Annotated in this window: 54 protein-coding genes (1 of these 54 running past the window's edge); 28 read left to right on the forward strand and 26 right to left on the reverse strand. The window is 65.5% G+C overall.

Annotation, left to right across the window (positions count from 1 at the left end; translation table 11 throughout):
* The coding region (locus AC1Q7F_RS13700; protein ID WP_492507681.1) for an ABC transporter substrate-binding protein at window positions 1-819 on the reverse strand (819 nt) is incomplete at its 3' end.
* Between the two features lie 177 nt (window positions 820-996).
* Between AC1Q7F_RS13700 and araD1 the strand changes: the two genes are divergently transcribed.
* Window positions 997-1,992 carry an AraD1 family protein gene (gene araD1 / locus AC1Q7F_RS13705; RefSeq protein WP_492507683.1) on the forward strand — a complete coding sequence of 332 codons (996 nt, stop codon included), beginning with the start codon at window positions 997-999 and terminating at the stop codon, window positions 1,990-1,992.
* Between the two features lie 71 nt (window positions 1,993-2,063).
* On the opposite strand, the gene AC1Q7F_RS13710 is transcribed toward araD1, so the two are convergent.
* The 5 genes from AC1Q7F_RS13710 to xdhA all read right to left on the reverse strand — a co-directional run bounded on the left by AC1Q7F_RS13710 (window position 2,064) and on the right by xdhA (window position 9,122).
* A complete protein-coding gene (locus AC1Q7F_RS13710) occupies window positions 2,064-3,641 on the reverse strand; it encodes an alpha-N-arabinofuranosidase (RefSeq protein WP_492507685.1) in 1,578 nt (525 codons plus the stop codon).
* Window positions 3,642-3,896: 255 nt separating this feature from the next.
* Window positions 3,897-4,283 (reverse strand): hypothetical protein, encoded by a 387-nt coding sequence (locus tag AC1Q7F_RS13715; protein WP_492507687.1) that lies wholly within the window; start codon window positions 4,281-4,283, stop codon window positions 3,897-3,899.
* A 194-nt stretch (window positions 4,284-4,477) separates the two neighbouring features.
* The gene (xdhC, locus tag AC1Q7F_RS13720) at window positions 4,478-5,308 is read right to left on the reverse strand and encodes a xanthine dehydrogenase accessory protein XdhC (RefSeq protein WP_492507689.1); all 831 of its coding nucleotides are present in this window, start codon (window positions 5,306-5,308) and stop codon (window positions 4,478-4,480) included.
* On the reverse strand, window positions 5,305-7,632 hold the full coding sequence (gene xdhB / locus AC1Q7F_RS13725; protein WP_492507691.1) for a xanthine dehydrogenase molybdopterin binding subunit: 2,328 nt from the start codon (window positions 7,630-7,632) through the stop codon (window positions 5,305-5,307). The genes xdhC and xdhB overlap by 4 nt, the downstream gene beginning before the upstream one ends.
* Window positions 7,629-9,122 carry a xanthine dehydrogenase small subunit gene (gene xdhA / locus AC1Q7F_RS13730; RefSeq protein WP_492507693.1) on the reverse strand — a complete coding sequence of 498 codons (1,494 nt, stop codon included), beginning with the start codon at window positions 9,120-9,122 and terminating at the stop codon, window positions 7,629-7,631. Before xdhA ends, xdhB begins: the two co-directional genes overlap by 4 nt.
* A gap of 151 nt (window positions 9,123-9,273) precedes the next feature.
* On the opposite strand from xdhA, the gene AC1Q7F_RS13735 reads away from it, so the two are divergent.
* Together AC1Q7F_RS13735 and AC1Q7F_RS13740 are read left to right on the forward strand one after the other, a co-directional pair.
* Complete coding sequence (locus AC1Q7F_RS13735; RefSeq protein ID WP_492507695.1) at window positions 9,274-10,536, forward strand: Zn-dependent hydrolase; 1,263 nt, start codon at window positions 9,274-9,276, stop codon at window positions 10,534-10,536.
* Between the two features lie 175 nt (window positions 10,537-10,711).
* Window positions 10,712-11,854 carry a M20 family metallopeptidase gene (locus tag AC1Q7F_RS13740; protein WP_492507697.1) on the forward strand — a complete coding sequence of 381 codons (1,143 nt, stop codon included), beginning with the start codon at window positions 10,712-10,714 and terminating at the stop codon, window positions 11,852-11,854.
* Between the two features lie 6 nt (window positions 11,855-11,860).
* On the opposite strand, the gene AC1Q7F_RS13745 is transcribed toward AC1Q7F_RS13740, so the two are convergent.
* Window positions 11,861-12,649 carry a hypothetical protein gene (locus tag AC1Q7F_RS13745; protein WP_492507699.1) on the reverse strand — a complete coding sequence of 263 codons (789 nt, stop codon included), beginning with the start codon at window positions 12,647-12,649 and terminating at the stop codon, window positions 11,861-11,863.
* Between the two features lie 194 nt (window positions 12,650-12,843).
* Between AC1Q7F_RS13745 and AC1Q7F_RS13750 the strand changes: the two genes are divergently transcribed.
* From AC1Q7F_RS13750 to AC1Q7F_RS13780, 7 genes are all read left to right on the forward strand, one after another.
* Window positions 12,844-13,458 carry a PepSY-associated TM helix domain-containing protein gene (locus AC1Q7F_RS13750; protein WP_492507701.1) on the forward strand — a complete coding sequence of 205 codons (615 nt, stop codon included), beginning with the start codon at window positions 12,844-12,846 and terminating at the stop codon, window positions 13,456-13,458.
* Between the two features lie 20 nt (window positions 13,459-13,478).
* Window positions 13,479-13,988 (forward strand): DUF2271 domain-containing protein, encoded by a 510-nt coding sequence (locus AC1Q7F_RS13755; protein WP_492507703.1) that lies wholly within the window; start codon window positions 13,479-13,481, stop codon window positions 13,986-13,988.
* A 51-nt stretch (window positions 13,989-14,039) separates the two neighbouring features.
* The gene (locus tag AC1Q7F_RS13760; protein ID WP_492507705.1) at window positions 14,040-14,855 is read left to right on the forward strand and encodes a DUF4198 domain-containing protein; all 816 of its coding nucleotides are present in this window, start codon (window positions 14,040-14,042) and stop codon (window positions 14,853-14,855) included.
* Window positions 14,856-14,899: 44 nt separating this feature from the next.
* Entirely contained in the window at window positions 14,900-15,934 is a 1,035-nt protein-coding gene (locus AC1Q7F_RS13765) for an FAD:protein FMN transferase (protein WP_492507707.1), read from the forward strand.
* Complete coding sequence (locus AC1Q7F_RS13770; RefSeq protein WP_492507709.1) at window positions 15,934-17,382, forward strand: sulfite reductase subunit alpha; 1,449 nt, start codon at window positions 15,934-15,936, stop codon at window positions 17,380-17,382. The genes AC1Q7F_RS13765 and AC1Q7F_RS13770 overlap by 1 nt, the downstream gene beginning before the upstream one ends.
* Before the next feature lie 278 nt (window positions 17,383-17,660).
* Complete coding sequence (locus AC1Q7F_RS13775; RefSeq protein WP_492507711.1) at window positions 17,661-18,443, forward strand: DUF4198 domain-containing protein; 783 nt, start codon at window positions 17,661-17,663, stop codon at window positions 18,441-18,443.
* Between the two features lie 89 nt (window positions 18,444-18,532).
* Window positions 18,533-19,651, forward strand: coding sequence for a hypothetical protein (locus AC1Q7F_RS13780; RefSeq protein ID WP_492507713.1), 1,119 nt, complete (start codon window positions 18,533-18,535; stop codon window positions 19,649-19,651).
* 51 nt (window positions 19,652-19,702) lie between these two features.
* On the opposite strand, the gene cysC is transcribed toward AC1Q7F_RS13780, so the two are convergent.
* Genes cysC through cysG form a run of 7 tightly spaced genes read right to left on the reverse strand, consistent with a single transcriptional unit; the run spans window position 19,703 to window position 27,186 of the window.
* Window positions 19,703-21,634, reverse strand: coding sequence for an adenylyl-sulfate kinase (gene cysC / locus AC1Q7F_RS13785; RefSeq protein WP_492507715.1), 1,932 nt, complete (start codon window positions 21,632-21,634; stop codon window positions 19,703-19,705).
* An 18-nt stretch (window positions 21,635-21,652) separates the two neighbouring features.
* Window positions 21,653-22,468 (reverse strand): sulfate adenylyltransferase subunit CysD, encoded by an 816-nt coding sequence (gene cysD, locus AC1Q7F_RS13790; protein WP_492507717.1) that lies wholly within the window; start codon window positions 22,466-22,468, stop codon window positions 21,653-21,655.
* Window positions 22,468-23,193 (reverse strand): phosphoadenylyl-sulfate reductase, encoded by a 726-nt coding sequence (locus AC1Q7F_RS13795; RefSeq protein ID WP_492507719.1) that lies wholly within the window; start codon window positions 23,191-23,193, stop codon window positions 22,468-22,470. Before AC1Q7F_RS13795 ends, cysD begins: the two co-directional genes overlap by 1 nt.
* Window positions 23,190-23,699 (reverse strand): DUF934 domain-containing protein, encoded by a 510-nt coding sequence (locus tag AC1Q7F_RS13800; protein WP_492507721.1) that lies wholly within the window; start codon window positions 23,697-23,699, stop codon window positions 23,190-23,192. The genes AC1Q7F_RS13795 and AC1Q7F_RS13800 overlap by 4 nt, the downstream gene beginning before the upstream one ends.
* The gene (locus AC1Q7F_RS13805) at window positions 23,686-25,404 is read right to left on the reverse strand and encodes a nitrite/sulfite reductase (protein ID WP_492507723.1); all 1,719 of its coding nucleotides are present in this window, start codon (window positions 25,402-25,404) and stop codon (window positions 23,686-23,688) included. Before AC1Q7F_RS13805 ends, AC1Q7F_RS13800 begins: the two co-directional genes overlap by 14 nt.
* Window positions 25,405-25,441: 37 nt before the next feature.
* Window positions 25,442-25,762, reverse strand: a complete 321-nt coding sequence (locus AC1Q7F_RS13810) for a DUF2849 domain-containing protein (protein WP_492507725.1) — start codon at window positions 25,760-25,762, stop codon at window positions 25,442-25,444.
* A gap of 17 nt (window positions 25,763-25,779) precedes the next feature.
* The gene (gene cysG, locus AC1Q7F_RS13815) at window positions 25,780-27,186 is read right to left on the reverse strand and encodes a siroheme synthase CysG (RefSeq protein WP_492507727.1); all 1,407 of its coding nucleotides are present in this window, start codon (window positions 27,184-27,186) and stop codon (window positions 25,780-25,782) included.
* A 336-nt stretch (window positions 27,187-27,522) separates the two neighbouring features.
* Between cysG and AC1Q7F_RS13820 the strand changes: the two genes are divergently transcribed.
* The 3 genes from AC1Q7F_RS13820 (at window position 27,523) to AC1Q7F_RS13830 (ending at window position 29,045) form a co-directional block, all read left to right on the forward strand.
* Window positions 27,523-28,296, forward strand: coding sequence for a ferredoxin--NADP reductase (locus tag AC1Q7F_RS13820; protein ID WP_492507729.1), 774 nt, complete (start codon window positions 27,523-27,525; stop codon window positions 28,294-28,296).
* Window positions 28,297-28,393: 97 nt separating this feature from the next.
* Window positions 28,394-28,705, forward strand: a complete 312-nt coding sequence (locus AC1Q7F_RS13825) for a nucleotidyltransferase family protein (RefSeq protein WP_492507731.1) — start codon at window positions 28,394-28,396, stop codon at window positions 28,703-28,705.
* A complete protein-coding gene (locus tag AC1Q7F_RS13830) occupies window positions 28,695-29,045 on the forward strand; it encodes a HepT-like ribonuclease domain-containing protein (protein ID WP_492507733.1) in 351 nt (116 codons plus the stop codon). The genes AC1Q7F_RS13825 and AC1Q7F_RS13830 overlap by 11 nt, the downstream gene beginning before the upstream one ends.
* 23 nt (window positions 29,046-29,068) lie before the next feature.
* Here AC1Q7F_RS13830 and cysE read toward each other — a convergent pair whose 3' ends face one another.
* A complete protein-coding gene (gene cysE / locus AC1Q7F_RS13835; RefSeq protein ID WP_492507735.1) occupies window positions 29,069-29,908 on the reverse strand; it encodes a serine O-acetyltransferase in 840 nt (279 codons plus the stop codon).
* Window positions 29,909-30,103: 195 nt separating this feature from the next.
* Between cysE and AC1Q7F_RS13840 the strand changes: the two genes are divergently transcribed.
* Genes AC1Q7F_RS13840 through AC1Q7F_RS13850 form a run of 3 tightly spaced genes read left to right on the forward strand, consistent with a single transcriptional unit; the run spans window position 30,104 to window position 32,050 of the window.
* Window positions 30,104-30,508, forward strand: coding sequence for an acyl-CoA thioesterase (locus tag AC1Q7F_RS13840; RefSeq protein ID WP_492507805.1), 405 nt, complete (start codon window positions 30,104-30,106; stop codon window positions 30,506-30,508).
* Window positions 30,505-31,398, forward strand: coding sequence for a pirin family protein (locus tag AC1Q7F_RS13845; protein ID WP_492507737.1), 894 nt, complete (start codon window positions 30,505-30,507; stop codon window positions 31,396-31,398). The genes AC1Q7F_RS13840 and AC1Q7F_RS13845 overlap by 4 nt, the downstream gene beginning before the upstream one ends.
* Before the next feature lie 19 nt (window positions 31,399-31,417).
* On the forward strand, window positions 31,418-32,050 hold the full coding sequence (locus AC1Q7F_RS13850; protein WP_492507739.1) for a glutathione S-transferase N-terminal domain-containing protein: 633 nt from the start codon (window positions 31,418-31,420) through the stop codon (window positions 32,048-32,050).
* Window positions 32,051-32,054: 4 nt separating this feature from the next.
* Here the strand turns inward: AC1Q7F_RS13850 and AC1Q7F_RS13855 are convergent, their stop codons facing one another.
* The 3 genes from AC1Q7F_RS13855 to AC1Q7F_RS13865 form a co-directional block, all read right to left on the reverse strand.
* A complete protein-coding gene (locus AC1Q7F_RS13855; RefSeq protein ID WP_492507741.1) occupies window positions 32,055-33,332 on the reverse strand; it encodes a spinster family MFS transporter in 1,278 nt (425 codons plus the stop codon).
* Window positions 33,333-33,467: 135 nt separating this feature from the next.
* Window positions 33,468-35,681 carry a TonB-dependent receptor gene (locus AC1Q7F_RS13860; protein ID WP_492507743.1) on the reverse strand — a complete coding sequence of 738 codons (2,214 nt, stop codon included), beginning with the start codon at window positions 35,679-35,681 and terminating at the stop codon, window positions 33,468-33,470.
* Window positions 35,682-35,698: 17 nt separating this feature from the next.
* The gene (locus AC1Q7F_RS13865; protein WP_492507745.1) at window positions 35,699-36,583 is read right to left on the reverse strand and encodes an alpha/beta fold hydrolase; all 885 of its coding nucleotides are present in this window, start codon (window positions 36,581-36,583) and stop codon (window positions 35,699-35,701) included.
* 195 nt (window positions 36,584-36,778) lie between these two features.
* On the opposite strand from AC1Q7F_RS13865, the gene AC1Q7F_RS13870 reads away from it, so the two are divergent.
* From AC1Q7F_RS13870 to AC1Q7F_RS13925, 12 genes are all read left to right on the forward strand, one after another.
* Window positions 36,779-37,432 (forward strand): TetR/AcrR family transcriptional regulator, encoded by a 654-nt coding sequence (locus AC1Q7F_RS13870; RefSeq protein WP_492507747.1) that lies wholly within the window; start codon window positions 36,779-36,781, stop codon window positions 37,430-37,432.
* Window positions 37,429-38,928: a class I adenylate-forming enzyme family protein gene (locus AC1Q7F_RS13875; RefSeq protein ID WP_492507749.1), complete on the forward strand. Its 1,500-nt coding sequence runs from the start codon at window positions 37,429-37,431 to the stop codon at window positions 38,926-38,928. Before AC1Q7F_RS13870 ends, AC1Q7F_RS13875 begins: the two co-directional genes overlap by 4 nt.
* Window positions 38,921-39,283 carry a MaoC family dehydratase gene (locus AC1Q7F_RS13880; protein WP_492507751.1) on the forward strand — a complete coding sequence of 121 codons (363 nt, stop codon included), beginning with the start codon at window positions 38,921-38,923 and terminating at the stop codon, window positions 39,281-39,283. Before AC1Q7F_RS13875 ends, AC1Q7F_RS13880 begins: the two co-directional genes overlap by 8 nt.
* Window positions 39,280-39,651 carry a hotdog family protein gene (locus AC1Q7F_RS13885; protein WP_492507753.1) on the forward strand — a complete coding sequence of 124 codons (372 nt, stop codon included), beginning with the start codon at window positions 39,280-39,282 and terminating at the stop codon, window positions 39,649-39,651. The genes AC1Q7F_RS13880 and AC1Q7F_RS13885 overlap by 4 nt, the downstream gene beginning before the upstream one ends.
* A gap of 431 nt (window positions 39,652-40,082) precedes the next feature.
* Entirely contained in the window at window positions 40,083-41,354 is a 1,272-nt protein-coding gene (locus AC1Q7F_RS13890) for a porin (protein ID WP_492507755.1), read from the forward strand.
* Window positions 41,355-41,436: 82 nt separating this feature from the next.
* On the forward strand, window positions 41,437-42,480 hold the full coding sequence (locus tag AC1Q7F_RS13895) for an alpha/beta hydrolase (protein WP_492507757.1): 1,044 nt from the start codon (window positions 41,437-41,439) through the stop codon (window positions 42,478-42,480).
* Between the two features lie 129 nt (window positions 42,481-42,609).
* Window positions 42,610-43,845 (forward strand): kynureninase, encoded by a 1,236-nt coding sequence (kynU, locus tag AC1Q7F_RS13900; protein ID WP_492507759.1) that lies wholly within the window; start codon window positions 42,610-42,612, stop codon window positions 43,843-43,845.
* Between the two features lie 95 nt (window positions 43,846-43,940).
* Complete coding sequence (locus tag AC1Q7F_RS13905) at window positions 43,941-44,765, forward strand: hypothetical protein (protein ID WP_492507761.1); 825 nt, start codon at window positions 43,941-43,943, stop codon at window positions 44,763-44,765.
* A gap of 173 nt (window positions 44,766-44,938) precedes the next feature.
* Window positions 44,939-46,216, forward strand: a complete 1,278-nt coding sequence (locus AC1Q7F_RS13910) for a class I SAM-dependent methyltransferase (protein ID WP_492507763.1) — start codon at window positions 44,939-44,941, stop codon at window positions 46,214-46,216.
* A gap of 103 nt (window positions 46,217-46,319) precedes the next feature.
* On the forward strand, window positions 46,320-46,559 hold the full coding sequence (locus tag AC1Q7F_RS13915) for a DUF1272 domain-containing protein (RefSeq protein WP_492507807.1): 240 nt from the start codon (window positions 46,320-46,322) through the stop codon (window positions 46,557-46,559).
* Window positions 46,560-46,577: 18 nt separating this feature from the next.
* Window positions 46,578-47,546, forward strand: coding sequence for a 2-hydroxyacid dehydrogenase (locus AC1Q7F_RS13920; protein WP_492507766.1), 969 nt, complete (start codon window positions 46,578-46,580; stop codon window positions 47,544-47,546).
* A gap of 9 nt (window positions 47,547-47,555) precedes the next feature.
* Window positions 47,556-48,407 (forward strand): FkbM family methyltransferase, encoded by an 852-nt coding sequence (locus AC1Q7F_RS13925; RefSeq protein ID WP_492507768.1) that lies wholly within the window; start codon window positions 47,556-47,558, stop codon window positions 48,405-48,407.
* Here the strand turns inward: AC1Q7F_RS13925 and AC1Q7F_RS13930 are convergent.
* From AC1Q7F_RS13930 to AC1Q7F_RS13965, 8 genes are all read right to left on the reverse strand, one after another.
* Window positions 48,394-49,098: an energy transducer TonB family protein gene (locus tag AC1Q7F_RS13930; RefSeq protein WP_492507770.1), complete on the reverse strand. Its 705-nt coding sequence runs from the start codon at window positions 49,096-49,098 to the stop codon at window positions 48,394-48,396. The two genes, AC1Q7F_RS13925 and AC1Q7F_RS13930, sit on opposite strands and share 14 nt — an antisense overlap.
* Window positions 49,095-49,535: a TonB system transport protein ExbD gene (exbD, locus tag AC1Q7F_RS13935; RefSeq protein WP_492507772.1), complete on the reverse strand. Its 441-nt coding sequence runs from the start codon at window positions 49,533-49,535 to the stop codon at window positions 49,095-49,097. The genes AC1Q7F_RS13930 and exbD overlap by 4 nt, the downstream gene beginning before the upstream one ends.
* A gap of 5 nt (window positions 49,536-49,540) precedes the next feature.
* Window positions 49,541-50,317, reverse strand: coding sequence for a tonB-system energizer ExbB (exbB, locus tag AC1Q7F_RS13940; RefSeq protein ID WP_492507774.1), 777 nt, complete (start codon window positions 50,315-50,317; stop codon window positions 49,541-49,543).
* 139 nt (window positions 50,318-50,456) lie between these two features.
* Window positions 50,457-51,272, reverse strand: coding sequence for an enoyl-CoA hydratase/isomerase family protein (locus AC1Q7F_RS13945; RefSeq protein ID WP_492507776.1), 816 nt, complete (start codon window positions 51,270-51,272; stop codon window positions 50,457-50,459).
* A 107-nt stretch (window positions 51,273-51,379) separates the two neighbouring features.
* On the reverse strand, window positions 51,380-52,159 hold the full coding sequence (locus AC1Q7F_RS13950) for an amino acid ABC transporter permease (RefSeq protein ID WP_492507778.1): 780 nt from the start codon (window positions 52,157-52,159) through the stop codon (window positions 51,380-51,382).
* On the reverse strand, window positions 52,156-52,962 hold the full coding sequence (locus tag AC1Q7F_RS13955) for a transporter substrate-binding domain-containing protein (protein WP_492507780.1): 807 nt from the start codon (window positions 52,960-52,962) through the stop codon (window positions 52,156-52,158). Before AC1Q7F_RS13955 ends, AC1Q7F_RS13950 begins: the two co-directional genes overlap by 4 nt.
* Before the next feature lie 77 nt (window positions 52,963-53,039).
* Entirely contained in the window at window positions 53,040-54,470 is a 1,431-nt protein-coding gene (locus AC1Q7F_RS13960; protein ID WP_492507782.1) for a mannose-1-phosphate guanylyltransferase/mannose-6-phosphate isomerase, read from the reverse strand.
* A 96-nt stretch (window positions 54,471-54,566) separates the two neighbouring features.
* Window positions 54,567-55,664, reverse strand: the 3' portion of a protein-coding gene (locus AC1Q7F_RS13965; protein WP_492507784.1) for a tetratricopeptide repeat protein. The gene runs 420 nt beyond the window's last position; only the last 1,098 of its 1,518 coding nucleotides appear in the window; its start codon lies beyond the right edge, outside the window — the gene reads right to left on this strand; the stop codon is at window positions 54,567-54,569.

The raw sequence follows: 55,664 nt of genomic DNA on the forward strand, positions 1-55,664 counted from the left end.
ATCGGCCATGGCCTTGAATATGTCGGGCACGGCGTCGATGGACACGGCCAGGATGTCGGTGCCGGGCTTCAAACCGGCTTCCTTCATGGCCTGGATGGCGCCGATCATCATGTCGTCATTGTGGGCATAGACGGCGCAGATGCTGCCGGGTGCTTCGGCCTTGATGAAGCCCTCCATCACCTCCTTGCCCTTGGCGCGGGTGAATTCACCGGACTGGGTGCGGACCAGCTGGACATTGGCAGCGGTGGCAATGCCTTCCTCGAAGCCTTTCTTGCGGTTGGCGACCAGGGAGGCGCCGATGGTGCCCTGCAGCTCCACCACGCGGCAATCGCGGCCCGCCAGCGTCGAAACCAGCCAGCGCCCGGCGACGCGCCCTTCCTCCACCGTGTCGGACGTCACGGCGGACAAATACAGGTCGGCATCGGCGGTATCGATCTGGCGGTCCAGCAGCACCACGGGGATCTTGGCGGCCCTGGCCTCGCCCAGCACCTCATCCCAGCCCGACGAGATGACGGGTGCCAGCAGGATGGCGTCCACGCCCTGGGCGATGAAGGACCGGATGGCCTTGATCTGGTTGGCCTGCTGCTGCTGCGCGTCGGAAATCTTCAGGTTGATGCCGCGGGCTTCCGCGCCGCTGCGCGCCAGCTTGGTTTCCGCCGCGCGCCAGCCGGATTCCGACCCGATCTGGGAGAAACCGATGGTCAGGGCGCCGGCCTTGGCCGCGCCATCCGCCGCCTTGTCGGCATTGCCCTTGTCGCCGCAGCCGGTCATGGCGGCCAGCATCAGGGCCATGGCCCCGTATTTTGCGAAACCCTTCATCACGCCCTCTTCCTGGTCCATCCCTGGTGGCCCGGACTGACCTTGATGCAAGGCCGCCCCGCCAATTCTCCTTGGAAAAGATGATTAGTATTATAATATCATTTAGTCCAGCGCCAAAATGCCGGCGCGTTCCGGACCCGGAAGAACGATACAACGAAATCCCAAGGAGTGAGCCCGATGGTGTGGCGTCTGACCCAATATGTCGACAAGCAGGGCAAGCGGGCCGTGGCCCTGCGCCAGGACGAGGCGCCGGCGCGCCGCCTGCTGGGGGCGTCCACCACCTATGAACTGGCGCTTAAGGCCATCGTCGAGGGCGTGGAATTGCTGGCCCTGGCCCGTGCCAATGCTACGGGGGAGGAGGTCGACCTGGTCGAGGCGCTGGCTGAAGGACGGGTGCTGGCGCCGCTGGACCATCCCGACGATGCCCATCTGCTGGTGGCCGGCACCGGCCTGACGCATCTGGGTTCGGCCGAGGGCCGCGACAAGATGCACAAGGATCTGTCCGATCCGGCCAAGCAGACCGATTCGATGCGGATGTTCCGCATGGGCCTGGAGGGTGGCAAGCCGGCAGCGGGCGAGGTCGGCGTGCAGCCGGAATGGTTCTACAAGGGCGACGGGTCCATCCTGGCCCGGCCTGATGGCGATCTGGTTTCCCCGTTCTTCGCGCTGGATGGCGGGGAGGAGCCGGAGATCGCGGGCCTGTATATCGTGGGGCCGGACGGCACCGTGTTCCGCGTCGGCTATGCCCTGGGCAATGAATTCTCCGACCATGTGACGGAGCGGCAGAATTATCTCTATCTGGCCCATTCCAAGCTACGCGTCTGCGCCATCGGCCCGGAACTGCTGCTGGGCGAGCTACCGGCCGATATCCGCGGCGCCACCCGCATCCGACGCGACGGCAAGGTCGTGTGGGAAAAGCCCTTCCTGTCGGGAGAGGCGAACATGTCCCATACGCTGGCCAACCTGGAATATCACCACTTCAAGTATGATGGCTTCCGCCGGCCGGGCGACGTGCATGTGCATTATTTCGGCACGGCCACCCTGTCCTTCAGCGACGGATTCCAGACCCAGCCGGACGACGTGTTCGAGGTGGAGGCCGCTCCGTTCGGTCTGCCCTTGCGCAACCGCCTGGCGCAGGCGGAGGTGAAGCCGGTGGTGGTGAAGGGGCTGTAGAAGCGCTCCCCTTTCACGCAGATAAAGGGCCGCCCCGTCGCCGGAGCGGCCCTTTTCTCATCCCCCGTACCTCACTTTACCGTCAGCACAACCACCGACTTGGCAGGCAGGGTCACCGACAGGGTGGAGCCGTTCAGCGCCGCACCGGTGAACGAAGCCGGCTTCACCGCGTCCGGCTGGGCGAAGCTGTTATGGGCGTTCATCGTCGATGCGGTCAGCACGCGGCCCGTCACGCCGGCCGGCGTCACCCCATCCAGGCGGATGTCGGTGGTCACCGGCTTGTTGGGGTCGATATTGGTCAGCGCCACCAGGATGGTGCCGTCCTTGGCGCGGGCGGCGGATGCGCTGACCGACGGCAGGCTGCGTTCGGCCCATTCATAGCGGGCCCCGGTCACCGTGACCGGGAACTGCGTGGCGCCCTGGAAATCCTTGTACATGTCGAAGACATGATAGGTGGGGGTCAGCAGCATCTTCGGCCCGTCGGTCAGGATCAGGGCCTGGAGCACATTGACCATCTGCGCGATGTTGGTCATCCGCACGCGTTCGCCATGCTTGTGGAAGATGTTCAGGTTAATGGCGGTGGTCACCGCATCGCGCAGGGTATTCTGCTGTTCCAGGAAACCCGGATTGGTGCCCGGCGTCGGGTCGAACCAGTTGCCCCATTCATCGACGATCAGCGCCACCTTCTTCTGCGGATCGTACCTGTCCATGACCGCGCTGTGCTTGGTGATCAGGTCGTCCATCTGCCAGGCCGTCACCATCAACGCGAACCAGTCACTTTCGGTGAAGTCGGTGGCCGAGCCTTTGTCCTTCCAGGTGCCCCTTGTGGCGCGCCCGAACGACGGCAGGGCATAATGATGAAGGCTCAACGCATGCACATGCTTTGCCGCCCCGGCCATCACCGTTTCCGTCCATTTCAGATCGTCGGAATTGGCGCCGCTGGCGATGATCTTGGTGGGCTGGCCGGGGCCCGGCTTGATGAAGGTGCGGGTATGGCGCAGCAGGTCGGTGTAATATTCCGGCCGCATGCCGCCACCGCAGCCCCAGGTCTCGTTGCCGATGGCGAACCAGTCCAGGGTCCAGGGCTTGTCGCGGCCGTTCTTGCGGCGCTCCTCCGCCAGGGTGGATTTGGACGGGCTGGTCATATACTCGACCCATTCCGCCATCTCCCGTGCCGAACCGGTGCCGATATTGCCGTTCACATAGGTCTTGGCACCGACCAGTTCGGAGAAATCCATGAATTCATGGGTACCGAATTCATTGTGATCCTCCACCCCACCCCAGTTGGTATTAACCGACACGGGGCGCTTGTTGCGCGGGCCGATGCCTTCGCGCCACTTATATTCATCGGCGAAGCAGCCGCCGGGCCAGCGGATCAGCGGCACGCGGATGGCCTTCAGCGCTTCCACCACATCTTTGCGGAAGCCCTTGGTGTTGGGGATGGATGATTTCTCGCCGACCCAGATGCCCTCATAGATCAGACGGCCCAGATGTTCGGCGAACTGGCCCTGGATTTCCGGGGCCAGCACCGGGCCCGGCTGCGCGGCATTGACGGTGATGGTGGCGTCCTGGCCCCAGGCGGGTCCCCAGGCGGGTGTAGTGGCCATCAGGCCCAGGCACAGCGCCAGGCTACGATGCAAACCCTTCATGCTTATTTCCTCCCCAGCATGTTGGTCGTGATGCGACGGTGCGCATCCTAACCATAATCGGAGCGGAGATCAGCATATTAGTAAGATAATATGATAAAATGACTGCCGGGTGGCGAAGGGATTTCCGCCACCCTAGCGAGCGGCTTCCGGCTTATCGGAAGCCGCTTCGGCGGCGACTGCCGCCGCGCCGCACGTGCGGCGTAAGCCAAGCCGCCGGATGGCGGCGCCCGGCATCTGAGGGAACAGGAAAGCCCCTCAGGGCACGGCCGCCACCTGCGCCTGACGCGAACGGAACTCCCGCAATTCAGTATTGAAGCGGCTGATGGATTGTTCCAGTTGGTCCACCACCTGCTGGCGATGGGCGATGACGGTGCGGCGATACTGGGCCGAGGACATGTCGGCGGCGGATGCAGGATGGTCGTCCAGGCAGTTCAGATAAGTCATCAGGTTGCCCGTATACTGGCGCATGCCGGTGCCATAGGTCCGCATCGCCGTCTCATCGGCACTATCGCCCTTCACCACCGACGGGGTGGCGGGCAGACCGCCGCAGACGGCACTCAATGCCGCCATATCGGCCAAGGCGGGGCCAACACACAGCAGAGACAGGGTGGAAAGGATCAAAGCAGAAATGACATTCTTCATCGCGATCCTCACAAAGCCGGACGGCATATTCGACCGTCATGGTTGCCTTGTTCGCTCGCTTCCCCCAACAATGCCGCCGGTCCCGATGGGCCGGTGGTCTGTTTCTGGATAAAGCTTATGTCGGTAATTTCACTACGTACAGGCCTTTAGCCATGCGTCGAATAACGAAATCAATTTTATGAATTCACAATTTATCATGGCCGGCCGGGATCGCAGGGCGTGGTGCAGCCGGTACAGTTGTTGGCGGTAGCGCTTTCGGATGGGGTGGCCGGTGGTGGAGCGGTGAAGGACAGCAGCTGCGCCGCCACCGCCACCGCGATTTCGCCGGGATGCTTGCCGGACAGGCCGGGCAGACCGATGGGACAGGTGACGCGGGCGGGGTCCAGCCCGTCGGCGCGCAGGCGCGACGCGAAACGGGCGCGCTTGGTATCCGACCCGATGACGCCCACAAAGGGGATCGCAGGCAGGCCAAGGGCCTTTTTGACAATCCGGTAGTCCAGGGCATGGTCATGGGTCATGACCAGGACATGGCTATGGCCAGGGCTCAGCTTCGTTTCCGGCTCCTCCACCACCATCGCCGTCACATTGGCGGGCAGGGATGCCGGGAACTGGTCGGCCCGGTTGTCCACCCAGGTGACGCGGGCGGGCAGGGCGCCCAGGATGGCGACCAGCGCCTTGGCGACATGGCCGGCCCCGAACAAAAGGACACGCAGGGCGGGCGGGCGCACCGGTTCGAACAGCAGCGATACGCGCCCGCCGCAGCACTGGCCCAATGAAGGTCCCAAGGCATATGACTGTATGTGTAATTCCGTTACTTCGCCATCCAGCAGAGCGCGGGCCGTCTCGATGGCGGTGAACTCCAGCGCCCCGCCGCCGATCGTGCCGTGCAATGTGTCGGCGGTGACCACCATCTTGGTCCCCGCCGTGCGGGGGGCGGAGCCGGCAACCTCTGTCACCGTCACCAAGATGGCGGGCCGGCCATCGCGCACGCAATCGGCCAGGGCCTGGATCCATTCATGGCTCATGGCACCCGCCCCTGTCGGGCGCGCACGGCCATCAGCACCCGTTCCGGCGTGGCCGGCGCGTCCAGTCTCACCGCGCCCTTGCCACCGGCCGCCGCCACCGCATCCTTGATGGCGTGATAGGCGGAGATGGCCAGCATCAAGGGCGGCTCCCCCACCGCCTTGGACCGGTGGATGGTCTCCTCGCTGTTCGGCTGGTTGATCAGGTCGACCTTGAAATGCTCCGGCATGTCGCCGCAGCCGGGGATCTTGTAGGTGCTGGGGGCATGGGTGCGCAGCCGGCCGTCCGCATCGAACACCAGTTCCTCCATGGTCAGCCAGCCCATGCCCTGGATATAGCCACCTTCCACCTGTCCCTGGTCCAGCACCGGGTTCAGGGACGTGCCGCAATCATGCAGAATGTCCACGCCCAGCAGCTTGGTCTCCCCCGTTGCCGTGTCGATCACCACTTCGGAAACGGCAGCACCATAGGCGAAATAATAGAAGGGCCGACCGATCAGGGTCTCCTTGTCCACATCAATCTTCGGCGTGGCGTAGAAGCCGGTGGCGGACAGCGACACACGCGCCAGATAGGCCTGACGCGCCAGCTCTTCGAACCCGATGGCCCGCTCCCCGGCCGTGACGAAGCCGTTGGCGAAGGACAGATCCCCCGGTTCCACGCTCCAGCGCGCCGCCTGGAACGCCGCCAGCCGGTCGCGGATGGTGCGGGCGGCGTTGAACGCGGCCATGCCGTTCAGGTCGGCCCCGGCGGACGCAGCGGTGGCCGACGTGTTGGGCACCTTGTCGGTGCGCGTGGCGCTGATCCGCACCCGATCCAGCCCGATGCCGAAGACATCGGCCACCACCTGGGCGACTTTCGTGTAAAGCCCCTGGCCCATTTCCGTGCCGCCATGGTTCAGCAGCACCGACCCGTCGGTATAGAGATGCACGAGGGCGCCGGCCTGGTTCAGGAAGCTGGTGGTGAAGGAAATACCGAATTTCACCGGGGTCAGCGCGATGCCACGTTTCAGTACCGGGCTGGCGGCGTTGAACGCGGCGATGGCGGTCCGGCGCGCCTGATAGTGCGACGATGTTTCCAGCCGGTCGATCAGGCTGTCGGCGATGAAATCCGCCACCTTCATGCCATAGGGCGTCACGTCACGTCCCGGTCCGCCATAGAAATTCACGCGCCGGACGGCAAGCGGGTCCAGGCCCAGATGGCGGGCGATATCGTCCACCACCCCCTCGATGGCCAGCATGCCCTGGGGTCCGCCGAAACCGCGAAAGGCGGTGTTGGACACGGTATGCGTCTTATAGCGGTAGGAGGTGATGCGGACATTGGGCAGGTGATAGCAATTGTCGGCATGGAAGATGGCGCGGTCATTGATGGCGCCCGACAGGTCGGTGGACATGCCGCAACGGCTTTCCAGCACGATATCCAGCGCCAGGATGCGGCCTTCATCATCGAAGCCGGCTTTATACGCCACCTCGAAATCATGGCGCTTGCCGGTCATCACCATGTCGTCGTCACGGTCCAGGCGCAGCTTGGCCGGGCGGCCGGTGCGGTCGGCGAACAGGGCCGCGCAGGCGGCGAACAGGCTGGCCTGGGTTTCCTTGCCGCCGAAGCCGCCACCCATGCGCCGCACCTCCACCACCACATTATGGTCGGGGCGGCCCAGCGCACGCGCCACCAGATGCTGCACCTCCGACGGGTGCTGGGTGGAACAGAGGATGTGCATGTCGCCATCCTCCCCCGGCGTGGCCAGCGAAATCTGGCCCTCCAGGTAGAAATGATCCTGCCCGCCCATGGCGAGATGGCCGGACAGCGTGTGCGGGGCCGTCGCCAAGGTGCCGTCCGGATCACCGCGTTCCACCCGCTTGGGCGGCAGGATATGGCTGTCGGCGGCGCGGGCATCGGCGATACTGATGATCGCCGGCAATTCCGCATAGTCCACCCTGGCCAGCCGGGCGGCGGCGCGCGCCGCCAGCCTTGTCTCGGCGGCCACGGCGAACAGGCACTGGCCGACATATTCGACCAGGCTTTCCGCGAAGATCGGATCGTCGGCCACCACGGGGCCGACATCGTTCATGCCGGGAATGTCGGCGGCCGTCAGCACCGCGACGACACCGGGATAGGCCCGCACCGCCGACAGGTCCATGGACAGGATGCGGGCATGGGCCTTCGCACTCTGCCCCAGCGCCACATGCAGCAGGCCGGCCGCGTCCGGCACATCATCGACATAGCGGGCCGTGCCCGTCACATGCAGCGGCGCGCTGTCATGACGGATGTCGCGATGCACGGCGGGGAAGGGGATGGGTTTGGCGGCGCGGGGGGGACGCGGGCTCATGCCGGACCCCCAATCGTCTTGGCCACAACCTGCGTGAAGGTGGGGACGCGGGTGGCGGTCAGCGGCAGGCCCTGCTCCATCTGCCATTTCAGGATCAGGTTGCCGGCCACGGTCAGGCGGTAATCGGCACTGGCCCGCATGTCGCTCAAGGGCTGGAAATCCTGCGACAGGGCGGTTGCCGCCGCCTGGGCGGACGCGGCGTCGAAGGGGCGGCCGATCAGGGCGGCCTCGGCGGCGCCCGCCCGCTTGGGCGTACCGGCCATGCCGCCATAGGCCAGCCGCGCTTCCGTGACGATCCCGTCGCGGATGGTCAGGCCGAAGCCGGCCACGACGGCGGAGATATCCTGGTCGAAGCGCTTGGAAATCTTGTAGCAGGCGAAGATATGGTCCTCAGCCGGTTCCGGCACGCGGATGGCGGCCACGAACTCGGCCTGCTGCAGGGCGGTCTTGCGATAGGCCAGGAAGAAATCTTCCAGCGCCATCTCCCTGATGATGTTGCCTTGCCGCAGCACCAGCCGCGCGCCCAGCGCGATCAGGGCCGGCATGCTGTCGCCGATGGGGGAGCCATTGGCGATGTTGCCGCCCAGCGTCGCCGAATTGCGCACCTGTTCGGACCCGTAGCGACGGAACAACTCACCCAGATCAGGATACAGGGGCGCCAGGGCCGCCGCCGCGTCGGTCACAGTGGCCGCCGCCCCGATGGTCACGAACCCCTTGGTCTGGCTGATGCGGGCCAGATCGCGGACGCCGCCGATATGGATGATCGTGCCCAGGTCGCGCAAATGCTTGGTCACCCACAGGCCGACATCGGTACCACCGGCGACCAGGGTCGCGTTCGGGTGGGTCAGCAGCAGATCGGCCAATTGATCCGCCGTGGTGGGTGCAAAGGCCTTTCCGTCCGGATGGGCCAGCATCGTGCCGCGCTCCATGCTGCGCAGTAAAACCAGTGTTTCCGTCATCCTGACGGTGAAGGCGTCGGGCTCCCGGCCCATCTCGCGCGCCGCCTGCACGATGGGGCGATAGCCGGTGCAGCGGCACAGGTTGCCGGCCAAGGCGGCGTCGATGCGGGTGCGGTCGGGCGCCGCCTCCCCATGATAAAGCGCGAACAGCGACATGACGAAGCCGGGCGTGCAGAAGCCGCACTGGCTGCCATGATGGTCGACCATGGCCTGCTGGATGGGGTGCAGCGTGCCGTCGGGCCCGGCCAGATCCTCCACCGTCACCAGTTCCTTGCCGTCCAGCGCCGTGACGAACAGGATGCAGGCATTGACGGCGCGGTACTGGATGCTTTCCGCCTCCGGCATGCCCAGCACGCCGACCCGCGTGCCCAGCACGATGGTGCAGGCGCCGCAATCGCCCTCGTTGCAGCCTTCCTTGGTGCCGCGCGCCGCCCTGTCCTCGCGCAGGTAATCCAGCACGGTGCGGGTGGGCGGAACATCGGACAGGGTTACCACCTGACCCCGGTGCACGAAACGGACGCTGTCGCTCATCCCTGTTCCATTCGCTTCAAAAGAAAGCATGGCAGAACAGGAAACGCCCCCTGTCAAGTCGCTTTACAGAATATTGATGCGGTGCAACATTTTGTTCGGGGGGCGAAAAGAGCCCCGGCAACAACCAATCACCAACAGGGATTCCCCGCTTATGACCCATCCCAGCAACCGGCCCTTCGGTTCCATCGCAGCCTATGTCAGCCAGGAACGGCTGGCGCAACGGCTGGCCGATATGGCGAAGATCGGTGCGACGGAGAAGGGGGGCGTGAACCGTCAGGCGCTATCCCGCGAGGATGGCCAGGCCCGCGCGCTGCTGACATCCTGGGCCACGGCGCGCGGGTTTTCGGTTTCCACCGACCCGATCGGCAATCTCTATGTCCGGCGCGAAGGCGCCGACCCGACCCTGGCGCCCATCATGACCGGCAGCCATCTGGACAGCCAGCCCACGGGCGGGCGCTATGACGGCGTCTATGGCGTGCTGGCCGGGTTCGAGGTGCTGGAGGCGCTGGAGGATGCGGGGGCTGTGACAAAGCATCCGGTGGAGGTCGTGGCTTGGACCAATGAGGAAGGCTCGCGCTTCCAGCCCTATTGCATGGGATCGGCCCTGTTCGCCGGAAAGATGGACCTGGAGATGGTGCTGGCCTGCACCGACGCGAAGGGTATTGCTGTGCGCGACGCGCTGGCCGAAACCCTGTCGCTGGCGCCCGACATGCCGGTACGCGATTTCGGCTCTCCCGCCGCCGCCTATGTCGAGGCGCATATCGAGCAAGGCCCGCGGCTCGAAGCCGAGGACAAGATCATCGGCGTGGTGGAGGGCATCCAGGGCAGCCGTTGGTTCCAGGTGGAGGTGACGGGCCAGGAAGCGCATGCCGGCACTACGCCGCACGGGAGCCGCAAGGATGCGTTCCAGACGGCCCTGAAGATGGTCAATGCCCTGAACGAGTTGATGCATGACCCGGACGATGTGATCCGCTGCACCTTCGGCCGGTTCGAGGTGCTGCCCGGATCGCCCAACACCGTGCCGGGCAAGGTGATCTTCACCATCGATTTCCGCCATCCCGACGCAGACCTGGTGAAGGAGCGCGGGGACCAGGTGGCGCCGCTGCTGTACGGGCTGGCCGGGCCGTGTGCGGTGCTGGTCAAGGAGACATCCACCACGGCACCGGTGGATTTCGACCCGACGGTGATCAATGCCGTGCGTGACGCGGCGGTGGGCCTGGGCTATGCCAACCGCGACATGCCGTCCGGCGCCAACCACGACGCCAAGTTCATGGCGCCCCGCTGCCCCACCGGCATGATCTTCATCCCCTGCAAGGACGGGATCAGCCACAATGAAGTGGAATATGCCTCGCCGGAGCATTGCCATGCCGGTGCCGCCGTGCTGGCGGAAACGCTGGCGCGACTGGCGGGGTGAGGGACACAGTCCTCTTTCTTATTTCCACGCCTTCCCGGCGAAAGCCGGGACCCAGGGGGCATAGGATCAAACCTCTCCGCAGCTTTCAAAGCTGCCGAACGGTCGGGCATTTGGCCCCTGGGTCCCGGCGTCCGCCGGGAAGGCGATAATAGACAAGTTCGCAAGCAGGCCACCAATGACCCACCCCGTGCTTTCCATCCTGTCCGACCTGATCGCCATCCCCAGCACCTTTCCGCCGGGCGACACGGCCGCCATCTGCGCCTATGCCGCCGACCGGCTAGAGGAGGCGGGATACAGGGTGCAGATCCTGCACCGTGACCGGCCGCAGATCGCCAATGTCGTGGCGGAGTGGGACGGGGCCGCCCCCGGCCCCAGCCTGATGTTCAACGCCCATGCCGACACGGTGGGGATCGGAGAACGGGCGGCGTGGGAGACGGACCCGCTGGTGGCGACAGTCATTGACGGCCGCGTCCACGGGTTGGGGGCTGGCAATTGCAAAGGGTCCATGGCGGTCCAGCTCTGGTTGGCCGAACAGGTGGCGCGGCGCGGCGGGCCGGCGCGCGGGCGCATCATCTTCACCTTCTGCGGGGATGAGGAGAATCTGGGGCCGGACGGCGCCTATTACCTGCGCGAGATCGGGGCGGTGAAGCCCGACATGCTGGTCGTCGGCACCCAGACGGAGAACCAGTTGATCACGGCGGAACGCGGCGTGATGTGGGTGGAACTGACGGCGCGCGGTCTGTCGGCCCATGCCGGCAACCCGGCCGCCGGCGACAATGCCATCCTGCGGCTGATGCGGCTGGTCACCCATGTCGACGCGGTCATGACCGACCGGCTGCGCGACCGCAAGGTCGGGGAACAGCATTCGACCCTCAATGTCGGCATCTTCCGCGGTGGAGAGAACACCAATGTCGTGCCCAATCTGGCCCGCGTGGAGATCGACCGCCGCCTGCTGCCGGAAGAGAAGGTGGTGGATGCGTTCGCGGAGATCGAAGCCTTGGTGACGGCCCATCCCGAGGCCGAGCATCTGTCGTGCCGCCTGCTGACCGGCACCAACGGCTTCCGTGCCCCGCATGACGGGCCGCTGGTCACATCGTTGTGCGCCGCCATCGAAGCCGTGACGGGCTTGCCGGCCAAGTTCCTGAAGGACACCGGCGCCAGCGACGGCCGCTACTTCGCCGATGACGGCATCGAGATCGTGAATTTCGGGCCCGGCGCCGGTTGGCAGGGGCACAAGGCGAACGAATATGTGCCGCTGGACGAGTTGGTGGCGGCGACGGCGATTCTGGAGGGCGTGGTGGAAAGGGTGTTGGGATGAAGGATTTTACTTTATCGGGTAGACATAAGAGAGATATAGATAGAAAAATGCGATCGTAATGAAGAAAATTGTGAGACCAATAGCAGATGAATTTAACTCTAATCCAGACATAGATAATTTTGCTTTGTGTTCATTTTTATTGTTTTCTATTTTTTCTCCATCCGTATCTTTGGTTATTGGATTTTTATGACCATCGACAGGATATTCAAGTTTCCGAGAAATATTTTTTCTGACATCAATAAAAAAATGAACAGAAGAAAATAAAACTCCCACAATGCATAGAGAAATAACAAAGAAAAATATCAAGTCAGATTTTTCTCTGTGGCTTTTAAATACGGATTTGCTATGTTCAAAAACCCAGGCTTTGTATAAATTTTCTGCTGAATTAACATCTAAATTTTCACTTAATGACTTTTTGTTGATAATTAGCAATTCATCATAGGTAATTAATAGTTCTGATCTTTTTTTATCATAATGTAGTTCATTAATAATCGCGTTATCTAAAAGACCAAATAATTTCTGGCATGTAGTTTTTTTCTTTTCATTTTCACTTGCTACGTAGTCACATTCATCATCTAATATTGAGAATGCAGAAACTATATTATGTAAATTATTTATTCTGGATGAATTTAATTCATTTATAGAGATAATAATTTCATTTACTCCACCTCCTTTATTTTCCTTCCTGTCTCCTAAAAGAGCGTCTGTGCTGGATGGTAAGGTTTCCTGCCCAATTGCCGGGATCGTGAAAGCCAGGAAAGCTATAAGTAATGAGTAGATTCGATTATTGAGCATAGTCCTCTCCGATATCTATAAGATGTATATCTTGTTATCTGAGCGTAGACAATATTTAAGTGGAATGCCCTACGCCCCATCCCCCCAAACCCTTCACCCCATTTGCGAATACCCCGCCCGCCGTTTCGCTATTGCGAATAACTCGCAATCATGCTTCCTTGCGAGCCGCTATCAATTGCGGGTGAAGCGGGGACATGGCATCGGGCGTGGATCAGGGGAAGCGGGCCTTCTGGCTGAAGCATCTGCACCAATGGCATTGGGTCAGTTCGGCCCTGTGCCTGGTGGGCATGCTGCTGTTCGCCGTCACCGGCATCACGCTGAACAATGCCCGCATCGTGGAGGCCAAGCCCAAGACCGTGTCGGTGAAGGCGGTGCTGCCCGACGCTTTGCGCCCGGCGCTGGAAGTGGGCGAGGGACCGGTGCCGGCGGCGGTCGACGGCTGGTTCCGGGACGAATTGTCCATCGACGTGTCGGCCGGCGTGCCGGAATGGTCCGATGACGAGCTGTATATCGCCCTGCCGCGCCCGGGTGGCGATGGCTGGGCCACCATCGGCCGCCAGGATGGGGCCGTCCTGCATGAGGTGACGGATCGGGGCTGGGTCTCCTACCTGAACGACCTGCACAAGGGTCGGGGTACGGGCACGGTCTGGTCCTGGTTCCTGGATATCTTTGCGGTCGCCTGCCTGGTCTTCTGCATCACCGGTCTTTTTCTGCTGCATCTGCATGCCGGCAACCGGCCCACCACCTGGCCGCTGGTCGGGCTGGGGCTGGTGGCGCCTGTGCTGCTGCTGATCCTTCTCATCCACTGAAACTTTTCAGGACGAAACCCATGCGCACGCTTCTGTCGCTTTCCCTGACCGGCCTGGCCGTCACCCCGGCCCTGGCCGGCGAACTGGCCTTGACGGTGGAGATCCCCAAGCTGGAGGTGGCGGAATATCATCGCCCCTATGTCGCCGCCTGGATCGAGACGCCGGACCAGCAGTTCGTCGCCAACCTGACCGTCCGCTATGACGTGAAGATGCGCGACAATGAGGGGACCAAATGGCTGAAGGACATGCGCCAATGGTGGCGCCGGTCAGGCCGCGACCTGGCCATGCCGGTGGATGGCGTGTCGGCCCCGACCCTGCCGGTGGGCGAGAACCGCCTGTCCTGGGACAGCGCCAAGGCGCCGCTGAACAATCTGAAGCCCGGTACCTATGCGCTGGTGGTCGAGGCTGCGCGTGAGGTGGGCGGGCGCGAGTTGATCCGCGTGCCGTTCGACTGGAACGGTAAGCCCGCCACCACCGAAGCCAAGGGCGAGAGCGAGCTGGGCCGCATCGCCGTGGAAGTGAAGGGCTGAGCCCCGCCCAATCCCCTTATCAGATAACGACAGATAAAGCAGGAGCCCCCGATGAAGTCGCTTCTCACCCGCGCCACCCTGGCGCTGACCTTGGCAGCCGCGATCGCCACCCCCGCTGCCGCCCATCGGCAGTGGATGCTGCCGTCGGCCACGGTCCTGTCGGGCCAGGACCCGTGGATCACGGTGGACGCCGCCGTGTCCAACGACCTGTTCTATTTCGAGCATAATGCCATGCGCCTGGATGGCCTGACGGTGATCCAGCCCGACGGCAGCGCGGGTGCAGCCGAAAACCAGGCCCAGGGCAAGTACCGTTCCACCTTCGATGTGCATCTGACCCAGCCCGGCACCTATAAGGTGGCCGTGGCCAGTGGCGGCGTCATGGCCAGCTGGGAGGAGAATGGCCAGCGCAAGCGCTGGCGCGGCACGGCCGAGACCTTCGCCAAGGAAGTGCCGGCCAATGCCGAAAAGCTGCAGGTCACCGAAGGCGCCCGCCGTCTGGAATTCTTCGTCACCTCGGGCAAGCCGTCCGACACCGTACTGAAGCCCACGGGCAAGGGGTTGGAACTGTCCCCCGTCACCCACCCGAACGACCTGTTCGCGGGCGAGAAGGCCAGCTTCAAGCTGGTGCTGGATGGCAAGCCGGCCCCGGATGTGGAGGTTACCATCATCCCCGGCGGCATCCGCTACCGCAACGATCTGGGCGAGATCAAGGTGAAGACCGACAAGGACGGCGCCTTCACCGTCACCTGGCCGACGCCGGGCATGTACTGGATGACCGCCCAGACCGAGGATAAGAAGACCAGCGTGCCCCAGGCGAGCAAGCGTTCCGCCAGCTACACCGCGACGTTCGAGGTGCTGGCACAGTAAGGACGAGGGCTTGGGGGGGCTGTCGCCCCCAAGCGGCGTCGATAATGCAGCAGACCGCCCCCCGAACCGATCCCATCCGCCTGATCCTGCCGGCCGACGCGCCGGAGGCGGCACTGCCACCGGCCACGGCCCCCGTGGTCCGGCTGTCGGGCACGACCATGGGCACCTACTGGTCCGTTTCCGTGATCGCGCCGAAGGGGCCGGAACCGCTGGCCCTGCGCCGGGGGATTATCGCCATTCTGGAGCGGGTCACCGCCTCCATGAGCCATTGGGACGCCGCCTCAACCCTTTCCCGTTACAACGCTGCAGAACCGGGCTGGGTGGCGGGCGATGCCGATCTGATCACGGTGCTGTCCACCGCCCTGTCGGCGGCGGCGGACAGTGACGGCGCCTATGACCCGGCTATCGGCGGGCTGGTCGATGCCTGGGGCTTCGGCCCGCCGGGGCCGGTCGATACACCCCCGGATGCGGCGTGCATCGCCGGCCTGCTGTCGGGCCCGCGCTGGCGAGACATCAGGATCGAGGATGGGCGCATCTGGCAGCCCGGCGGCCTGCGCCTGGATCTCTCCGCCATCGCCAAGGGCTATACCGTCGACCTTGTCTCCCGCTATCTGGCGGAGCGTGGCGTGGTCAGCCATCTGGTCGATATCGGCGGGGAATTGCGGGGCTGGGGCATCCGGCAGGATGCCACCCCCTGGTGGGTGTCCCTGGAACAGGCCTTGGGCCGTGATGGCCGGGCGGGCGGGTTGCCCACCCGCATCGCCCTGCATGATTGGGCCGTGGCCACCAGCGGCGACAGCCGGCGCTTCACCCTTGGGAGCGACGGGCGGCGCCTGTCGCACTCCCTGGACCCGCGCACGGGCCGGCCCGTGCCCGACGATCTGGCCACCGTCACGGTGCTGCATGCCGATTGCATGATGGCCGACGTGCTGGCCACGGCCTTGACTGTGCTGGGCCCCGACCGGGGATGGGACTGGGCGGCGGCGCGCCAGATCATGGCGTTGCTCGTCCGGCGCGACGGCACCGGCATCAAAGAGACCCTGACCCCGGCCCTGGCAGTCGTGGCGGAGGAGGCGTGATGGACCCCGTGGGTCAGCGTTACCTGTGGGCATTGGCCGTGCTGGCCGCCTATGGCCTGTTCTGCCTTCTGATCTTCCGCCGCCATGCCGCCCGGCACCGGCCGGCGGGGGTGGGTGAGGGCATCTTGGTCGCCTATGCCACCCAGACCGGCTTTGCCGAAACCCTGGCCCGCCATACGGTGGCCGGCTTGGTGGCCGCCGGTCAGAAGGCTTGGGCCGAAGCCATCGACCGCATCGACGCCGCCCGTCTGTCGGGCTTGAAACAGGCCTTGTTCATCGTCTCCACCACGGGGGAGGGCGATGCGCCCGACCATGCCGCCGGCTTCGTGCGCAAGGTGATGGGTGGGGGCGCCGGCCTGTCGGGCCTGCGCTATGGTCTGCTGGCGCTGGGCGACCGGGAATATGCCAGATACTGCGCCTTCGGCCATGATCTGGACGGCTGGCTGCGCCGGCAGGGGGCGGAACCCTTGTTCGATCTGGTGGAGGTCGATAATGGCGATGCCGGCGCCCTGCGCCATTGGCAGCACCATCTGGGCCAGATGGCCGGCCATGTGCATCTGCCCGACTGGCAGGCGCCGGATTACCAGGATTGGGTGCTGACCGACCGCCGGCACCTGAATCCGGGCAGCCCCGGCGCCCCCATCTTCCATCTGCGCCTGACCCCGCCGGCGGCGGCTGACTGGCAGGCCGGCGACATTGCGGAGATTGGCCCCTGCAACCCGCCCGAGTTCGTGGCCCAGGCACTGGAAGCCGCGGGCGGGGAGCGGCCGGAGACGCGGGGCGGCGTGACCCGGCCCCTGTCACACTGGCTGGCGGAGACGGCGCTGCCGGGGGGGATGGAGCCACTGCCGCACCGGGAATATTCCATCGCCTCGCTACCCGCCGACGGGACCCTGGATCTGGTCGTGCGGCAGATGGCCGGGCCGGACGGACGGCTGGGCCTGGGGTCGGGCTGGCTGACGCAACATGCGTCGCTGGGTGGCACCATCCGCCTGCGCCTGCGCCGCAATGTCGGCTTCCACCCGCCCATGGATGACCGGCCCCTGATCCTGATCGGCAATGGTACCGGCATCGCCGGCCTGCGCGCCCATCTGAAGGCCCGTGCCGCCAGGGGCCACGGGCGCAACTGGCTGCTGTTCGGCGAGCGCACCGCCATCCATGACAGCCTGTTCGGTGACGAGCTGGCGGCCTGGCAGGCGTCGGGCATCCTGACCCGCCTGGACCGCGCCTTCTCCCGCGATGGCGAGGTGCCGCTCTATGTCCAGCACCTGCTGGCCGCGGCCGGGGATGATGTGGCGGAGTGGGTGGGTGAAGGGGCCGCGATCTATGTCTGCGGCAGCCTGGAGGGCATGGCGGCCGGCGTGCATACGGTGCTGACCGACCTGCTGGGGGCCGAGGGGCTGGAGGCGCTGGCGGCGGATCGACGATACTGCCGGGATGTGTATTGAGGGCGTTCAGCCCCGGTCTCGCCCTGGGTTCCAGATGCGGATGATATCGACGTCGCCATCGGCAGCGGAGAAGAAGACGCGGCGGACCATTTCCGGGCAGGATCAGCCGTTTCCCGGTGAGGGGAAGAGGTCTGCAGGTGCGGATGGAGTAGCGTAACCATCGTGCAAATTTATCGCGGAACGGCAAAGAGGACCATCTTCATCGACGCCTTCTTCTTATAGATTGCGATTAATAGTGATTCTTATTAAAAGTGAATGACTATGATCTGGAGACCCAAATGCGCCCCCACCTGACCGCCGCCACGCTTGCCCTTCTCGCCCTCACCGGCTCGGCCACCGCCCACACCGGCTACCTGCAGCCCAACCTGTTCAACACGCCGCAGCGCGACCATGTCACGGTGCAGGCCTCCTTCACCGAGGAATTCTTCACCCCTGACATCGTGATGAAGGCCGATAACTATCATGTCGTCACCCCGTCGGGTGCCAAGGTGAAGCTGCCCAGCGTCACCTATCTGCGCGACCTGGCCCTGTTCGAGGTGGACCTGCCGGAGAATGGTACCTACCGCATCTCCACCGGCGTGCGCGAGGGGGCCAAGCGCAAGATGGCCCTGGTGAATGGCAAATGGGAGCCGGTGCGCGAGAGTGAAGGGGCGCCCGCCGGGGCCCGCGTCGCCGATGCGCAGAGCATCACCCGCTCCGACGTCTATGTCAGCAAGGGTCCCACCAGCGACAAGGCGCTGGCACCGGCCGGTGCGGGGCTGGAGATCGTGCCGCTGTCCCATCCCAACCGCGTCGACCCGGGGGCGGCCCTGCCCGTGCGCCTGCTGCTGGATGGCAAGCCGGTGGCCGGCGTCACCATCAGCCTGCACGGCCCTCAGCTGCCGGATGAGGAGGATGCCAAGGCCGTGACGGTGACCACCGACAAGGACGGCAAGGCCAGCCTCGCCCTGCCCAACGCCGGCACTTTCCTGCTGCTGGCCCGGCACAGGGTGGAGGTCGCCGACGGCCCGGTGGCTGTGAAGAGCCACAGCGCCACTCTCACCTTCGCGGTGGGGTCGTAACAACCGCCCGGCATACAATCACCCTATACCTGTCCCCGCATCCCATCTGTTAAGGTCAAAGCCTTGGAGAATGAACCGGAGCGGATGGGATGCTGACGGGGACGGCCGGATTGCTGCGGTTGCTGGGCGAGGGGAACAGCCGGGGCACGGCCGTGGTCGTGGATCTGCGCGAGGTGCCCTATGCCGAGAACCCGCTGTTTCGCCAATCCATCGTGCATCTGCTGGACAGTTTCGCGGCGCAGTTCCAGCCCGAAGTCGTGGATGTCGGCCGCTATGCTCAGGTCTTCCTGTTCGAGGATACCAACGCTCATCCCTTCATCAACAAGCTGAAGGCGGTGGCGGCCGATTTCGTGGAACAGCATCTGGGTGCCCCGCGCTTCACCATCCATCATCTGCCCCAGGATGCCGGGCGCCTGTCGGCCCTGCTGAAGCGCACGGCCCCGATCGGTGGAACGCCAGCGGCGGAACCGCCACCCAGCCTGACACCGGCCGAACAGCAGCAACTGGCGGCGGTGCAGAAACTGGCCGTCTATGAACAGGTGCTGGGCGGGGCCGATGTCTCTTCCCTGGTCCGGGAATCGCCCGTCTGGCGGCGGGTGGGCCCGCTCTGGGTGCTGGAATTCGCCGAGGTCACGGTGGCCATCGACCATCTGGAACGCGCCGTCGGCACGCCGCTGCGCCGCGATCCCTGGCTTCTGCAGCAGATCACCCCCGTGCTGGATCGCCGTATCATCCGGCATTTCCAGCACGAGCCGTCGCGCCTGGCCACGCCGCACAGCCTGAACCTGCAATGGCGTTCCGTGCTGGGACCAGTGTTCCTGGATTTCGTGCGCGACCTTTCCTATGAGCAGCGGCGCAACCTGATCGTGGAAATCGCCGCCACCGATGCCGGCATGGATGAGGAGGGGCTGGCCGACGCGGTCGATACGCTGCGCCAATGGGAATGCCGAATCGCCATCGACCATCTGAGTCTGCGCAACCTGGAGCCGGGATATCTGCCGCTGGGGGCCCTGGACTATCTGAAGCTGGATATCGGTGGCTTGGCCCTGGATGCCGATGCAGCCCTGCCACCGCTGCCGGCCTGGATGGCGGATTTCGGGGCCGACCGCATCGTCGCCATCCATCCGCGCGACGGCCGTGCGCTTCGCGCCTGCCTGTCGCTGGGATTGGCATTGGTGGAACAACGGGAGAAGCCGGTCACGCCATGAAGACCCGGCGCCGGTCCCCCGGTGCCAGGCCTTTCACATGGTCGATCCAGATCAGATACCGACCGCGTGGCCGTCCGCCTGCGACAGGGCGAAGTGGCGGCGGATGTGGGAGACCAGGACCTCGTTGCTGGTCGGGATGTCCATCTCCGAGGTGTCCAGCACCAGTTCCGGCTTCACCGGCAGTTCGAACGGGGCCGAGACACCGGTGAATTGCTGGATCTTGCCGGCCTGGGCCGCCGCATAGAGCCCCTTGGGGTCGCGGGCGGCACAGGTATCGACGTCCGCCCTCACCCAGACCTCATGGAAGCCGTCGCCGATGATGGAGCGGGCCAGATCGCGCAGTTCCACGGTGGGGGAGATCAGGCTGACCAGCACCACCGTGCCCGTCTCCGCCATCAGCTTCGCCACCTCGGCCACGCGGCGGACATTTTCCAGCCGTTCGGACGGGCCGAACCCCAGATCCTTGTTCAGGCCTTTGCGCATATTGTCGCCGTCCAGCACGGCCACGCGCCAACCGTCGATGAACAGGCGGCGCTGCGTGCCCATGGACAGAGTAGACTTGCCGGCACCCGACAGGCCGGTCAGCCAGATCACACCGCCGCGATGGCCGTTGCGCGCCTCGAAAGCCGCGCGGTCGACGGAGCTGTCGACGGCGGTGACCGGGCCGGACACGGTGACATTGGCCGCCGCCCCCAGCACCACGCAGCCGCCGACGATACGCCCGCCACGCGCCAGACCGGCCCGCGCCGTGATCGGCAACTCGCCGGTCAGATCGAAGGCGATGGGGGAGGAGGCGCGCAGCACGATTTCCGCGATGCCGCCCTGGCCCAGTTCGGAACCCTCGCTGTCGGTCAGGTGCTCCACATCCACCAGCCGCTCGAACTTCTCCACCACCACTGGATGCTCGGCGGTGGCCAGACGCAGGGAGATGCGGCTGCCGGCCGTCAGGCTCTCCGGGTCCAGCCAGAAGGCGCGGACGCGGATACTGGTGGCGATGTGCGGCATGTGCCCGGCCGGCGCGATCAGCTGACCACGCGACAGGGCCGCATCCTCGATGAAGGACACGGCGACCGACTGGCCGGCGCGCGCTTCATTCACCGGGCCCTTGCCGGCATCGATGGTGGCCACGGTCGCGGGCTGGCCCGTGGGGGCAATCTCCACCTTGTCGCCGACCTTCAGGCGCCCCGTCTCGATCCGGCCCACGGCCAGACGGGTGTCGCCCTTGCGATAGACATCCTGGATGGGCAGCCGCAAGGCGGCTTCGGTGCGCGGGGCGGCGGGGACCAGCAGGTCCAGCGCCTCCAGCAGCGTCGGGCCACGATACCAGCCCATCTTTTCCGACCGGCCGGCGATATTGTCGCCATGGCGGGCTGACAGCGGGATCACGTAAAGCGGCTCGATCCCCAGCTTTTCCAGATAGTCGCTGACATCCCCGGCCACACCCTTCCAGGCATCCTCGGCATGGTCGACCAGATCCATCTTGTTGACGGCCACGATCACCTTGCGCACGCCCAGCAGCGACAGGAGATAGGCGTGGCGGCGCGTCTGTTCGGAGATGCCGCGTTCGGCATCGGTGACCAGCACGGCGGCGTCGGCGGCGGCGGCCCCCGTCACCATGTTGCGCAGGAATTCACGGTGGCCCGGCGCATCGATGATGACGTAGGGGCGCTTGGGCGTCTTGAACCAGATGCGCGTGGTGTCCAGCGTGATGCCCTGGTCGCGCTCCACCTGCAACGCGTCCAGCAGGAAGGACCATTCCATGTGCAGCCCACGCTGCTCCGACACCTTCTTCAGCTCCGCCAGGCGGCCTTCGGGCAGGCTGTCCGTATCGTGCAGCAGGCGGCCGATCAGCGTGGACTTGCCATGATCGACATGGCCGACGATGACGATGGGATAGGGGGCCAGGGGGGCCTTCTTCACGATGTGACCTTGAGATGTCGTTGGGGCCGTCACGATTTCGGCCCGCAGGGCGGCGTTCGCCATGATCATTACATCCACTTCTTACAGGTAACCAGTAGCGCGCAACCGTTCAAACGCGTCTTCCGCCTCATGGTCCATGGACCGGCCAGAACGCTCGGGCGTGCGGGTGGTTTCAAGCTCATCGATGATCTCGTCGATGGTGGCGGCGTGGCTGTCCACCGGGAAGGTGATGCCGATCTCCCCCAGCGAGCGGAACCGCTTGCCGTCCCTGGCGAAATAGAGCGGGACCAGCGGAATTTCCTCCCGCTTGATGTAGCGCCAGACATCGATCTCGGTCCAGGCCAGCAGCGGATGCACGCGGGTATGGGTGCCGGGCGTGCGCTCGATCGTGTACTGGTCCCAGAATTCCGGCGGCTGATGGGCTGCCTGCCAGGCGCCGTCCAGGCCGCGCGGGCTGAAGATGCGCTCCTTGGCGCGGGTGGCCTGTTCGTCGCGGCGGATGCCGGTGATCAGCCCGTCGAACTGATACTTCTCCAGGGCGGCAGCCAGACCCAGCGACTTGCGGGCCGCGATGCGGGTACCGGGCGGCAGGGTCGGGTCCGTCATCTCGATCGGCGGACATTCATCCTTGATCAGGTTCAGGCCCCATTCCTGGGCATAGCGGTTCCGGAATTCATAGCTTTCCGGGAATTCCAGGCCGGTATCCAGGTGCGCCACGGGGAAAGGCAACTCGCCCATGAACGCCTTGCGGCATAGCCAGATCAGGACATTGCTGTCCTTGCCCAAGGACCAGAGCAGGCCCAGACGCTTCAGGCGCACACGCGCCTCGCGCAGGATATAGATGCTCTGGGCTTCCAGCTGGTCGAGATGGTCGAGATGTTGATCGGTGCTGCTCATCAGGAGGCTCCCACCAGATTTGTTGCGGGCGGAAGCGGCAGGTGGATTCCGCATTCCGTCTTTTCCTGACCGCGCCAGCGGCCGGCTCTGATATCTTCACCCGCGGTAACGCGGTCGGTGCATGGCATGCAGCCGATGGAGAGGTAGCCGTCCTCCTCCAGTGGATGACGCGGCAGATCATACCGGTCCAGATAGGATTCCACATCGGCACGGGTATAGCCCGCCAGCGGATTGATCTTGATGCGACCCTCGGCGGCTTCGAACAAGGGCAGCTCGATACGCGTCGTGGCCTGATAACGCTTGCGGCCGGTGATCCAGGCGGGAAACGGCGCCAGCCCGGCATCCAGCACCCGTACCTTGCGGAAATCGCAGCACGCCATGTTATCGGCGCGCCAGAGGATGCCGTCCTTGTCGTGGGCCTCCTCCGCTTCCCTGGTCGGCGACAGCTCGCGCACACCCGTCAGGCCCAGCCGTTCCACCAGCGTTCGCCGGTAGCGCAGGGTTTCCCCGAACAGTTTGCGGGTATTGACGAACAGCACGGGCAGGTTCCTGTCGATCTGTGCAACCTGATGCAACAGGACAGCACTTTCCGTGCCGAAGGAGGAAACCAGCGCCAGCTGGCCGTTATATTCCGTCTCAATCAGGGGTCGGAGCAACTCCACCCCCTCCAGATGGCCGTAGCGCGCCGTCAGATCACGGGCGCGAGCCTGTATTGCGGATGTCATGCCGGGACCGTGCCTTTCAGGTGGCGGCGCAGCAGCGAGGTGCCGCTCTCCTGGCCCAGGGCGGGCTGGAACGCCACCGAGATTTCTTTCAGCGCGTGCGCCCAGGCGGGCCCCACCTTGTCATCGGCGACCACCACCGTATCCACACCCACCCGGGTCAGGAACAAATACTGGTCGGGGATGATATGGCCGAAGGCGCGGATTTCGCCCTTATAGTCGAACCGCTCGCGCAGTTCGCGGGCGGCGGAGAAGGCGCGGCCGTCGCGGAATTTCGGGAACTCCAGGGCGATCAGGGACAGGGACCCCAGATCGTTCGCCACCTCGGTCGCCAGTTGACTGGATTTCAGCCGAACGCCGACGGCGTCGCGACGGGCGGTCAGGGCATCTCGCTCGGCACGCCAGCGGTCGAGCGAGACGATGACGGCGCCGTCGGCGGGAATGTCCTGGTCGTCAGCAAGGTCGGTCCAGCGATCGTCGATGGGCAGACCACGATCAAGCACGGGCATAGAGAGCCTCCTTGAACGGGGCGTGGCCGGTACGGGCCAACGTCTGAATGAAAATCTCGCCGGGCTGGCGCAGCTTCACGAAGGTGTTCACCACCGTCTCGACCGCATCGATGATGCCGTCATAATCGAAGCCGGGGCCAACGATCTCGCCCAGGGCCGCATGGGTACCGGCATCGCCGCCCAACAGGATCTGGAACAGTTCCTCGCCCTTCTTGTCGACGCCCAGGATGCCGATATGGCCGACATGGTGATGACCGCAGGCATTGATGCAGCCGCTGATCTTGATCTTCAGCTCACCCAGATCATGCTGCCGGTCCAGATCGGCGAACCGTTCCGAAATGCGCTGGGCCACCGGGATGGCGCGGGTATTGGCCAAGGCACAGTAATCCAGGCCGGGGCAGGCGATGATATCGCTGATCAGGCCGGCATTGGCCGTGCCCAGCCCAGCCTTGTCCAGCGCCTGCCACAGCGCATACAGGTCGTCCTGGCGGACATGGGCCAGGACCAGGTTCTGCTCATGCGTCACGCGCACTTCACCGAAGCTGTAGAGGTCGGCCAGATCGGCAACGGTCTCCAACTGGTCGGATTCCGCATCGCCCGGAATGCCGCCGATGGGCTTCAGGGAGATGGTGGCGATGGCATAGCCCGGCGCCTTGTGAGCGGTCAGGTTGGTGCGGGTCCAGCGGGCAAAGGCCAGATCGGCGGCCTTTGCGGCCTCAAAACTGTCGGAGATGGCGGGCAGATCGACCCAGGGCGGCGGGGCGAAATGGGTCTGGATGCTGTCCACGATGGCGGGATCGACATGGAATTTCTGCCGCGGCAGGCGGGCATATTCCTCTTCGATCAGGCCGATGAACTTCTCAGGCCCCATCTCGTTGACGGTGATCTTGATGCGCGCCTTGTAGATATTATCGCGGCGTCCCAGCTGGTTATAGACGCGCAGGATGGCTTCCAGATAGCCGATGATCTCTTCCACCGGCACGAAGTCGCGCGCCTTCACCGCCAGATAGGGGGTGCGGCCCTGGCCGCCGCCGACATAGACGGTGAAGCCGATGCGGCCCGTGCCCTCGTCCTTCAGCGCGATCAGGCCGATATCATGCACCTGGACGGCGGCGCGGTCATTCGGGCTGCCGGTGATGGCGATCTTGAACTTACGCGGCAGATAGGTGAATTCCGGGTGCAGGGTGGACCATTGCCGCAGAATCTCGGCATAGACGCGGGGGTCCACCAGCTCATCCGCCGCCGCACCGCAGAACTGATCCGTGGTGACGTTGCGGATGCAGTTGCCGCTGGTCTGGATGGCATGCATGTCCACTTCGGCCAGTTCGCGCAGGATGGCGGGCACATCCTCCAGCTTGGGCCAGTTGAACTGAATGTTCTGGCGCGTCGTGAAATGGCCATAGCCCTTGTCATAGACGCGCGCGATGCGGGCCAGACGGCGGACCTGGGTGGTGGACAGCATGCCGTAGGGCACGGCGACGCGCAGCATATAGGCGTGAAGCTGGAGATAGAGGCCGTTCATCAGCCGGATGGGCTTGAACTCCTCCTCCGTGATCTCGCCGCGGATGCGCCGCTCCACCTGGGCGCGGAACTGCTCCACCCGCTCGAAGATGAAGGTCTTGTCGAATTCGTCATAGCGATAGACGGCGGCATGCGCGTCGGCCGGCTGATTGCTGCGCAGGGCGGGGGTGTGCGTGTCAGGCATGGGGGTCGGGCCTGTCTTCTCTGTCAATCGTGTGGGGTCAGGCAGCGGGCTGGCGGGCCTGCTTGCCCAGGTCGCGGCGGACGGTGGGTCCGATGGCCTTCAGCCGCTCGCGCAGATGGGTGGGGCGGGTGCCCTGGTCCGTGATTTCCACATCCAGCGGATAGACATCGACGACCAGCTGACGCTTTTCTTCGGCCTTGGCGAAATCAAGCGCCTGGGCGATGGCATCACCTTCGAATATGGCGGCCAGCGCCACATCCTCCACCCAGACATTGCCGGTGCCCAGCCACACGGCCTCCCCGTCCAGAAGACGGCTGGCGGTAACGGACTGCTGGGTTCCCTTGGCTTTGACCAACATCTCTCAAGACTTCCCTGTCAAACGGCTTCGCGCAGGTGTTCGGGCACCAGCGTGGTGATAAGGGCGGGGTCGGCCAGACGGACGACATCGCCGATGATGATGATCGCCGGCCCCACCAGCCCATGCGCCGCCGCCAGCGGTGCCAGGGTGGCCAGCGTGCCCGTGATCAGCTTCTGATCCGGCCTTGTGCCCTTTTCGATCAGGGCGGCCGGGGTGTCGGCCGGCATCCCGGCCTCGGTCAGATGCCGCGCAATGGTCTCGGCCGCCGACAGACCCATATAGACGACCAGCGTATGGCGCAGACGGGCCAGCGCCTGCCAGTCCAGGTCCGGTTCCCCATCCTTGCCATGGCCAGTCACAAAGGTGACGCCAGCGGCATGGTCGCGGTGGGTGACCGGGATGGCGGTGGAGGCGCCGCAACCCAGCGCCGCGGTGATGCCGGGGACGATCTCCACCGGGATGTTGGCGGCGCGCAAGGCCTGCATCTCTTCCCCACCACGCCCGAACAGGAACGGGTCGCCGCCCTTCAGCCGGACGACGCGGTGGCCGGCCTTGGCCTCTGCCACCAGCAGTTGGTTGATGGCATCCTGGCTCATCGTGTGGTGTGACTTGGACTTGCCGACATAGTGACGGCGGGCGTCGCGGCGGACATAGTCCATGATCCGCTCATCCACCAGCTTGTCATGCACCACCACATCGGCGTCCTGCAGCACGCGCAGGGCGCGCAGGGTCAGCAGATCGGGATCACCGGGCCCGGCGCCGACCAGCGCCACTGTGCCCGTCTTGGCCTGCCCATAGGCGGGATTGTTGACGGCGGCCAGCAGGCCGTCGCGCGCCGACTGTTCCCGGCCGGCCAGGAAGTCACGCGCCACGGGGCCGTCGATCACCGCTTCCCAGAAGCGGCGGCGGGCCGTCTCGCTGTCGCGCGTGGCCTTCACGGCGGTGCGGAAACTATCCAGCAGACTGGTCAGCCGGCCCAGGCCCGGTTCCAGCGCTGCTTCCAGCCGTTCGCGCAGGCGGCGGACCAGCACGGGGCTGGCCCCGCCTGACGAGATGGCGATGGTGATCGGCTCGCGGTCGATGATGGCCGGCATGATGAAGCTGCACAGCGCCGGCTTGTCCGGCACATTGACCAGGATGCCGGCGGCATGCGCAGCCTCGGCCACGGCGCGGTCCACATCTTCCACATCGGTGGCGGCGAAGATTATCCGGTGGCCGTCAACATCACTTTGTGTGAAATCCCGCGCAATAATCCGGTCGGCCAGTTTGGCCAAGTCGGGATGGATTTCGGCGGCGACGATGGTCAGGCGGCATCCGGCCTTGGCGACCAGCCGCGCCTTGCGCAGCGCCAGTTCGCCCCCGCCAACCACCAGAACCTTCTGCCCTTCCAGGGGCAGCGTCACCGGAAAACCACGCAACGCCATTGCTCAGCTCCACCTCTACCGCACCTGCGGCATAGGTGAGATTTGATCCTGCTTTCACGCGATGTCGAGGTGAAATATTATTTCTCCAATATTCCTACGTATAATATAGGGATTAATATCCGTCTTAAAAATTGAGCTTTATCAATGACATGAAGATAGGGGTAAAGTAGGTGTTAATGACACTCATCGGGGGTGTTCACGGCAGCCATGCGCCGGGGGCGCGGGCGGGTGTGAAATAGGCGGTTGAACGGGCAGTCCATGTACATTAGCTCTGCTGTCGTTGCGGAGCCATGGCGGGGACTCCGTCCCCACCACGTCTTGACGAAGGAAGATGACATGAGCGCGTTTATCGAAGGCAAGGTGCTGTCCGTCCACCATTGGACCGACACGCTGTTCAGCTTCACCTGCACGCGCGACCCCTCATTCCGCTTCGAAAACGGCCATTTCGTGATGATCGGCCTGATGGTGGATGGCAAGCCACTGGTCCGCGCCTATTCCATCGTCAGCCCGAACCATGCCGAACATCTGGAATTCCTGTCGATCAAGGTGCCAAACGGCCCGCTGACCAGCCGCCTGCAGCATATCCAGGTGGGCGACACCGTCATCTATGGCCGCAAATCGGTGGGCACGCTGGTGACCAGCAGCCTGGTCCCGGCCAAGAACCTCTACATGTTCTCCACCGGCACCGGCCTGGCGCCGTTCATGAGCATCATCCATGACTATGAAGTCTATGCCAAGTATGACCGCCTGATCCTGACCCATACCTGCCGCACGGTGGGTGAACTGGCCTATCACGACTATATCACCGACACCCTGCCGAACGACGAGTTCCTGGGCGAGGAGGTGCGGGCCAAGCTGACCTATTACCCGACCGTGACGCGTGAGCCGTTCCGCAACCAGGGCCGCATCACCGACCTGATCCGCAATCACAAGCTGTTCGAGGATATCAAGGCCGCCCCCCTGGATCCGGCCAACGATGTCGCCATGATCTGCGGCGGGCCGGACGTGCTGGCTGAGACGGTGGAACTGCTGAAGGAACGCGGCTTCAGCGAAGGGGCCGGGCATACGCCGGGCAACTACGTGATCGAAAAGGCGTTCGTGGAGAAGTGAGCTGGACGGGGCGCCGAGAGGCGCCCGGTTCGTTTCAGGCTATAGGGGACGCCTCGGGATTGGTGTAGTATTGAGCCATCCGGTTCGGAGGAATGGCATGCTGCCCCTGATCGACATGCGCCGTGAGGACATTGCCGAACTTTGCCGGCGGTTCCAGGTGCGCCGCCTGGATGTGTTCGGGTCCGCCGCCAGGGGCGATGATTTCGACCCGGACCGGTCGGACATCGATTTCATCGTCGAATATCGATCCGACACCGGTGCCCCCTCATTGCAGGAATTCCTGTCCCTGCGGGAGGAATTGCGCAATCTGCTGGGGCGGGAGATTGACCTGACGGCGGCCGGTGACATCCGCAACCCTTATGTCCGCGCCGATATCGATCATTCACGGAAGCAAGTTTATGCGTCGTGATCCGAAGGCATATCTATGGGACGTCCGCGACAGCGCTGATGCCATCACCGAATTCATCGCCGGCCGTTCCTTCAAGGATTATCAGGCCAGCCGGATGCTTCGCTCGGCCGTGGAGAGACAGTTCGAGATCATCGGCGAAGCGCTTGGGCAACTGGCGAAAGCTGCACCCGACGTCGCGCGCCAGATACCAGACTTCGTCCGGATCGTCGCTTTCCGCAACCTACTGATCCACGGATACGCCGTAGTCGATGACGCGATTGTCTGGCGGACCGTGCAGGAAGATCTGCCGGGCTTGCGGACAGATGCCGACCGGCTGCTGTCACAGCTGGATGGCGACTGATTAGCTTTCAGCCGCCTCAACGATCAAATATCCGCCCCGGCATCGCGATAATCCGCGAACACATGGTCCATGACCCGTGCGGGGTTGGAGCAGCCGGCCTCACCGACGATCTTGGCGGGAACGCCCGCGACCGTCACGGCGCGGGGCACGTCGCGCAGAACCACCGACCCGGCGGCGACGCGGGCGCAGTCGCCGACATGGATATTGCCCAGCACCTTGGCATTGGCACCCAGCAGCACGCCAGAGCCGATCTTGGGATGGCGGTCGCCATCCTCCTTGCCGTTACCGCCCAGGTTGACGCCATGCAGCATGGAGACATTGTCGCCCACCACCGCCGTCTCCCCCACCACCACACCCGTGGCATGGTCGATCATCACGCCGCGGCCGAACCGGGCGTTGGGATGGATATCGACGCCGAACACCACCGATGACCGGCTTTGCAGGTACAGCGCCATGTCGCGGCGGCCCAGATGCCAGAGCCGGTGGGCCATGCGGTGGGTTTCCAGGGCCTGGAAGCCCTTGAAATACAGCACCGGCTCGACATGCCGGTGGCAGGCGGGATCGCGGTCCAGCACGGCGGCGATGTCGGCGCGGAAATCCTGGCCCAGCGTGGGCTCCGCGTTCAGCGCGTCGGTGAAGGCCTGCACCAGCAGTTCGCCCTGCACATCCTGATGCGCCAGACGGGTGGCGATACGGTGGATGACGGCCATTTCCAACGTCGGCTGGTTCAGGATGGCGCCATAGAATAGGGCCGCCAGCAACGGTTCATCCGCCACCGCCTGCGCGGCCTCATTGCGCAGCGCCGCCCAGATCGGGTCCAGGTTGACGAGCGTCTGGGGAACGACGGGGGCGATACGCGGCATGGGGCCGGCCTTTCAGCTGGGTTCTTCCGGCTATTTGATCATAGGGAAGGGGCTGCGCAAGGGTGATCAGCATCCATTTCTGGAATGGGTGCCACGCCGACCCGTGCGCGGCGATTGTCGACAGACGTCGAAGGCCCGTGCATCATGCTGTTTCAAAAAGAAAATCCAGGGGGCGTGATCGTGGGGGACGAACTGATGCGGGGTGGCGATGGCTGCCCCATCGAGCCGGCGGTGCGCACCATCGCCATGCCGGCCGACACCAACCCGGCGGGCGACATCTTCGGCGGCTGGCTGATGGCGCAGATGGATCTGGCGGCGGGCAATGCCGCCGGCCGCCGGGCGCGCGGTCGATGCGCTACCGTCGCCGTGGACGGCATGGTCTTCCACCGGCCCGTCGCCGTGGGGGACGAGGTCAGCCTCTATGCCACGATCGAGCATATCGGCCGCACCTCCATGAAGATCCATGTGGAAGCCTGGCGCCGATCCCGCTTCGACGAGGCGCGGTTCAAGGTGACCGAGGCCCTGTTCACCTTCGTTGCCATCGATGAGGGCGGGCGCCCCCGCGCCATTCCGCCCCTGGAAGAGGAGGAAGCATCGTGACGCTTGCCAGCAACAGCCCGGTCGATCTGATCATCGTGCCCAAGAGCCATGATGTCGGCGGGTTCGAGGTGCGCCGCGCCCTGCCGAGCGCCAAGCGCCGCATGGTCGGGCCCTTCATCTTCTGGGACCAGATGGGCCCCGGTTTTCTGCCGGCGGGCACCGGCCTGGACGTGCGCCCGCACCCGCATATCGGCCTGTCCACCGTCACCTATCTGACGGAGGGCGAGATCATGCACCGCGACAGTGTCGGCAGCGTCCAGGCCATCCGGCCGGGTGCCGTCAACTGGATGACCGCCGGCAAGGGCATCGTGCATTCCGAACGCACCGAGGCGGGGTTACGCGCCAATGGCAACCATCTGGCCGGTATCCAGAGCTGGATCGCCCTGCCGCAGCGGTTTGAGGAGATCGATCCCGGTTTCGCGCATTATCCGGCCGACGGTCTGCCCATCATCAGCGACCATGGCGTGTGGATGCGCCTGATCGCCGGCGAGCTGTTCGGGGAGGCATCCCCCGTCCGCACCCTGTCGGAGACCCTCTATATGGAGTTGCTGCTGGATGCGGGGGCCAAGGTGGAAATTCCGGCCAGCCATCCCGAACGCGCCCTCTACCTGTTCGACGGGCGGATCAACATTGCCGGTGATGTGTTTACCGCAGAGGGCGGGCAGGGGCAGTTGCTGGTCCTGCGTGAGGGCGACGCCCTGACCGTGACAGCGGAATGCAACACCCGCCTGCTGCTGCTGGGTGGGGAGCCGATGGACGGCCCACGCTATATCTATTGGAACTTTGTTTCCTCCTCCAAGGAGCGGATCGAGGATGCCAAGTCCGACTGGCGCAACCGCAAATTCCCCGATGTGCCCGGAGAGACGGAGTTTATACCGCTTCCGGAATGATAATTGATACGGAGCCGAAATGACTGAGCCGGTGCGAGTCCTGGGCAAGGCATCCTCCATCAATGTCCGCAAGGTCCTGTGGACCTGCCGGGAGGTCGGGCGGGATTTCGTGCAGGAGGATTGGGGCAGTGGCTTTCAGCCCGTCGATACCGACGCGTTTCGGGCCATGAACCCCAATGCCCAGGTGCCGGTGGTGCAGGTCGCCGATGGCTATTTGTGGGAAAGCAACAGTATCTGCCGCTATCTGGCGGTGGATGCCGGCCGCACCGACCTGCTGCCATCCTCACCCTTGGCCCGCGCGCGGGTGGAGATGTGGATGGACTGGCAGGTGGCGGAACTGAACGTCGCCTGGCGCTACGCCTTCATGGCATTGGTGCGCAGAAGCGAGCGGTTTGGCGATCCCGCCCAGGTGGCGGCCAGCGCCACCGGGTGGAACCGCCTGACCGCCATCCTGGACGCGCAACTGGCGCGGACCGGGGCCTATGTGACGGGCACGGACTTCACCCTGGCCGACATCGTGTTGGGCCTGTCGGTCAACCGCTGGAAGATGACGCCGATGGAGCGCCCACCCCTGCCGGCGCTGGAGGGCTGGTGGAACCGGTTGCTGGACCGGCCGGGCTTCCGGGAATTCGGGGCGAACGGCGTTCCCTGATCCGTCAATCCCGGTGCCAGTCCCGCGCCAGCCGCTTCGACGCCAGGAAGAACAGCAGGGCCGCCAGGGCGTAGAAGCCCAGGCAGTAGAGAATGGAGTAACGCAGGCTCTCCTGACCATACTCCGTCCGCAACAGGTCGGACAGGCGGCCGAGGAACCATGTGCCGAAGCCGATACCCAGCAGGTTGTTGACGAACAGGAAGATGGCCGACGCCGTGGCCCGCATGTTGGCGGGCACCAGATGCTGCACGGCCGACAGGGTTGGCCCCAGCCACATCAGGGCCAGCGCCGTAGGCACGATGAACAGCAGGAAGGCCGTGGTCAGGTCCGGCACGGCCACGCCGGTGGCATAGAAGGGCACAGTGACGATGAAGGCCAGGGCCGGCACGCGGGCATAATTGGCCTTGTCCCGGGCCCCGAACCTGTCGCCCAGCGACCCGCCCAGCCAGACGCCGACAATGCCGCCGGCCAGCACGATGCCACCATAGAACAGCGACCGGTCGATCAGGCTGAGCCCATGGCTGCGCTCCAGGAAGGAGGGCAGCCAGAAGGCCAGCCCATACCCCATGATGGAGGAGCAGGAGGCACCCAGCGCCAGCACCCAGAAACTGGGCTTGGTCAGCAGGAGGGACATCACCGCCGACAGGCTGGCGGCCGGCGCCTTTTTTCCCGCTCCGTCCAGGCCACCGCGCACCGGTTCACGCACGGTAAACTTCAGCAGCGGCGCCAGGGCCAGACCGGCCATACCACAGATGACGAAGGCCCAGCGCCAGCCGATCTGGTGGGCGATCAGGCCGCCGAACAGCACACCCAGCGCCATGCCGATGGGAATGGCGAAGCTGTAGACGGCCAGGGCGCGGGCCCGTTGCTGGGGCGGGAAATAATCAGCGATCAGGGAATAGGCCGGGGCCACGCCCCCCGCCTCGCCCACGCCCACGCCCAACCGACACAAGAATAGCTGCCAGAAGCCGGTCGCGGCCCCGCACAGCGCCGTGAAGCCCGACCAGATGGCCAGCGAGACGGTGATGATCCAGGTGCGGTTGAAGCGGTCGGCCAGCATGGCGATGGGCACGCCCAGCGCCGTGTAGAACAGCGCGAAGGCCAGCCCGCCCATCAGCCCCAGCTGGGTATCGGTCAACCCCAGCTCCGCCTTGATGGAGGAGGCCAGGATGCCCAGGATCTGCCGGTCAATGAAATTGAAGATATAGACCAGGATCAGGATGACCAGCACATAGGTGCGATAGGCATTGCCAGAGCGGCTGTCGGTCGCTGAGCTGTTCATCGCGGTCCCTTGAAACGGGTTCAGGAAAGAAGGGCCGCGTCTCCAGAGGAAACGCGGCATCAGTCAGGGAGATAGTCACATGAAACGCTGTTCGGAGGCGAGGGGGGCGGTGCCGGGGCACCACCCCACCAATGCTTAGAACCGGTACTCCACCGTCGCCGTCACGGTGCGCGGCGCGCCATAATAGCCGATGATGCTGTCACCGAACAAAGCGCCGGGGAAGTTGTAGCCGCCGACGCGGTACTTCTTGTTGCCCAGGTTCTTGCCATGCACACCCACCGACCAATTGTCGCTGGCTGCCGTCCACACCGCCGACAGGTCGTAGAGCATGTAGCCATCCTGATCCAGGGCAGCGTTGGGGAACTCGAACAGCGAGAAGGCGGAGCGGTGGGCCGCCGAACCCGTCAGGGTCAGGGTGCCGGCATCGCCCAGATCATGGCTGTAGGTCAGGCCGAAATTCGCCGTCCATTTCGGCGTATTCTGGAACACGGCGGTATTGGCGATGTTGTCGTAGACCTTGGTGGTCAGGTTATAGCGCAGGAACTGCTTGAACTCCGCGTCGATATAGCCGATGGCGAAATTGGCAGTCAGTTCATCGGTGACGGCGATGACGCCTTCAGCTTCCAGGCCCTGGATGGTGGAGGAGCCGACATTGTCCACGAAGCTGACCACCGTCGTGCCCGATGGCACCTGGGTCGTCACTTGCTGCCCCTTATAGTCGGAATAGAAGGCGGCCAGGTTCAAGGTGGCGCGACCGTCCCAGAAGCGGGACTTGGAACCCACCTCGTAAGTGTCCACCAGTTCCGGATCATAGCCGTTGGCCGTGTCCGGGGTGGAGATCACGTCACCGCGCATGTCGAACCCGCCCGACTTGAAGCCGCGGCCGTAGGATGCGTAGAGCGTGAAGTCGCGGTCCGGCTCATAGGTCAGGCTGACGCGGGGCGTGAACTCGTCGAAGGTGCGCTGGTTGGTGTAGTTGGAGCGGATCAGGGTCGGGTTGCGCGGCGTGCCACCGAACAGCGGGCTGGTCAGCCCGGCATAGTTCACGCGGTAGACGGTGCCTTCCTTCTTGTCCGAGGTATAGCGCGCACCCACCGACGCCTTGAACTGGTCCGTCAGCTCATAGGTGAAGTCGGCGAAGGCGGCATAGCTCTTGGTGTCCACCGAACCCGACGTCAGGGTGGTCAGGTTGGCCAAACCCAGGATCGTGTCGAACGCACCCTCGGCATGGGCATCCATGTAATAGAGGCCGGCGACGCCCTTCAGCCGCTCGCCCTCATAGACCAGCTGCAATTCCTGGCTCAGCTGGTCGTCCTTGTAATAGGCGGGGATGTCGAGGATCTTGGCGGGCAGATTGTCGAAATCGATGACCGTATCGGACCGGCCGTCGCGATAAGCGGTGATGGATTTCAGCATGACGCTGTCATTGACGTTATACTCCGCCGTCAGCGAGGCGCCCTGGTTCTTCACCTTCTGCTTGCCGGTCAGGCCGGCATTGGTGTTGTAGACGTCACCCAGCACCGGCACGGTCGGCGTGGCAACCAGACGATAGCCATGGCGGGGATTGCTGTCGTCGATGGTCTTGTCGGCGGCGACACGGACGAACAAATCCTCGTTCGGCTTGAATTCCACCGACAGGCGGCCGGCCGACACGTCCTTGTCGTAATGCTCCTGGCCGGTATTCAGGTTCTTGCCATAGCCGTCGCGGCGGTACAAAGCCACGGCACCCGACACGCCCACGGTCTCGGTGACCGGTGCGGAGCCGGACAGGATCAGGTCGGTCTGCTTATAGGAGCCGACCTGCACCTTGGCCTTCATATGCGGTTCGTCATCGATGCGCTTGGTCACGTATTTGACTGCACCGCCGATGGTGTTGCGGCCATAGAGCGTGCCCTGCGGCCCGCGCAGTACCTCAATCCGCTCGATATCGAAAATGTCCAGCACGGCGCCCTGCGGGCGGGCGACATAGACATCGTCGACATAGAGGCCCACGCCGGGCTCGAAGCCCCAGAGCGGGTCTTGCTGGCCGACGCCGCGGATGAAGGCGATCAGGGTGGAGTTGGACCCGCGTGCCACCTGCATAGTCAGGTTCGGCGTGGTCTTGGTCAGTGCCGTGATGTCGGGCGTACCGACAAGATCCAATTGCTCGGCCGTAAAGGCGGAGATGGAGACGGGCACGTCCTGCAGGCTTTCCGCCCGGCGCCGTGCCGTTACGACGATTTCGCCCAGCATGGCTTCCGACGCGGTTTCCTGCGCCTGGGCCTGTGCCATGGCGGGCAGTGCCCCCAGGCTGGTCAGCGCCGTGCCGGCGCAAAGAATGGCGGTTGCGGACTTCACCAACGTCTTCATGGTTCTCCCTTTCATTTTCATTGCGCGCCGGCGGGTTGTTCCCGTCCGGCGGGGGTTGCTGAAACGCCGTTACCTGCCAAGGGCAGGGTGGCGGCGAACTGGATCAGGGTGCGGTTGAAACTGTCGGGTTCCTCCAGGTGCGGGGCATGGCCCGACCTGTCGAAGCCAACGGTGACGGCATGCGGCAGCAGAGCCGCCAGGGCCACCGCCGTCGCGTTGGAATAAAGGCGCGAGCGGTTGCCATGGGCGACCAGCATGGGCAGCGACAGGGGCCCCAGGTTGCCCCGGAAATCCTGGGCGATCAGGGAAGACCAGAGCCGGGCCATGGCAGGCGCGTCACTGGCCGCCACCTCCTGTTCCGCCCATTGGCGCAAGGCGGCCCGTTCCACCTCATACCCTTCGGCGAAGATGCGGCCGGCCACGCGCGGCGCCACGGTGGACCAGTTGGCGACCATGGCAGCCGGGCTTTGGCGGGCCGATTTGGCGGCCGAACTGCCACGCAGTCCCAGGTCCCAGCCATCGCCATTGATGACGCGCGGCGCCATGTCGATGACCGCCATGCCGGCCGTGCGCGCCGCCAACCCGTCCAGCAAGGCCCGCCACAGCACCATGGCGCCCATCGACCAGCCCACGACCAGCATGTCGCGCAGGTCCAGCCGGTCGGCCAGTTCCGCCACGTCACGGGCCAGCCGGTCGATGGACAGATCCCCATCCACCCCGCGCGACCGCCCATGGAAGCGCAGGTCGATGGCGATGACGCGAAACGTTTCGGCCAGCCCCTCCACCTGCGGGCTGAAGAAGCCGGCATGCGTGGCCCAGCCATGGACCAGCAGCAGGGGCCGCCCGCTTCCCACATCGTCAAAGGCGATATTCGCCTGATCGCTGGTGACCAGATACGGCATATGCCGGCACATCCCCTCGGGTAAAGCTTCCATCCCGCGCCGGTGTTGTTTATCCCGCCCTGGACCGATCACGCCGGTCGTGGAAGGCTGGGGTCTGATGGGGATCATTTTCGATCTCCCGTCCGGCTTCGTGCCCATGCTTGCGGCAAATCGAAACCTGAGTCAATATTCAAGTTATAGCCAGGGAGGATGATGATGGGCGGCGAAGAGACGGCAACGTCCAAGGTCCCGCGCACCGAGAGGGGCAAGCGGACGCTGCGCAAGCTGTTGGACGCGGCGGCGGCGGAGTTCGGGGAGCGCGGGTATCACGACGCGTCGATCAGCGGCATCACCCAGCGGGCCGGCGCCGCACTGGGCACCTTCTATACCTATTTCGACAGCAAGGAGCAGGTGTTCCGGGCGCTGGTCGATGATATGGGCCACCTGACCCGCCAGCATATCGCCGAGCGCGTGCCGGGCAATGTTGACCGGTTGACGGCCGAACGGCTGGGCCTGGAGGCGTTCATCGACTTTGTGCGCGAACACAAGGACCTGTACCGCATCGTCATGGAGGCGCAGTTCGTCGCCGAAGATGCGTATCACCGGTACTATGAGGTGTTCGCCGCCGCCTATACCCGCAATCTGGCGCTGGCGGCGGAGAAGGGGGAGATACGTCCCGGCCATGAGGAGGAACGCGCCTGGGCATTGATCGGGATGAGCGTCTTCCTGGGCATGCGCTATGCGGTGTGGAGCAATGACAAGTCGGCCAAGGAGATCGCGGCGGCGGCGGCCGAACTGATCACCTTCGGCCTGTCGCCCCTGGCGCGTGGTGGCAATGGGGGCGGGGGCCAAGGGGGGAATGCGTCATGATCCCCTGCATCTTCGACATCACGGCCAAGCGCGCCCAACTGGCCGGCGGCGACATCGCCATGGAAGAGGTGGGCAGCGGCCGCACCGTCACCTATGCCGGCCTGGATGAGCGCGCCGACCGCGCCGCCGGGTTGCTGGCCGATCACGGGGTGGGGGAGGGGGACCGTGTGGCCATCCTCTGCCGCAACCGCATCGAATTCTTCGAGATCCTGTTCGCCTGCGCCAAGATCGGCGCCATCCTGGTGCCGCTGAACTGGCGCATGCCGGCCGCGGAGATCCGGCCGCTGCTGGCCGATTGTGCGCCCCAGCTGCTGCTATGGGGGGTGGAAGATGGGGATGTGGCGGCGCAATTATCCGCCGACATTCCCCGGTCGCTGGCGCTCGACGGCGACTATGCCCTGCTGCGCGACGACAGCCCGCGCCATCCGGGCCGGGGCCCCTGGCCGGCCGCCGGCATCTGGTACCTGCTCTACACCTCCGGCACGACGGGCCAGCCCAAGGCGGTGATCTATACCTTCACCATGGCCATGGTGAATTTCGTCAATATCTCCCAGCCCGTGGGCCTGACGGGGCGGGACACGACGCTGAACTTCCTGCCCCTGTTCCACACGGCCGGCATCAACCTGCACACGCTGCCCACCTTGATCGCCGGCGGCCGGGTGCTGATCATGCCGGGCTTCGATGTCGACGTGATGCTGGATCTGGTGGCGGCGGGACGGGTCGATGCCATTTTCGGTGTACCCGCCATCTATCAGAGCCTGTCGCTGCATCCGCGATTCGCCGAGGTGGACCTGACCCGCCTGCGCTCCTGGGGCTGCGGCGGGGCACCCTTGTCCGACACGCTGGTGCAGCGCTTCCTGGAACGCGGGGTGCGGGTGTGCAACGGCATGGGCATGACGGAGACTGGCCCCACCGCCTTCATCATGGACCCCAACCGCGTGGCGGAGAAGGTCGGGTCGGTGGGGCGGCCGCAGATCCTGTGCGGGGTGCGCATCGTCGGCCCGGACGGGGTGGATGTGGAACCGGGGCAGGCGGGTGAGCTGTGGTTCGGCGGGCCCGGCGTGACGCCCGGATACTGGAACCATCCGGAAGCCACGGCGGCGGCATTCTCACCCGATGGCTGGCTGCGGTCGGGTGATCTGGCCCGCGCCGACGAGGATGGCTATTACTATATCGTCGGCCGGATCAAGGAGATGTTCATCTCCGGCGGGGAGAATGTCTATCCGGCGGAGGTGGAGAATGTCCTGACCCGCCATCCCGCTATCCTGGAGGCCGCCGTCATCGGCGTCGCGGATGAAACCTGGGGGGAGGTGGGCCAGGCCCATATCCTGCCCCGCCCCGGCCATACACCGCCCTCGCCGGACGAACTGGCGCGGTTCTGCCGCGAAAGGCTGGCCGCCTTCAAGGTGCCCAAAAGCTTCGTGGCGGTCAGCGATTTCCCGCGCACGGCGGCGGGGAAGGTACAGAAGCACCGGTTGCGAGGCCCCCATGCCTGACCAGATCAGCATCGACCGCACCCTGACCCAGGCGGAATTCGACCTGTTCGCCCGCCTGTCGGGCGATGACAACCCCATCCATGTCGATCCCGAATTCTCCTCCCGCACCCGCTTCGGCCGGACGGTGGCGCACGGGCTTTATCTCTGTTCCATCCTGCGCGGGCTGGCGGGGCAGGTGCGGCCGGGGATGCGGATGGTGGGGCAGGATGTGCGCTTCCCGGCCCCCACCTATACGGACGAACCCATGCGGTTCTCTGCCCAGGCGGTCGGCAATCAGGTGGCGGTGAAGGCGGTGCGCATCGCCGATGGCACCGTCACCTGCGAAGGCATGTTCGAGATGGGAGGGGCGGCATGATCCGCGTCGGGGATGAAGCCACCGTCACCCGGGCCGTCACCGCGCGCGACGTGGATGATTATCTGTCACTGGGCGGCGCCCCGCTTTCGCCGGGCGAGGTACCGGAGCCGCTGGTGGGGGCGCTGTTCTCCTATCTGCTGGGTGTGAAATTGCCGGGGCCGGGCACCAATTACCTGAAACAGCAGACGCGTTTTTTGGCGCCGGTACCGGCGGGCGTGGATTTGACGGCCCGCGTCGCCGTCACCCGCATCCGGCCGGATAAGCATCTGGTGGACCTGGAAACCACCTGCACCGGGCCGGACGGGGCGCTTCTGGCCGAAGGAAGGGCCCTGGTCTATGTGGAGGATGTGGCGGACAAGGGCTGGTGACGCCATTCGTGCATATATAACATTGAAAATTTGTATAATAAAATGACAAAACCCAATTGACGTAGTGGGAAATAAATTTCAGTATCCACATCGATGGTGTTCACCCATCCGCGGGCATTTGACATGACAGCTTGCGCCGCGTCACCAAACGCTAAAGCGCCACGAGGCTTCGTGGTGTCGTGACCCTTTGAAGGAGACGCCCGATGACCCCCTGTTGTCGCCTTTGACCTGACGCCTTCGCCGACGGTGGTGATTGCGCCGTCAGGCCAGGATCAGCCGATAAAACGCAAATGACCGGGGACCGGCGCCATGAAAGGCGGCCGGTGCGGGGATAGGCCTGCCCGCCCGATGGAGATTGCGAAAAGGGACCATCCTCAACGCCCCTTTCTCCCCCCGGTCGACAAAGAACCAAACCATGAAGGGAAGTCCCGATGCGCCATTTCCGTTCCAAGACCGCCGCCCTGCTGACCGGTGCCGCGCTTGCCACCTTCGCCCTGCCGGCTTCCGCCCAGTCCGCGTCGGAAGTGGACGCGCTGCGCGTCCAGGTGAAGGAACTGCTGACCCGTATCGAAAAGCTGGAAAAGGCCCCGGCCGCAGCGCCCGCCGCCACCGGTTCCGCCGCCGGCGCCCCCAGCAAGGCTGATACACCGCTGGTCACCGCCGATGTCTTCAAGGCGCCGCAGGTGACGCAGTCCGGCAACAACAAGGTCAAGCTGACCCTGTCCGGTCAGGTGGGCCGCGCCGTGATCGTCGCCGATGACGGTTTCGACAGCGACGCCATCCATGGCGACAATGCCACCGCCTCCTCGCGTATCCGCTTGGCCGGTGCCGCCAAGCTGGACGACAACTGGACGGCCGGTACGGATATCGAATTGGAAACCAGCTCCGCCTCCACCCGCAACACCGGTTTCGGCACCGACAGCGGCGCGTTCTCCATCAATGAGCGCAAGGTGGAATTCTGGGTCCAGCACAAGGAATTTGGCCGCCTCTGGGTGGGCCAGGGCGACACCGCCACCAACCAGACATCGGAAGTCGACCTGTCCGGCACCTCCACCTTGATCAGCCATTCGGATATCGGCGCCACCTTCGGCGGCATCGCGTTCCGCAACAAGGCGACACGGGCGGGCGGCGTCACGGTCAACAACGCCTTCAACAATTTCGACGGCCTGCACCGCGAGGATCGGGTGCGCTATGACACGCCGACCTTCGGCGGTGGCTTCGTCGGTTCGGCCAGCCTCACCGAAGGCGGGGCCACCGACTTCGCCGGCCGCTATAACGGCAAGATTGGCGATACGGAGATCGCGGCCGCCATCGGCTATGCCGACAATGACAGCCGCACCGGCTTCGACACCCAGACCAACGGGTCAGTATCGGTGAAGTTCGCCAACGGCGTCAATGTCACCGCCGCCTCCGGTACCCGCGACCTCGGCGCCCGCAACAGCGACTTCTGGTACGGCAAGCTGGGCTATCTCGCCAAGCTGACCAGCCTGGGCAACAGCGCCTTCGTGGTGGATTACTTCACCCAGGAGGATTTCACCGCCATCGGTGCTGAAGCCAAGGCTTGGTCCGTAGGCTATGTCCAGACGGTCGATGCCTTCGCATCCGACTTCTACATCAGCTTCCGCAACCACAGCTACGACACGTCAGCCGCCGACTTCAAGGACGTGTACGGCGTGATCACCGGTGCGCGCGTGCGCTTCTGATCCGCCGGTAGGCGAAGGGCAACTCCCCCAATCGCTGTCCTTCGCCTCCACCCTTTCACCCACCACCATCCGGAGAACGACCATGACCGGCAATGTGCTGTCCATCGCCCCCGCACCGCACCGCGCGGTGCCGTTGTGTGTCGTGCCGGAGAAGCCCGCCTTCAAGGTCGGCGCCGATCTGTCGCCGGAGGTGGCGGACGTCGTCCGCATCATCGCCGGCAGTGCCGATGGCGGCGGTGACCTGACCGAGACCCGCCGCATCTTCACCCAAGTGCGCCGCGCCCTGGGGCCGGCGGCACCGGACATCGCGTCAGTGCGGGAGGAGGTGATCATCGGTCCCGGCGGGCCGCTGCGTCTGCGCCTCTACCGTCCCTCCTTCGGTTTCCGTCCCCTGCCGGCGCTGCTGTTCTTCCATGGCGGCGGCTGGACCGTGGGCGACCTGGACAGCCATGACACGCCGTGCCGGCAACTGGCCGTGGCCACCGGCCATGTCATCGTCGCCGTCGATTACCGGCTGGCGCCCGAACATCCCTGGCCCGCCGCCATCGAGGACGGCTGGGCGGCGCTGCGCTGGCTGGCGGCCTATGCCCAGCTGCTGGCCATCGACCCGCTGGCCATCGGCGTGGCGGGCGACAGTGCCGGCGGCAACATCGCCGCCGTCCTGGCGCTGAAGGCCCGCGATGCCGACGGCCCGGTGCTGAAGACCCAGGTGCTGATCTATCCCGCCGTCGATCTGGCCGCCGGCCTGCCCAGCCATTTCAGCCGGGCGGAAGGTTACCTGCTGACCCGCCAAGCCTATGTCGCCTATGTCCGCAATTATCTGGCCGGGCAGGAGGTGGAGGGCGACTGGCAGGTGTCGCCGCTCCGCGCCGAACGGCTGGACGGGCTGCCGCCCACCGTCATCGTCACCGCCGGCTTCGACCCGCTGCTGGATGAGGGCAGGGCCTATGCCGGGCGGTTGGCCGCCGCCGGGGTGCCGGTGCTGCACCGGCTCTATCCCGACATGGTGCATGGCTTCATCACCATGGGCGGGCGCCTGCCCGCCGCCAACCGTGCCATCAACGATATCGGAAGGGCGCTGGCATCCTACGACATCTATGCCTTCAGCGATGGGGGCGGGATCTAGCAATCTCCATGCGCCATTACGCGTTCGGCCGGCATAAACCGTCTTTGTTCAGTCCCCGCCCGCTCGGCCCTTGACGGCGGGGCGGGCGTCGGCATGTTCGGGGTTCCAACCATCGACGGGGGGCCCAGAATGCCGACACGTGCCGAGATCGAAGCCCTGGACCGTAGCGACCCGCTGGCCCCCCTCCGCGATGAATTCACCCTGCCGCCGGGGCTGATCTATCTGAACGGCAATTCGCTAGGCCCCATGCCGGCCAGGGCCGCCCAGCGCGCGGCAGAGGTGGCCACCAGGGAATGGGGCGAGGGCCTGATCCGGTCCTGGAACAATGCCGGCTGGTACAGCGCGCCGCAGCGGCTGGGCGACCGGCTGGCGGGCCTGCTGGGGGCCGATGCCGGGGAGATGGTGGTGACCGACGCCACCGGCCTGAACCAGTTCAAGGCCGTGGCCGCCGCCTGTGCCCTGCGCCCCAAGCGGCGCGTCATCGTCATGGAAGGCAGCAACTTCCCCACCAACAATTACATGGTGCAGGGGCTGGCCGCCTTCCTGGGCCAGGGGCATGAGATCCGCTTCGTGGAGAAGGACGGTATCCTGGATGCCATCCGCGACGACGTGGCCGTCGTCGCCCTGACCCATGTCCATTACAAGACGGCCCATATCCTGGACATGGACGCCATCACCGCGCACGCGCATGCCGTCGGCGCCCTGACGGTCTGGGACCTGTGCCATTCCGCCGGGGCCATGCCTGTGGAACTGAATGCCGCCCAGGCCGATTTCGCCGTGGGCTGCACCTATAAGTACCTGAATGGCGGGCCGGGCAGTCCTGCCTTCATCTTCGCGGCCCGGCGCCATCATGACGCGATGCGCCAGCCCTTGTCCGGCTGGTGGAGCCATGCGGCCCCCTTCGCCTTTGACCGGGATTTCCGACCCGCTGACGGCATCGCCCGCATGATGACCGGCACCCAGCCCATCCTGTCCTTGCAGGTGGCAGAGGCCGGCATCGATATCGCCGCCCGCGCCGACAAGCATCTGGCCCGCGCCAAGTCGCGCGCCATGGGCGATCTGTTCATCACCCTGCTGGAGGAACACTGTGCCGGCCATGGCTTCCGCCTGGACAGTCCGCGCGATGGAAACCAGCGCGGCGGCCATGTTGCCCTGGCCCATCCCCAGGGCTATCCGATCATGAAGGCCTTGATCGAGGCCGGAGTGATCGGCGATTTCCGGGCGCCGGATACGCTGCGCTTCGGCTTCTCCCCGCTCTACCTGACCTATGCCCAGGTGGCGGATGCGGTCGACATCCTGGCCAGGATCATGGAACGCGGCATCTGGCGGGAAGAACGGTTCCAGTCGCGGGACGCAGTGACCTAAAGCATCCTATACGTGTATCGTTCAATTGCCGAATCTACCCTTTGCCGCTATCAGTTATACCATCATGGTTTAACACCAACAGGGCGGAGGGGACGATGTCGCGTGTCTGGCTGTGGCGTGCTGTCGTGGCGGGGGCGGCCCTGGCGCTGCCGGTGGCGGGTGCGCTGGCGCAGGTGGAACCGGCTGCTGCCCCCCCTGCCGCCACCGGCGTCGGGGCGGTGATGGCGCCCGACATGTACGCCGCATCCGTGCAGTCACTGACCAAGCTGGCAGTCATCGCCATCATCCTGGAACAGGCCCTGGCCCTGATCTTCGACTGGAAGCTGTTCCGCGAGACCTTCGACGACAAGGCGGTGAAGCCGCTGGTCAGCCTGGTATTCGCCGCCGCCATCGTGCATGAGTTCAGCCTGGACGTGGTCGCCACCCTGATCACTGCCTATGGCGGCGACCAGACCAGCATCGGCTTCGTGTCCAAGCTGGTGACGGCCCTGGTCCTGGCCGGCGGCAGCACCGGCATCACCAATATCCTGCGCAAGCTGGGCATGCGCACCGGTCCGGAGGCTGAAGCCGAACCGGTGGTGGCCCCCACCACGGCCTTCCTCGCCGTCGTGCCGGTGCCGAGAGCGGCCAAGAACAACCTCAGCAGCGTCACCGTTGTCGGCATCGACAGCAGCGGTACCGTCCATTCGCTGGGCACCGTCGCCGGTACCAGCGTCGGCCGCGACCCCAAGGGCCTGGGCGCCTGGTTCCTGCAGGAAAAGGGCCGCTTCCCCACCAATGGCGGCTTCGCGCTGGCACCCGGCCAATGGTCCATCCGCCTGGACGCCGTGGACAATGAAGGCAACAGCAGCAGCAGTGCGGTCTGGGGGCCTTACCAGTTGGATGCCGGGGCACGCATCGACCTGACACTGAAGGTGTAGACCGGCCATACCGACGGCAATATCAGCGTTGGACCGGACGATCCGCGCATCATCATCGGCGGCTTCCTTCACCCTGCCGGCGAGGATGGGGGGCTTGGTATCGCGTGCTGGGGTGACGGGCCGGGCAGGGTCGTGGTAGGCAGGCGCCAGAAAGCAACCGTCGGACCCGTCCCATGCCCACCCCGCCCGACATATTGGCACAGGCGGCCGACCAACTGGCCGCCGGCCGTTATCGCGTCGTGCGCCGGCTGCTGACGCAGCCCGGCCCGCCCGATGATGCGGTGGGTCTTGGTCTGCTGGGCCGGGCACTGGTGGGCCTGAACGAACATGCAGCGGCCCATGCCCACCTGACCCGCGCCTTGACCCTGGCACCCGGTGACAAAATCCTGCGCTTCGCCCTGGCCCGCGCCCTGAACGGACTGGGCCAGATGCATGCGGCCGTGCCCATCCTGGCCGACCTGCATGATGCCGATCCCACCGATATCGTGGTGACGGAGGCGCTGGCCAATGCGCTGCGCCGCGACGCCAGCTATGAGGCGGCGGTGGCCCTGGTCACGGCGGTGGAGCATGACCAGCCCCACCTGCCGCCCGCCATCCGCTATCAGCGGGCCTTGTCGCTGCATTATCTGGGCGACGCCGCCGGCGCACTGGCCGATTTCGATGCGGTACTGGCCGATGATCCCGGCCATGCCGCCGGCTGGTTTGCCAGTCACGCCTGCGTGATCGGCAGCCACCACGGGCTGGAGGCGGCACGGGAAAGGCTGCGCCGGGCCGCTGCCGTTCCCGGTGCCAATCGCAAATATGCGGGATATCTGGCCGCCTATGACGCGCTGACCGGTGGCGATGCGCCGGGGGAGGGGGCGATCCTGGACGGGACCCGCGCCCTGGTCCCGCATCTGGCCCCGGATTTCCGGATCTTCGGCCTGTCGGCGGATGTGCTGCGCTTCGCACTCGATGCCGCGCAACAGAAGGGCCTGGTGCTGGAATTCGGCGTGCGGCGGGGTACCTCGCTGCGCCATATCGCGGCGGTGGCCGGCCAGCACGCGCATGGGTTCGACAGTTTTGAGGGACTGCCCGAAGGCTGGGGTAACGAATTGGCGGGCACCTTCGATTTGGGCGCCGCCGAGCTGCCCGCCATGCCCGTCAATGTCAGCCTGCACAAGGGCTGGTTCGACGATGTGCTGCCGGGCTTCCTGGCCAGCCATCCCGGCCCCGTGCGCTTCGCCAATATCGATTGCGACATCTACAGTTCCACCGTCACCGTGCTGGCGGCATTGCAGCCCCGGTTGGTGCCGGGCAGCGTTCTGGTCTTCGATGAATTCATCGGCAACCGCACCTGGGCGGAGCATGAGTTCAAGGCCTGGGCCGAATTCGCCGCCCGCACCGGCACCCGCTTCCGCCATATCGCGGTCAGCCCCTTCACGGGCCAGGTGGCGCTGCGCCTGGAATAGGCTTGGCCGATTCTGTCCGCCCCCGGTCCGGACCCCGCCTTGCGCAGCGATCAGCACCGGTGCCTTATGACGGAGTGACATCAGGAGGGGTGCGATGCTGGAGATGCGGCCGGGATGCGAATGCTGCGACAGGGATCTGCCGGCGGATGAGGCGGGGGCCTTCATCTGTTCCTTCGAATGCACCTGGTGCCAGGATTGTACCGATCGCGTGCTGAAGGGCGTCTGCCCCAATTGCGGCGGCGTCCTGTCGCCACGCCCCACCCGCGCGCGGGCGAAATGGGCCAACTCTCCCCCAGGCACAAACAGGGTGTTCAAACCCCAAGGCTGCGCAGCGGGCTTTTAACCGCCGGGTGTGGTTTGTATGGTGAGCGTCCCGCCCACCCGCCAAGGCCATACCATGCCCGTGATGCTGTTCGCCTGCTTCCATGTCGATACAAGGGCCTGGATCGACGCACTGGCGGCGGCCGATCCGGGCCTGGAGGTCCGCGTCTGGCCCGATATCGGCGATCCGGCGACAATCGATTATGCCTTCGTCTGGAAACAGCCCAGGGGCGTGCTGGATGGATTGCCCAACCTGAAGGCCGTGTTCTCCCTGGGCGCCGGTGTGGAGCATGTGCTGCTGGATGACAGCCTGCCCGCCTATCTGCCCCTGGTGCGCATGGTCGACCCCACTTTGGTCAGCGGCATGGTGGAATTCGTGGTGATGCGGGTGCTGCATTACCACCGCCACATGCCGGATTATGAGCGCCAGCAGCGCGACCGCGTGTGGAAGCCGCTGGGCCAGACCCTGGCGTCCGACCGGCGTGTGGCCATCCTGGGACTGGGCGAACTGGGGGCCGCCAGTGCGAAGGCCCTGACCGGCTTGGGCTTCGACGTGCGGGGCTGGAGCCGGACGGCGAAGGAGATGCCCGGTATCACCTGCTTCCATGGCGCCGACGGGCTGGAGGCGATGCTGGCCCAGGCCGACATCCTGATCTGCCTGCTGCCCCTGACGGATGGCACGCGCGGCATCCTGAACCGCCGCACCCTGTCGCTGCTGCCGGCGGGGGCCTTCCTGATCAATGCCGCGCGCGGCGGCCATCTGGTGGAGGATGACCTGATCCCCCTGCTGGATGAAGGCCACCTGGCCGGCGCCACCCTGGACGTGTTCGCCACGGAGCCGCTGCCGGCCGATCATCCGTTCTGGACCCACCCTGCCATCACCATCCTGCCCCATGCTGCTGCCCTGACCCACCCGAAGACGGCGTCCCGTATCATCGCCGCCAACATCGCCCGCCATCAGGCCGGCGAGGGGCTGCACAATGTCGTGGAACGGGGCCGGGGGTACTGAGGCCAGATCATGTCATCAATCTGGGGCACGATACCGGGCGGCCTGCTGCTGTTCCGGCTGTATAGCCGGATCGGCCTCGCCTTGCGTCCCCGCCGGATCGTCCGCACATATTTCGGCGCCACCATGGCATGTGACGGGCGCGACCTGATCCAGAACCGCATCCTGCAGTTCGGTGTCTGGGAGCCGGAAGTATCCGCGCAGTTCGAGGCGTCGATCCGGCCCGGTGACCTGGTGGTCGATATCGGCGCCAATGTCGGCTTCTTCACCCTGCTGGCGGCCTGTCTGACGGGGCCGACGGGTGCCGTCATCGCCATTGAGGCATCGCCCAGGATCGCCGCCCTGTTGCAGGCCAATCTGGACCGCAACCCGCCGCTGCCGGTCAGCCTGCGCATCGTCGCCGTTTCCGACCGGCCGGGGCAGGTGATGATCTATGACGGACCCGACGGCAATATCGGTCGCACCCGGACCATGGACGGGCTGGGATTTACGCCGGGCGGCACCGTCACCGCCCTGCCCATCGACCAGATCCTGAGTGCGGAGGAAGTCCGCACCGCCGCCTTCATCAAGCTGGATGTCGAGGGGGCGGAACGGCCCGTGCTGGACCATATCCTGGCCCATCTGGACCAGTTCACCAGCCTGCGCCATGTGCTGGTGGAAACCAGCGTGGAGAATGATCCGGACGCCTGGCAGTCGATCTTCCAGCGCTTCATCGAGGCGGGCTTCCGCGCCGGTGCCATCGAGAACCGGTATGACTATGCCTGGTACCTGCGATGGCGGCGGCCGAAGGGGCTGGTGCCATTGTCCCGTCTGCCCGACGCGCAGGCCGATGTGCTGTTCAGCCGCGAGGTCAGCGCAGGCTGAACTCCACCGGCAGCACCAGTTCCATCTGGTCCATGCCCAGTTCGGCGGGGATCTCTGGCAGCGGTTGGGCGCGGGCCAGCAGTTCCTCCGCCTCCCGGTCCAGCAGTTCCACCCCGCAGCCGCGCTCCAGCCGGTGCGACAGCAGCCGTCCTTGCCGATCCAGTGTCAGCCGGACCCAGGACGTCCCATGCTGGCGCCGTTGCCGCGCGCCCATCGGATAGCGCTTGTGCCGGCCCAGATGCGCCATCAGCCTGCCCTGGAACAAGGCCATGGCATCGGCCGGGGGGCCGGCGGGGGTCGCACGGCTGGGCGCCGTCTCGGCATCGGCGACCTGCTGGGCGGGCGGGGCCGGGTCGGCCATGGGCTGCGGCGGGGTTTCCACCGGCGGTTCGGGCCGTGCCTTTTCCTTGGGCGGGGGCGGCAGCTTGGCAGCGGCCCGCTCGATGATCGGCGGCGGCTTGGGCGCTGGGGCCTGCATCACCGGCTTGGGTGGTGGGGGGGGAGGCGGCGGCGGCGGGGCCGGGGGGGCCAGGTCCAGCAGCAGGGCCGGCGGGGCAGGGGGCGGTTCCGGCAAAGCCGGCGCCTGCGGCTTCAGCGCCACGAAGCCGGCCACGGCCAGATGCGCGCCCAGCGCCAGGGTGAAGGCCAACGGCCACCGCACGCCGCCCTGGGGCAGGACGGCCACCCTCACGGTGCCGCCCCCACGGCGGAACCGTCCAGCCCGACCAGGGCCACCTTCAGATAGCCGGCATCGCGCAGGCTGTTCATCACATCCATCAGGTCGCCGTAAGCCACACTCTTGTCGGCGCGCAGGAACACCCGCTGTTCCTTGTCACCCCCCGTGGCGGCGTCCAGTGCGGCGGCCAGGGCATCCTTGCCTGCCACCGGCGCCTCGTCGATGGCCAGGCTCAGGTCGGCCTTCACCGACAGGAACAGCGGCTTGGGCGGGCGTTCGGCATTGGGCGCGCTGGAGGCCGGCAGGTCGACCGGCACGTCCACCGTGGCCAGCGGGGCGGCCACCATGAAGATGATCAGCAGCACCAGCATCACGTCGATGAAGGGCGTGACATTGATCTCGTGATTTTCCGACAGATCGTCATCCCCACCGGTGCGCAGCTTGGCGGCCATCGGCCTTACTCCGCGGCCCGCAAGCGGGGCTTCACGCCGCGCCGGTCCAGATCGCGCGACAGGATGCGCAGCACGGCGGCCGACGCATCACCGACCTGGGCGCGGTAGCCGCCGATGGTGCGCGTCAGGGCGTTATAGACCAGCACGGCCGGGATGGCGGCCACCAGGCCGATGGCCGTGGCCAACAGCGCCTCCGCAATGCCCGGCGCCACCACGGCCAGGTTGGTCGTGTGGCTTTCGGCGATGCCGATGAAGCTGTTCATGATGCCCCAGACCGTGCCGAACAGGCCCACGAACGGGGCGGTGGCGCCGATTGACGCCAGCACGCCGGTGCCGCGTGCCGATGCGCGGGCCACCGAAGCCTCGATCCGTTCCAGCCGGCTGGCGGCGCGTTCCTTGATGCCATCGACGGGCAGGTCGGCGGATTGTTCCAACTCCTCCAGCACGGCGCGCAGCAGCGGGGCCGAAGGGTCGCGCGCATCGGACAGGCCGGCCGTGGCATCGGCCAGACCGCGGGCGGCGTCCAGACGGGCCAGCGCGTCGGCAGCGCGGCGCTTGGCGGCGGACAGTTCCAGCAGCTTGGCGATGAAGATGGTCCAGGTGGCGACCGATGCGGCCGCCAGCCCGATCATCACCGACTTCACCACCCAGTCGGCGGCCATGAACATGCCCCAGGGCGACAGGGAATGCCCATTGACCATCGGCTCCGCCATGGCCGGTCCGGCCAGCAACACCGACAGGGCCATGCCCGCCGCAACCCGCACGAAATTCCGCTTCGCCATCATCCGCCCCCTGGGATGAACCCCATTCCCCAGGTGGTACTGGAACTGCGATTAAGTTGCAACTGCGTTCGCGGATGTCGATGCGCGCTGGGCGAGGATGTCGCATGCGGCATCCTCACGCCTTGGCCACGGATGCTGGTCAGCAGCTGCCGAAAAACGGTCGACGGCGTTCCACGAAGGCGGTCATGCCTTCGGCGAATTCCGGGCTGTCGATGGCGGACAGGAAAGTCTCCCGCTCCGCTGCCAGCTGCTGCTGGAAATTATGCTCCAGCGACAGGTACAGCAGGCGCTTGGTCCGGCCCGACGCGATGGCAGCCCCGCCGGCCAGCTTGCGCGCGACGCAGCGCGTCTCCTCCGCCAGCATGGGGGCCGGGCAGATGCGGTTGACGATACCCAGTTCCAGCGCCTCCAGCGCCGTCAGGCGGCGGTCCAGCAGCGCCAGTTCCGCCGCGCGGCGGGAGCCGACAAGCCGGGGCAGGGCATGGGTGGCGCCGGCATCCGGCGTGGTACCCAAGGGGCCGTAGGCCATCTGGAAGACCGCGCGGTCGGATGCCACCACAAGGTCGCAGGCCAGGGTGATACCGATACCCGGTCCCGCCGCCGTGCCATGGATGCCGGCGATCACCGGCTTTTCCATGCGACGCAGTGCCGTCACCGCCTGGTGGGTGAAATCGATCAGGCGCGAAATATGATCCCGCCGCTCCGCCGCCGGGGCGGACAGCAGCTTGTGAAAGGCATTGATGTCGCCGCCGGACATGAAACTGGTGCCACGGCCCGTCAGGATCAGTACCCGCACCTTGGGGTCGTTGGCGGCATTGGTCGCCGCCTCCGCGAAGGCCGAAGCCATCTCCAGATTGAGGGCGTTCAGGCAGTTCGGCCGGTTGAAGGTGATCTCCGCCACGCCCTCTGTACTGTGGCGTGTATAGAGCAGGCAATCGGTTGTCACGGTGCTCATGGCGCCTCCTTCCCTCTGCCGGCGCCCTCTCATCGGGGGCGCTCCGTGACAAGAGTAACAGAGCTTTGCCCTTGAAGGGGAGGGGAAAGGTAGTGGCTGAACGAGCGCTACCTTTCGACACCCCAGCGCCGTTCCAGCCAGCGCGACAGCCGGGACAGCAGCAGCAGGATCACCAGATATTCCAGGGCCAGCAGCGTATAAAGCTCCAGCGGACGATAGGTCTGGGTCTGCAACTCCGTCGCCCGACGCGTCAGCTCGGCCAAGCCGATGGCGGATGCCAGCGAACTGTCCTTCACCGTATGGATGAACTGCCCGACGATGGGCGGCAGCATGCGGCGCAGGGCCTGGGGCAGGACGATGCGGCGCAGGGTCAGCCAGCGGCCCATGCCCAGCGACTGCGCCGCCTCCACCTGTCCCTTGGGCACCCCCTCGATCCCCGCCCGGAAAATCTCCGACAGGAAGGCGCCGGCATTCAGCGCCAGGGCGATGACCGCCGCCGTGAACGGGGTCAGCGTGGTTATCCAGCCCAGCAGCGCGAAGCCGGCACCGTCCGGGTCCAGACCCTGCACCAGAATCGGCAGGGCGTAGAAGACCCAGAGCAGCAGCACGAACAGAGGCAATGTCCGCATCAATTCCACATACGCCGCGCTGCCCAGGCGAAGCACCCGCCAGCGGCTGCCGCGCGCAATGGCGGTGACCAGCCCGATGACCATGGCCAGCGCCAACGCCGCCGCCGACAGGCCCAACGTCAGGCCGGCCCCGGCCAGCAGAAAGGCGATGTTGCCCCACCCTTCATCCGTGCGCGGATCGACAATGTGCCAGCCATCGCCGGCACAGCCAGCCAGCAGCAGCGCCAGGGCCAGCAACGGCGGCAGCCGGCGGATCATCTGGTTGGCCCCGTGCCCTCGAACCAGGTCTTGAACAGCCCGTCGAAAAACCCGTCGGCCAGACGGGCATCGATCCATTTGTTCAACCACCCCATCCAGTCCGGATCGCCCTGGATGCTCATGATGGCGTTGTCCGTCTGTGTGCCGGGACGGGTGCCGTTGGTCAGCATGGTCAGCTGCGGATATTCCCGGCCGATCTTGGTCAGGAAATAGAGATTGTCGGTGAAGGCGGCCTGGGCCCGGCCGGCCAGCACCTCGGTGAAATCGATCACCGGATCGGCTACCGACAGGATGCGCGCCTTCGTGAACACCTTCCTGGCCATGGTCTCCGGCGCGGTGCCTTGCTGCACGGCGATGGTGACGCCCGGCTGATCCAGATCGTCCCAGCTTTTGAACCGGTCGGCATCCTTCTTCAGGATCAGGGGGATGAAGGTGGGATGCAGGTACGCCTTGCTGAAGGCAACGGCCTTGGCCCGTTCCGGCGTCACCGTCACGCCCGTGGCGGCGATGTCATATTTGCGGGCCATGAGGCCAGCCACCAGCGTCGGCCATGTCGCCTGCAGCAGTTGCAGCCTCACCCCGAGATCACCGGCCAGCCGGGTGGCCACGTCGATCTCATAGCCCTGGAAGCCACCGGTCTTCAGGTCGCGGAACGAATAGGGGAAATAATCCCCCGTCGTCCCCACCTTGATCACCCCTGCCTTGCGCACCCGCCCCACCAGCGATGCAGTTTGCGCCAAGGCCGGAACGGCCAGCGGCAGCGACAGGGCGGTGATCAGCAGATGGCGGCGGTCCAGGCGCATGACGGCTCCGGAAAAGGGTGGGCCGCCATGGTTGCCGCACTGCGATAAGGGGTCAACAGGGAAAGCGGGAAATGAACTCACGCCCGCCCGTAATGATCCTCGATGCGCTGGATGTCGTCGGGGCTGACCTCACCGGTCTGCACTTCCACCAGGCAGAGGTCGGTCTCGCCCTCATTCTCCAGCCGGTGGGGCACGCCGGCGGGGATGAACACGCTCTCGTTCAGGCGGACGATGCGCTTCTCGTCCCCCACTGTTACCTTGGCCTCGCCCTGGACGACGATCCAATGCTCGGCCCGGTATTCATGCTTTTGCAGGGAGATCTTGTGGCCGGGGCGGATGGTCAGGCGCAAAACCTCAAATCCCGGTCCCTTATGGACCAGATGGGAATATCCCCAGGGCCGGTAGGTGCGGCGATGGTCCAGCCGCTCTGTCCGCCCCTCCGCCTTCAGCCGGTCGACAACGGCCTTCACATCCTGCACGCGGGCGCGATCAGCCACCAGCACGGCATCGTCGGTGGTGATGACCACCAGATCCTTGACGCCGACCAGTGCCGTCAGCCCGACCTCGCCGCGCACCAGATTGTTCTGCGCATCGATCAGGATGGCGTCGCCCAGCACGGCATTGCCGCCCGCATCCTTGCCGGCGATATCCCACAAGGCACTCCAGGCGCCGACATCGGTCCAGCCGATGTCGCAGGGCACGATGGCGGCACTGTCGGTCTTTTCCATGACGGCGAAGTCGATGGAGATGTTGGGGGCCTTGGCGAAGGCTTCGGGGTCCAGGCGCAGGAAATCCAGGTCCACTTTCGCCGCCGCGATGGCCGCATCCGCCGCGGCCAGGGCATCGGGCGCATGACGCTCCAACTCCGCCACGAACTGGTCGGCGCGGAACAGGAACATGCCGCTGTTCCACAGGTGTCGGCCGCCTGCGACATAGGCCTTTGCGACCTCCAGCTTCGGCTTCTCCGCGAACTGCTTCACGGCAAAGGCACCCTCGGCCCCGTCGATCGGCTCTCCGGTCTCGATATAGCCATAGCCGGTTTCCGGGCTGGTCGGCTGGATGCCGAAGGTCACCAGCTTGCCGGATGCCGCCGCCACCGCGCCCTGTGCCACGGCGGCGCGGAAGGCATCGGCTGCCAGGATGACATGGTCAGCCGGCAGCAGCAGGACCAGGGCGGCCGGGTCGCGCCGCGCCGCAAGCCGCGCGGCCACGGCTGCCGCCGGGGCGGTGTTGCGCCCGAACGGCTCCAGTACCAGTTCGGTGGGGCGGATCCCCACTTCCTGCAACTGCTCGGCGATGGCGAAACGGTGTTCCTGGTTGCAGATGACGATCGGGTCGGCGAAGCCGAAATCTCCACCGACACGTCGCGCCGTTTCCTGGATCATGGTGTGGTCGCCGCAGAGCTTCAGAAGCTGCTTGGGAAACCGCTCCCGCGACACGGGCCAGAGACGGGAACCGGACCCGCCGGACAGCAGCACAGGGATGATGACGGATGCATTCTGGGTCATGCGTACACGCGGGGGCTCTGAAGACAAAAGGGGCCGGAGCGCACTCAATCGCACGCCCCGGCCGGTGGGAGAAGCATTAATCGGGCCGTTGACGGGTCAGGATCTGCGGGCGATGGCCAGTACGCCCTCTACGGGCTTGCCACCCTCATAACGCAGGACCAGCGGCGCCAGTTCCACCAGCGTCAGCCCGGCCTTCAGCAAGCTTTCCTGCACATAGGCCGGGTCATGGGCATAGCGCCCGCCCTCATGCAGTACATAAGCCGCACCGGCAGACACCGTCTCCGCCGAGGCGATCAGCAGGCCGCCCGGCCGCAGGCTGTTGCCGGCCGACCTGAACAGCGCCTCCAGTTCTCCAAAATAACACAGCACGTCGCCGGCAGTGATGATGTCGAAGCTTTGCGGTCGGGCGATCAGGTAGGCGCCCAGTTCCGCCTGGTCGAGCGAGGAATAGAGTCCACGGCGCAGTGCCTGCTGCAACATGGATAGCGACAGGTCCACGCCTGTCAGGCTTTTGGCAAAGGCGGCCAGATGCGGGCCTGCCAGCCCCGTGCCACAGCCGGCATCAAGGATATCCTTGTCCCTCTTGCCCTCTCCGACATAGCGCAGAAGCGCGGCGCCGATGGCCTCGGGTACGGCATAGCCCAGCGATCCGATCATTTCATCGAAGCGCTTGGCAGAGGCATCGAAGGTTTGCGCCAGATAGGCATCGGTCGCCCGCGCCGGTGCCGGGGCCTGGCCCAGGGACGCCAGCGTGTGCTGAAGCTGCGCTGTGTCGCCGACGATACCGCGCCAGCTATCCAGCAGGCCTTTCAGCGTTGCCTCGTCGCCCGTGCGCCGCAGGTTGGCGGCCACCGCTCCCAACTCCACCTGCGCTATGGTGCTGTCCGGGTCCAGCCGCAGTGCCTTCAGCGCGGCATCGGCCGCCATATCCAGCCGCCCGACCCCACGCCAGGCCAGCGAAATATTGATATGCAGGGCCGAGCTTTCCGGATCCATGGCCAATGCCTGACCGAAGCAGGCGATGGCCTCGTCATAGCGACCGGCCTCCGCCAGCGTCAGGCCCAGGTTGGAATGGGTAATGGTGAGGTGAGGACGCAGGCGCAGGGCCAGCTGGAACTGCTCCACCGCCTCGTCCTGGCGGCCCAGGCGGCGCAGAGTCAGGCCCAGATTGCTGGCCGCCTCCGCATAGTCGGG

This window comes from Niveispirillum sp. GW835-FHT14G11 (assembly GCF_058793615.1).

What these genes read in the sequence shown, in the direction of transcription:
- kynU (WP_492507759.1), top strand. Translation starts at nt 42,610, where the DNA reads ATGCCGACACGTGCCGAGATCGAAGCCCTGGACCGTAGCGACCCGCTG.
- cysC (WP_492507715.1), bottom strand. Translation starts at nt 21,634, where the DNA reads ATGGCGAACGCCGCCCTGCGGGCCGAAATCGTGACGGCCCCAACGACA.
- AC1Q7F_RS13910 (WP_492507763.1), top strand. Translation starts at nt 44,939, where the DNA reads ATGCCCACCCCGCCCGACATATTGGCACAGGCGGCCGACCAACTGGCC.
- AC1Q7F_RS13880 (WP_492507751.1), top strand. Translation starts at nt 38,921, where the DNA reads ATGCCTGACCAGATCAGCATCGACCGCACCCTGACCCAGGCGGAATTC.
- AC1Q7F_RS13955 (WP_492507780.1), bottom strand. Translation starts at nt 52,962, where the DNA reads ATGCGCCTGGACCGCCGCCATCTGCTGATCACCGCCCTGTCGCTGCCG.
- AC1Q7F_RS13825 (WP_492507731.1), top strand. Translation starts at nt 28,394, where the DNA reads ATGCTGCCCCTGATCGACATGCGCCGTGAGGACATTGCCGAACTTTGC.
- AC1Q7F_RS13710 (WP_492507685.1), bottom strand. Translation starts at nt 3,641, where the DNA reads ATGAAGGGTTTGCATCGTAGCCTGGCGCTGTGCCTGGGCCTGATGGCC.
- AC1Q7F_RS13945 (WP_492507776.1), bottom strand. Translation starts at nt 51,272, where the DNA reads ATGAGCACCGTGACAACCGATTGCCTGCTCTATACACGCCACAGTACA.
- AC1Q7F_RS13885 (WP_492507753.1), top strand. Translation starts at nt 39,280, where the DNA reads ATGATCCGCGTCGGGGATGAAGCCACCGTCACCCGGGCCGTCACCGCG.
- AC1Q7F_RS13745 (WP_492507699.1), bottom strand. Translation starts at nt 12,649, where the DNA reads ATGCTCAATAATCGAATCTACTCATTACTTATAGCTTTCCTGGCTTTC.
- cysG (WP_492507727.1), bottom strand. Translation starts at nt 27,186, where the DNA reads ATGGCGTTGCGTGGTTTTCCGGTGACGCTGCCCCTGGAAGGGCAGAAG.
- AC1Q7F_RS13770 (WP_492507709.1), top strand. Translation starts at nt 15,934, where the DNA reads ATGGACCCCGTGGGTCAGCGTTACCTGTGGGCATTGGCCGTGCTGGCC.
- AC1Q7F_RS13870 (WP_492507747.1), top strand. Translation starts at nt 36,779, where the DNA reads ATGGGCGGCGAAGAGACGGCAACGTCCAAGGTCCCGCGCACCGAGAGG.
- AC1Q7F_RS13755 (WP_492507703.1), top strand. Translation starts at nt 13,479, where the DNA reads ATGCGCACGCTTCTGTCGCTTTCCCTGACCGGCCTGGCCGTCACCCCG.
- cysE (WP_492507735.1), bottom strand. Translation starts at nt 29,908, where the DNA reads ATGCCGCGTATCGCCCCCGTCGTTCCCCAGACGCTCGTCAACCTGGAC.
- AC1Q7F_RS13855 (WP_492507741.1), bottom strand. Translation starts at nt 33,332, where the DNA reads ATGAACAGCTCAGCGACCGACAGCCGCTCTGGCAATGCCTATCGCACC.
- xdhA (WP_492507693.1), bottom strand. Translation starts at nt 9,122, where the DNA reads ATGAGCGACAGCGTCCGTTTCGTGCACCGGGGTCAGGTGGTAACCCTG.
- AC1Q7F_RS13875 (WP_492507749.1), top strand. Translation starts at nt 37,429, where the DNA reads ATGATCCCCTGCATCTTCGACATCACGGCCAAGCGCGCCCAACTGGCC.
- AC1Q7F_RS13740 (WP_492507697.1), top strand. Translation starts at nt 10,712, where the DNA reads ATGACCCACCCCGTGCTTTCCATCCTGTCCGACCTGATCGCCATCCCC.
- AC1Q7F_RS13905 (WP_492507761.1), top strand. Translation starts at nt 43,941, where the DNA reads ATGTCGCGTGTCTGGCTGTGGCGTGCTGTCGTGGCGGGGGCGGCCCTG.
- AC1Q7F_RS13810 (WP_492507725.1), bottom strand. Translation starts at nt 25,762, where the DNA reads ATGTTGGTCAAAGCCAAGGGAACCCAGCAGTCCGTTACCGCCAGCCGT.
- AC1Q7F_RS13750 (WP_492507701.1), top strand. Translation starts at nt 12,844, where the DNA reads ATGGCATCGGGCGTGGATCAGGGGAAGCGGGCCTTCTGGCTGAAGCAT.
- AC1Q7F_RS13760 (WP_492507705.1), top strand. Translation starts at nt 14,040, where the DNA reads ATGAAGTCGCTTCTCACCCGCGCCACCCTGGCGCTGACCTTGGCAGCC.
- AC1Q7F_RS13840 (WP_492507805.1), top strand. Translation starts at nt 30,104, where the DNA reads ATGCGGGGTGGCGATGGCTGCCCCATCGAGCCGGCGGTGCGCACCATC.
- AC1Q7F_RS13915 (WP_492507807.1), top strand. Translation starts at nt 46,320, where the DNA reads ATGCGGCCGGGATGCGAATGCTGCGACAGGGATCTGCCGGCGGATGAG.
- AC1Q7F_RS13795 (WP_492507719.1), bottom strand. Translation starts at nt 23,193, where the DNA reads ATGACATCCGCAATACAGGCTCGCGCCCGTGATCTGACGGCGCGCTAC.
- exbD (WP_492507772.1), bottom strand. Translation starts at nt 49,535, where the DNA reads ATGGCCGCCAAGCTGCGCACCGGTGGGGATGACGATCTGTCGGAAAAT.
- AC1Q7F_RS13895 (WP_492507757.1), top strand. Translation starts at nt 41,437, where the DNA reads ATGACCGGCAATGTGCTGTCCATCGCCCCCGCACCGCACCGCGCGGTG.
- AC1Q7F_RS13820 (WP_492507729.1), top strand. Translation starts at nt 27,523, where the DNA reads ATGAGCGCGTTTATCGAAGGCAAGGTGCTGTCCGTCCACCATTGGACC.
- xdhC (WP_492507689.1), bottom strand. Translation starts at nt 5,308, where the DNA reads ATGAGCCATGAATGGATCCAGGCCCTGGCCGATTGCGTGCGCGATGGC.
- AC1Q7F_RS13890 (WP_492507755.1), top strand. Translation starts at nt 40,083, where the DNA reads ATGCGCCATTTCCGTTCCAAGACCGCCGCCCTGCTGACCGGTGCCGCG.
- AC1Q7F_RS13780 (WP_492507713.1), top strand. Translation starts at nt 18,533, where the DNA reads ATGCTGACGGGGACGGCCGGATTGCTGCGGTTGCTGGGCGAGGGGAAC.
- AC1Q7F_RS13850 (WP_492507739.1), top strand. Translation starts at nt 31,418, where the DNA reads ATGACTGAGCCGGTGCGAGTCCTGGGCAAGGCATCCTCCATCAATGTC.
- AC1Q7F_RS13950 (WP_492507778.1), bottom strand. Translation starts at nt 52,159, where the DNA reads ATGATCCGCCGGCTGCCGCCGTTGCTGGCCCTGGCGCTGCTGCTGGCT.
- AC1Q7F_RS13830 (WP_492507733.1), top strand. Translation starts at nt 28,695, where the DNA reads ATGCGTCGTGATCCGAAGGCATATCTATGGGACGTCCGCGACAGCGCT.
- AC1Q7F_RS13805 (WP_492507723.1), bottom strand. Translation starts at nt 25,404, where the DNA reads ATGCCTGACACGCACACCCCCGCCCTGCGCAGCAATCAGCCGGCCGAC.
- exbB (WP_492507774.1), bottom strand. Translation starts at nt 50,317, where the DNA reads ATGGCGAAGCGGAATTTCGTGCGGGTTGCGGCGGGCATGGCCCTGTCG.
- cysD (WP_492507717.1), bottom strand. Translation starts at nt 22,468, where the DNA reads ATGAGCAGCACCGATCAACATCTCGACCATCTCGACCAGCTGGAAGCC.
- xdhB (WP_492507691.1), bottom strand. Translation starts at nt 7,632, where the DNA reads ATGAGCCCGCGTCCCCCCCGCGCCGCCAAACCCATCCCCTTCCCCGCC.
- AC1Q7F_RS13960 (WP_492507782.1), bottom strand. Translation starts at nt 54,470, where the DNA reads ATGACCCAGAATGCATCCGTCATCATCCCTGTGCTGCTGTCCGGCGGG.
- AC1Q7F_RS13920 (WP_492507766.1), top strand. Translation starts at nt 46,578, where the DNA reads ATGGTGAGCGTCCCGCCCACCCGCCAAGGCCATACCATGCCCGTGATG.
- AC1Q7F_RS13865 (WP_492507745.1), bottom strand. Translation starts at nt 36,583, where the DNA reads ATGCCGTATCTGGTCACCAGCGATCAGGCGAATATCGCCTTTGACGAT.
- AC1Q7F_RS13860 (WP_492507743.1), bottom strand. Translation starts at nt 35,681, where the DNA reads ATGAAGACGTTGGTGAAGTCCGCAACCGCCATTCTTTGCGCCGGCACG.
- AC1Q7F_RS13800 (WP_492507721.1), bottom strand. Translation starts at nt 23,699, where the DNA reads ATGCCCGTGCTTGATCGTGGTCTGCCCATCGACGATCGCTGGACCGAC.
- AC1Q7F_RS13775 (WP_492507711.1), top strand. Translation starts at nt 17,661, where the DNA reads ATGCGCCCCCACCTGACCGCCGCCACGCTTGCCCTTCTCGCCCTCACC.
- AC1Q7F_RS13765 (WP_492507707.1), top strand. Translation starts at nt 14,900, where the DNA reads ATGCAGCAGACCGCCCCCCGAACCGATCCCATCCGCCTGATCCTGCCG.
- araD1 (WP_492507683.1), top strand. Translation starts at nt 997, where the DNA reads ATGGTGTGGCGTCTGACCCAATATGTCGACAAGCAGGGCAAGCGGGCC.
- AC1Q7F_RS13735 (WP_492507695.1), top strand. Translation starts at nt 9,274, where the DNA reads ATGACCCATCCCAGCAACCGGCCCTTCGGTTCCATCGCAGCCTATGTC.
- AC1Q7F_RS13715 (WP_492507687.1), bottom strand. Translation starts at nt 4,283, where the DNA reads ATGAAGAATGTCATTTCTGCTTTGATCCTTTCCACCCTGTCTCTGCTG.
- AC1Q7F_RS13925 (WP_492507768.1), top strand. Translation starts at nt 47,556, where the DNA reads ATGTCATCAATCTGGGGCACGATACCGGGCGGCCTGCTGCTGTTCCGG.